Here is a 57,671-nt window from a genome sequence, read left to right as displayed (position 1 = left end):
ATAAAGGCCAAAATGCAGGCGTTTGGCATCACACTCAAAGATCTCCAGGCTCCGGCAGGCCGCAAGGCAGGGGCCAAAGCCAAGGCGGCCACAAAACCCAAAACATCTGGTGCCAAAAGGAAAGGCGCTGGCGCTGGTGCTGTTGTGGCGGCCAAATTCCGCGGCCCGAATGGTGAAACCTGGAGCGGCCGTGGATTGACGCCACGCTGGTTGTCCACTCTGGTGGCGCAGGGCCGAGCCAAAGACGAATTCGCGATCAAGAGCTGATCCATCCATCTAGGTAACGGAGTTCAATGCGGAGCAGAGTTCTAGGATGGTCACGCTCGGCCAAGCGGCTGGTCGTGGTGGCGTTGGATGTGTGCTTGGCCATGCTGGCAACCTGGCTGGCTTTCTCCCTCCGGCTGGATATCCTGCATTGGCCGGTTGACATGCAATGGTGGGTCTATGGGCTGACCCCGGTACTGTTTGTGCCGGTGTTCATCCGGTTCGGCCTGTACCGCGCCATCTTTCGGTATACCGGCCAAGCGGCCTTGATCGCTACGGCGCAGGCTACTTGCATTTATGCGGCGGTGTTGCTGGCATTGCTGATGGGCATGCAATGGCCGGGTGTACCGCGCAGCCTGGGCATCTTGCAGCCACTGATCTTTTTTCTGATGGTTGGCGCCAGCCGCGCATTTGCGCGCTTTTGGCTGGCGGGACTACGGCCTTTGGGTGGCGTGTCGGAGAGCCGCTTCCTGATCTACGGCGCAGGCATGGCGGGCGTGCAAACAGCTTCGGCCATGGGCGTTGCAGCACCTTTTGCGCTGGTGGGTTTTGTCGATGACGACCCTGCCAAGGTGGGGCGTAGCGTCAATGGCATACCGGTATTTGGGCCTTCCAGTATCGCAAGCCTGGTGCTGGAGCAGGGCGTCACCGACCTGCTATTGGCCATGCCCACTGCCACACGGGCACGGCGCAAGGCCATTATTGATGGCTTGCATGCGGTGCCCGTCCATGTGCGCACCTTGCCAGATTGGGCAGACCTGGCAAGCGGACGCGTCACCGTGCAGGACTTCAAGGAACTGGATATCGAAGACTTGTTGGGGCGCGATCCCGTCCCGCCCAATATAGACCTGCTGGCCCGCAACCTGGCTGGCAAAGTGGTGCTGGTTACGGGGGCCGGGGGCAGCATAGGCAGCGAACTGTGCCGGCAGATCCTCGCACAGCGTCCCCGCCAACTCTTGCTGTTCGACCACAGCGAATTCAATCTCTACACCGTTCACCATGAGTTGGTGGAGTCCGTGCAGTCCGTGGGATCGCCAGTGGAGTTGGTCCCGTTATTGGGCAGTGTGGCCAACTTGGCCCGTCTGCAAGAGGTGTGTCGCCTGTACAAACCCTGCACCGTCTACCACGCTGCTGCTTACAAGCATGTGCCCATCGTGGAATCCAACCCCGCAGTGGGCATGGACAACAACGTATTCGGGACCCTGAATATGGCCCAGGCTGCGGTAGACCACGGTGTTGCCAGCTTCGTGCTGGTATCCACTGATAAAGCAGTGCGGCCGACCAACATCATGGGCGCTAGTAAACGCATGGCGGAGCTGGTTTTGCAGGCACTGGCGGCGCAAGCGCCACAGTCTGGGGGCACCTGCTTCAGCATGGTGCGTTTCGGCAATGTGCTGGGCTCCAGCGGCAGCGTGGTGCCCCTGTTCCGCCGCCAACTGGCAGCGGGGGGGCCGTTGACGGTCACCCATGCCGATGTGACCCGCTATTTCATGACCATCCCCGAGGCGGCTCAACTGGTGTTGCAAGCGGGCGCCATGGCCACAGGGGGTGAAGTGTTTGTGCTGGACATGGGCGAGCCCGTGCGCATCATTGATCTGGCGCGCCGCATGGTGGAGCTGTCGGGCATGGTGGTGCGCGACGAGTCCACACCGGACGGGGATATCGCCATTGCCATTACCGGACTGCGTCCCGGTGAAAAGCTATATGAAGAGTTATTGATCGGCGACAACCCCACGCCCACGGCGCATCCACGTGTCATGAAGGCCCATGAACACTATTTGGAGTGGTCACAGCTGCAAGTCCAACTGCAGGCTTTGCGTGCAGGCATAGCCGCAGACAACACGGAGCAGATTCAGGCGGTTCTCAGAACCTGCGTACACGGTTACGTGGCGGGGTCTGACGTCTCCGAATCCTGAACACGCGCTCTCAGTCGGAACTCTCCGACTTCAGCGCAAGGGCCATTTCGTAGAGTGCATTGCGCGGCTCGCCGGTAATGTCAGCCGCCAACTTGACGGCGGTCTTCAATGGCAGCTGCTCCAGCAGCAGCTTCAAGATGCGCGTGTCTTGGGGCGCTTCACCTGCCTTGGCAACGGGGTGCAGGACCAAGGAAAATTCGCCGCGCAGACGGTTGGCGTCTGCCGCGAACCAGGCTGATAACGCACTGGCTTCGACCGTTGCAACTTCTTCAAACTGTTTGGTCAACTCGCGACCAACCGTCACAGCGCGGGTGCCCAAGCTCGCCAGCGCAAGCGCTGTGGCCTCCACCCGGTGTGGCGCTTCCAGTAGCACAACGGCCCGCATTTCGGTCGATAGGGCCTGCACTGCACGTTCCCGCTCGGCCGCCTTTGTGGGCAGAAAGCCGGCGAACACAAATCCGGTTTGCTCCTCCTCCGTACAGCCGGCCACCGATAGCAGGGTGGTAACGCTGCTGGGGCCTGGCAGGGGGATGGCGCGCAGGCCTTGTTGCTGCAGGGCTGCCACCAGGCGGGCGCCGGGGTCGCTGATGCCCGGCGTCCCTGCGTCGCTGACATAGGCCACGCGCTGGCCCTGGCGCAGATGGGCGATCACGACCTGCGCGGCCTGCGCTTCATTGTGCTGGTGCACAGCAATGAGTTGGGCTGCGCCTTTGTCGATGCCATAGGCGCGCAGCAGCGTCTGGGTATGGCGGGTATCTTCGCAGGCGATAGCATCCACCAGACCCAGCACATGCAGGGCACGCAGGCTGATGTCGGCGAGATTGCCAATCGGCGTTGCGACCACGTAGAGCGCTCCCTGCGGATAATGCTGCGCAGAAGCGGCCTCGGCTGAGGCGGCAAGGGCAGAGGAAAACAAAGCGCTCACATGGGATTCCTTTCTTCAAAACCTAAGGTGTCGCCCACAAGGGCAAGCGCCACGACCAAGCAATTAGGCGACAGCGCGGAGGATATGGCGCTACGTTACCTGCAACAACAGGGTTTGCGTCTGCTGGTGCGCAATTATCGAACGCCCGGCCGGGGCGGCGGTGAAATTGATTTGGTGATGCAGGCGCAGGACGGCACCCTGGTGTTTGTGGAGGTGCGCAAGCGCAGTTCGTTGCGCCAAGGAGGTGCGGCGGCCAGCATCACCAGCACCAAGCAACGCCGCATTGTTTTTGCGGCTCGCCACTACCTGTTGCGCTACCAAACCCTGCCGCCGTGTCGCTTTGATGTCGTGGTGATAGAGCCCGAGGGTGTGCAGTGGTTGCGTGCGGCGTTCGATGCCCAATAGGCTTTGTGTAACCCCGTGTAAGGCCCTCCACCGCGGGTATACGTCGGAGGCCAAGGGGAATTGCTGCGCGGTATCATAGTCGCCCATGCTTGAACAACGAATTCAACAACACTTCATTGACAGTGCGGACCTCAAATACCAGTCCGCCCTCGCGCTGAGCAAACCCATCGCAGCGGCCGTACAGGCCGTATTGACCTGTGTCACCAGTGGCGGCAAGGTACTGGCCTGCGGTAATGGCGGCTCCGCCGCCGATGCCCAACACTTCGCGGCCGAGTTTGTCGGCCGCTTTGAACGCGAGCGCCCCGAGCTTGGCGCCATTGCGCTGACGACCGACAGTTCCATCCTCACCGCCATTGCCAACGACTACGATTTCAACGTTGTCTTTTCTCGCCAAGTGCGGGCCTTGGGCATGCCAGGCGACGTGTTGCTGGCCATTTCCACCAGCGGCAATTCGGCCAACGTGATGGCGGCCATCGAAGCCGCGCATGCGCGCGAAATGGTGGTCGTGGGGCTGACAGGGCGTGGCGGCGGCAAGATGACGCAGATGCTGCGCGACACCGACGTACACATCTGCGTGCCGCATGACCGCACTGCACGCATCCAGGAAGTACACATATTGACCTTGCATTGCATCTGTGATGCGGTAGATGCCCAGCTTTTGGGCGAACAGGAAGTTTCCAAATGAAAATCTCTTTACGACGCGCTGGCCTGGTGCTGGCCTTGCTGGGTAGTAGCTTGGGCGGCTTGACGGCCTGCTTTCCATTGGCGGTGGGCGGTGCTGTCGTCACGGGCATGGTGGCCAGCGATCGGCGCACCACCGGAACCGTGGTCGAAGACGAGGGCATCGAGTTGCGCTCGGCCAGCCGCATCCGCGAGAACCTGGGTGATCGTGGCCATGTCAATGTCACCAGCTACAACCGCCAGGTCCTGCTGACCGGTGAAGTGGCGTCGGCACAGGACAAGCAATTGGTGGAACAGATCGTGTCGGGCGTGGACAATGTGCGCCACATCGTCAATGAATTGGCGGTGTTGGGTAATTCCACACTGACGCAGCGCTCGTCGGACTCTCTGGTGACGGGCCGTGTTAAGGCGGCGCTGGTGGATGCCAAGGATCTTTTCTCCACTGCTTTCAAGATCACCACCGAGCGTGGAACGGTTTACGTGATGGGCCGGGTCACCACACGCGAAGCCCAGCGCGCTACCGATTTGATCAGCGCTACCACCGGTGTTCAACGCGTGGTTCGCATTCTGGAGACCATCAGCGAAGACGAATTGGCGCGGATGTCGGCCACGCCACCGAAGGACCCACCCAAGGAATAACGCGGCATCGCTGTCGTTTTACTTCAGGCGTTTGATCAGGCTGGACGTATCCCAGCGCTGACCGCCCATGTGCTGCACGTCGGCGTAGAACTGGTCCACCAAGGCGGTTACCGGAAGGCGGGCCCCATTGCGCTTGGCCTCGTCCAAGACCAGGCCCAGGTCCTTGCGCATCCAGTCCACGGCAAAACCGAAGTCGAATTTGTCGGCCACCATGGTCTTGCCACGGTTGTCGAGCTGCCAGCTTTGGGCCGCCCCCTTGCCAATCACGTCCAGCACCTGGGTCATGTCCAAGCCGGCGCGCTGGCCGAAGGCGATGGCTTCGGAGAGGCCTTGTACCAAGCCGGCAATGCAAATCTGGTTCACCATCTTGGCCAGCTGGCCGGAGCCGCTGTCACCCAGCAACGTGAAGGCGCGACTGAAGGCCATGGCGACGGGACGGGCCTTGTCAAAAGCAGCTTGTTCGCCGCCGCACATCACGGTCAACATTCCGTTTTGGGCACCCGCCTGGCCACCGGAGACCGGGGCGTCTACAAAGTGCAGGCCCTGTTGGCGCGCAGTGGCGCTCAGCTCGCGGGCCACGCTGGCCGATGCCGTGGTGTGGTCCACGAACACGGCGCCAGGCTGCATGCCCGCAAAGGCGCCATCAGGGCCCAGCACCACGCTGCGCAGATCATCGTCATTGCCTACACAGCAAAACACCAGGTCCGCCTGCTGGGCGGCTTGGCGTGGTGTCGCGGCATAGGTGCTTAAGCCATTTGAGCTGCTAGCCCCCGCCAACTCTTCACACCACGCTACTGATTTGGTAGCAGTTCGGTTGTAGACGGTGACTTGGTGCCCCGCCAGTGCGAGGTGGCCCGCCATGGGGTAGCCCATGACGCCCAGGCCCAGAAAGGCAACGCGGGTGCTGGGACAGGTTTCGTAGGTCTTGGCGTTGGTGGATGACATGGGGGAGAAGAGTTTTTGTTGCGAAGGGCAATTTTCCGCCGGCCGCTTCCAAGGTTCACGCGGTGAGGCGAGTGGGGGTCACAAATCCGCGCCGGGCCGCTCCAAGTGGATTTAGCCCCACGCGACGGAAAATCTGGAGCCCCTTCCCCAGACTGGGGCAGCGACCCGCGGAGCGGTGGAGCGTGGGGGCCACATTCACATGATGGCGAAGTTCTCGGTGCCCGCGGCCAGATCGCTGGACTTGGCGCGCTGGCTGTTGAGCTTGATCTGAAGGCGCAGGTCGTTCAGGGAGTCGGCGTTGCGCAGTGCGTCCTCAAAAGTAATCCAGTTCTTCTCGTACATGTCGAACAGCGCCTGGTCGAAGGTCTGCATGCCGGCCTGACGGCTCTTCTTCATGATTTCCTTGATTTCGGCCACTTCGCCCTTGAAGATCAGATCCGAAATCAGCGGTGAATTAATCAGGATCTCCACCGCAGCCACCCGGCCCTTGCCGTCCTGCTTGGGGATCAGGCGCTGCGACACCAAGGCTTTCAAATTCAGCGACAGGTCCATCAGCAATTGGGCGCGGCGCTCTTCGGGGAAGAAGTTGATGATACGGTCCAGCGCTTGGTTGGCGCTATTGGCGTGCAGCGTGGCCAAGCACAGGTGACCGGTTTCGGCGAAGGCCACGGCGTGCTCCATGGTCTCGCGGTCGCGGATTTCGCCCATCAAGATCACATCGGGCGCTTGGCGCAGCGTGTTCTTCAGCGCGGCCTCCCAGCTGTCGGTGTCCAGGCCCACTTCGCGCTGGGTCACGACGCAGTTCTTGTGGGCATGCACAAATTCCACTGGGTCTTCCACGGTGATGATGTGGCCATAGGAGTTCTCATTGCGCCAATCCACCATGGCCGCCAGCGTCGTGGACTTGCCCGAGCCAGTGGCCCCCACCATGATGCACAGGCCGCGCTTGGATTGGGCAATCTCCTTCAGCACCTGGGGTACGCCCAAGCCGTCGATGGTGGGCAGTACCGTGGGGATCACCCGCAGCACCATGCCGACCTTGCCTTGCTGGATGAAGGCGTTGACACGGAAGCGGCCAACACCCGGTGGCGCGATGGCGAAGTTGCTTTCCTTGGTGCGCTCAAAGTCCGCCACCTGTTTGTCGTTCATGATGGAGCGCGCCAGCGACAGTGTGTGCGCCCCCGTCAGAGCCTGGGGAGAGACCTTGGTCACCTTGCCGTCGACCTTGATGGCCGGCGGAAAATCACCGGTGATGAACAAGTCGCTGCCATTGCGACCGACCATGAGCTTGAGCAGGTCGTTGATAAATTTCGTGGCTTGATCGCGCTCCATGAGAGCTCCCTTCAGAAAAAATTGGATGGCAACAAGCTCACCCTACGCAGGCACCAACTCGCCGCCGGGCCACCCCAAGGCGAGTTAGCCCTCTCGGGGGGCAGAGAGTTACACGTAGTGAACGAACGTGGGGGCCACATACCTACTAGCCGGGGAAGTTCTCGGGAATCTTGGCCTTGCCGCGCGCTTCAGCCGCGCTGATGACATTGCGCTTGACGAGGTCGGTAAGGTTCTGGTCCAGCGTCTGCATGCCCACGCTGTTGCCGGTCTGGATGGCCGAGTACATCTGCGCTACCTTGGCTTCGCGAATCAGGTTGCGGATGGCGCTGGTGCCCAGCATGATCTCGTGGGCCGCCACACGGCCCTGGCCGTCTTTGGTCTTGCACAGTGTCTGTGAGATCACCGCCTGCAGTGATTCGGACAACATGGCCCGGACCATTTCTTTTTCATCGGCGGGGAACACGTCGATGATCCGGTCAATCGTTTTGGCGGCACTCGACGTGTGCAGTGTTCCGAATACCAAGTGACCGGTTTCCGCGGCTGTCATGGCCAGGCGGATGGTTTCCAGGTCACGCATTTCGCCGACCAGAATACAGTCCGGGTCTTCCCGCAGAGCGGAGCGCAGCGCGGCGGCAAACGACAGCGTATGTGGCCCCACCTCACGCTGGTTGACCAGGCATTTCTTGGACTCGTGCACAAACTCAATCGGGTCTTCTACGGTCAAAATGTGGCCGAACTCGGTCTCGTTCAGGTAGTTGACCATGGCGGCCAGCGTCGTGGATTTGCCCGAGCCCGTAGGGCCGGTCACCAGCACCATGCCGCGCGGCTTCAGGGCCAGGTCGCCAAAGATCTTGGGCGCGTTGAGCTGCTCCAGTGACAAGATCTTGCTGGGAATGGTACGGAACACCGCACCGGCGCCGCGGTTGTGGTTGAAGGCGTTGACGCGAAAACGCGCCAGGCCGTCGATCTCAAACGAAAAGTCGATTTCCAGAAACTCTTCGTAGTGCTTGCGCTGGCCGTCGTTCATGATGTCGTACACCATGCCGTGGACCTGTTTGTGGTCCAGTGCCTCCACGTTGATGCGGCGCACGTCACCGTGGACCCGGATCATGGGCGGCAGGCCGGCCGAGAGGTGCAAATCGGATGCCTTGTTTTTGACGCTGAAGGCCAGTAGTTGGGTAATGTCCACGATGTCCTCTTTTGCTGGGGGCTGGGTTTGTTACGCTTAGGACATTATGACCATGATTGCAGAGAATCTCCACCACGTTCAAGCCCGAATTGCACAGGCCTGCACACAGGCTGGGCGGGCCGGCGACGCGGTGCGCTTATTGGCCGTTTCCAAGACCTTTGGCGCAGACGCCGTTGCACAGGCGCATGCGGCCGGGCAAACGGCGTTTGGTGAGAACTACATCCAAGAGGCGGTGGAGAAAATCCAGACCCTGCGCGGGCTGCCTCTGGAGTGGCATTGCATAGGCCCCATCCAGAGCAACAAGACGCGCCTGGTGGCCGAGCACTTTGACTGGGTGCACACGGTAGACCGCCTCAAGATTGCCCAGCGCCTCAGTGAGCAGCGGCCGACGCATCTGGCGCCGCTACAGGTCTGCATCCAGGTGAATGTGGATGGTGGGCCCACCAAGTCCGGTGTCGTGCCGAGCGATGCGCTGGCGCTGGCGCAAGCGGTGGCCGCGCTGCCAGGGTTGCGCCTGCGGGGCCTGATGTGCATCCCGGAGCCTGCTCCTGATTTCATAGCTGCTTGCGCAGTATTCTCGAGGGCTAGGACGCTATTGGATGAATTGATCCAGGCTGGAGTGCCCCTTGATACCCTGTCGATGGGCATGAGCAGCGATCTGGAGGCAGCCATCGCCAGCGGCGCCACGATGGTGCGGGTGGGCAGCGCCATCTTCGGGCAGCGCGACTATGGCCCCGCCGCCCCCGCGCCAGAGGTTGCGGCTCCTACTTCTTAGGTATCTCAAAAGGCTTGATGGCCCCGCAGTCCGTCCCTTGCCAGCGGCCGTCGGTCTGCATATCCATCTTGGTGGGTTGGCCCTTGACCATGCTGGTGGACGTCATCTTCATCGTGTAGGCCTCGGGGCTGGTGAAGGTCACACGGCCTTCGCCGCTGCTGGGCGGCTTGTTGCAGACAAACGAGAACTGCATGGTGTTGCCACTGCGGGGGCTGTTGGTGTGGGTGCAATCACCGTGATTTTCGGATTGGTGATTGGCTACCTGGTTACGGTCCACCATTTCCTGGGTCATGCAGACCTTGATGCTCATGCCGGTGCCGCCATTGGCGCCCATCTGCATGCCCCGCTTGGCCATCATGTCCTGCATCATCTTGCGTTGCTCGGGGGGCATGCTGTCCATCTGCTTTTGCATCTTGGCCATGGCGTCGGCCATTTCGCCGGAGCCGCTCTGCATCTGCGTGGTGATTTCCCACAGGCCGGGCTTCATGGTCTGGGCGCTGGCACAAGCGGCGCCGGTTGCCAACAGCAGGGCGGCGATTGCTACGGGCAGTTTCATGTTTTCCCCTTAAAAAACTGGATTGTGGCAAAACTCCCCTGGTTTGGGAATGGGCCCCAATGGTCCGGCGCAAAATGCAATGGAGACTGTCCACCGTTGTATATAGAATCAATGGGCCTATGGCCGCCACCGATCCAAACCACTTCGCTCCCGGGGAAACCGTGCATGCCGGTTTGACCAGCACGGTGGCCGTGCGCCCGACCGCCCAACTGACGGTGCTGTTTGCCGATGTGGTGGGTAGCACCAAGCTGTATGACACGCTGGGCGACGCCACCGCCAAGCAAATGATCGACGAGTGCCTGGCGGTGCTGGGCGGCGTTGTGCAACAGTATGGCGGTCGTGTCATCAAGACCATTGGCGACGAAATCATGTGTGTGCTGCCCAGTGCCGACGCCGGTTGTCTGGCCGCCACCGACATGCACCACAAGGTTATGGCTTTGCCCACCGTGTCCGATGTCAAGCGCAGCGTGCGCATCGGCTTTCATTTTGGGCCGGTCATCGACGAAAACAACGATGTGTTTGGCGATACGGTCAATGTGGCGGCCCGCATGGCCGGCCTGGCCAAGGGCATGCAAATCATTACCACCGGCGCCACCGTGGCCCGCATGACGCAAATGCTGCAGTTGTCCACCCGCAATATCGCAGCCCTGGCGGTCAAGGGCAAGGGCGACGAAGTCAGCGTCAGCGAGGTCATCTGGCAAGGTGGCGAAGAGCTGACCATGACCACCGCGTCGCTGGCCTTTACCAACAAACCCGCCGCGCTGCGCCTGGAGCATCCCGCCCTCGACAGGGCCTGGGTGGTGGACAGTGCCCGCACGGCGATCGTATTGGGACGCGACGCCCAGTGCGATGTGGTCATTGCCGATCGCAACGCCTCGCGCCAGCATGCGCGCATCGAATGCCGGCGGGACAAATTTTTTCTGGTGGACCAAAGCACCAATGGCACCTTTGTGGCCATGGCCAATGAAGCCGAAGTGCTGCTGCGGCGCGAGGAAATCATGCTGCGCGGCGAGGGGCGCATCGGCTTCGGGCACTCCGTCAATGTGCCCGATGTCGAATTCGTCAGCTTTGTGATTCAGGGCTAAAGACTGTTGCCCCCACGCTCCGCCGCTGCGCGGGTCGCTGTCCCCAGAGGGAGCCCTCGGGTTGAGCCAGTCAGGTCGTCTTGGCAACCAGCTTGCCGCGCGCACCCGGAGCGCTTTGCAGGCCTGCGGGTGGCAGGGTGTCGAGCTTGCCACGCACGCCTTGCTCGGCACAGGCAGCCGAGAAGCTGACGTTGACGGCCGTGCCATTGGAGCCCGCCAACGCAAAGCAGGCTTGGCCCAGCTTGGTGTTCAGCGGCTTGAGCACGCCCTCGTTGATCAACTCGCTGGCATTGCCCTCGGCTAGTTGCAACTGGTAGCTGCCGGCGTCGGACGCCAACTGGGCATCCAGCACCTGGCGGAACCCGCGCAGCTCGCGCAGCAGCAGCTTGGCGCTGTTTTTGTCCGGTAGGCCGGTGACATTCAAGTTGACCTTTTGCGCATTGAAGTTGAAGTGCTCCAAAAAGAAGTTTTTGGAGAATTCATCGCCCACCAGCTTGCCAATCTCAGCCAAGGCCAGGTCTTCCGAGCCCCAGCTCTTGCCGGTGGGGTTGACGGTGTTGAGGTAGACCTCTTCGCCACTGGCCTTGTCGATGGCCTTGATGGTCCAGGAGGTCAGAGCTGTCTTGCTGATCGTCAGGCCCGATGCCGGCAGCTTGGCCGACAGCACCTTGACCTTGACCTCTCCCTCGATCTGGAAGTCAGACGGCTGGACCTTGGCGCCAGCCTTCACATCGCCGTCGGCCGACCAGACCCGAAAGCCAAAGGACTTGATGCGCTCTTTAACCACGTTTTCGGCGACCATGGAGCGCTCGGGTGGCAGGGCCTGTGTGGTATCCGCATTGCGGATGGACATCTGGATGGAGACCTTGGGGTCGCCGTTGTTGCGGATGAACTCGATGCGCTCCTCCTTGGACAACTGGTTCAGCGACTTCTGCACATCGCGCACGCGCACCACGGCGCGGGCTTCGGTCTCCAGCAGGCCGTCCTTGCCGGTGGCGGCTGCGCCCTCCTGGATCATGGTCTTGATATAGGTGCCCGGTTGCGACAACAGCTTCTTGTCCAACACCGCATAGTTCTTGTTGATGGAGTCTTTCTCCACGTACAAGGCCACAGCTTTCTCGACCAGCTGGCGCATCGCATCCGCTCGGGACTCGGCTTGGGCCGCGTTGGCATCGCCGCTGAAGCGCGCGTCCTTGGGGTCGACCAGGCCCAGGGCGCTGATGACCATGGTGCCCGGCTCCAGCGCTACTTCAGCGGGGCTGCTGGCGGCTACCGGTGTGGTGCCGGCGGTGGGTGTGCTGCTGGGAGCATTGCTCACCGGGCCGCCACTGCTGTTTGGCTGGGCGATGCCAGCGGTGGTGCCTGCACTTTCACTTCCAGTTCCACTGCCATTGCGCGAATACAGATATCCGCCCCCACCGAGCACGGCGAAGCCCACTACCAGGGCCGCGACCAGCGCGGTGTTCGATTTGTCGGCGCGCTGCGCCTTCACCGCAGTGTTGACCGCGGATTGCTCGGGCGGTGGCGGTGGGTTGGCCTTGGAGCCCTGGCTGCCGTTGGCAGGGCTTGCCTTTTTGATGGAAGTGGCCGCTGCCCCGGGTGCAATGCTCAGCTCGGTGCGGTCACCATCGGCTGCTGCAGCAGCGGCCATGGCATTGGCTGGGGCTGCGCTCAGTGTGGTCTTGATGGCCTGGGCGAATTCCTGTGCCGATTGGTAGCGCTCGTCCGGGTTCTTGGCCATGGCCTTCTTGACCACGGCATCAAAGGCGGGTGGCAGCGCCACGTTCAGCAGCGACGGTGCCAGAGGTTCCTCGTGCAGCACCTTGTACATGATGGTGGTCGAGTTGCCGGTAAACGGCTTCTCGCCCGTCAAGAATTGGTACAGGATGACGCCGCAGGAGAAGATGTCGCTGCGCCCGTCCACCGGCTGGCCCATGAACTGCTCGGGCGACATATAGGCCGGCGTACCCATGACAGTGCCGACCTGGGTCAGCTCGGATTTCTCGACGCGGGCAATGCCGAAGTCGGCGACCTTGATCTTGCCATTGGGCAGCACGATCAGATTGGCCGGCTTCATGTCGCGGTGCACCACGCCATTGGCATGGGCGTGGCCCAAAGCGTCGAGGATCTCACCCATGAGGCGCTCGACATCCTTCAAGGCAAAGCGTTCATTGGCCTCAAAGTATTCGCGCAGCTCCTTGCCTTGTACAAACTCCATCGCGATGAACGCCACGCGCTGGCGGGCCTGCTGCGCTGCTTCGCCCGCGACCATGGTGTAGTCCTCATCCACCATGACCTCACCGTAGTCATACACCGCGACGATGCCGGGATGGTTCAAGCGTCCGGCTGCTTGCGCCTCGCGCTTGAAGCGGGCCAGCACGTTGGCGGCCTCTTCAGGGCTGAGTTGTTGCTGCAAGATGGTCTTGATGGCGACGGTGCGCTCAATGACCGGATCAAAGCCCTCATAGACGATGCCCATGGCACCCTTGCCGAGCTCGCGACGGATGACGTATTTGCCGAGTTTGGTTAAGTTGGTCATGGTGTGGGCAGTAAGAGGGCGCAGAGCGTGAGGGTCTTTTGTTTGAACGCCACCGGCCGTCCGGTGGCGTGGGGCAAGGCCGTCTACTTATTTATGTTTGGCGTCGATGTCCCAAACCAGGGTTTGGACCAGGCGCTGCACCATGGTGTCCAGGCCTACGCCGCCCTTGGCCGAGCTGGATACGCCCAGCACGCTGGTGCCGGTTGCGCCGACTTCCATCTTCAGGTCCTTGTAGCCCTGGGCCACTTGCTCGGTGGTATTGGCGTCCATGATCTTGTAGCGCATGCCGATCAGCCACACGCCGGTGGAGTCACCTGTCTGAACCGAACTGGTCACGCCGCCGGCCACCGACGTGGCGCGGCTACCACCAAAGGCGGACAACAGGCCGCCAATGGCGCGGCCGTCAAAACCCTTTTGGGCTTCGGCGATCTGCTCGGCCTTCAGGATGTCGAACTTGACGATCCACTTGGTGGTCTTGAGCTTGCCCACCTGCATGGTCTTGCGCGCAGCCGCGGGGTCACCCAGGTTGTAGGCCAATGAGATCTCGTTCATCAGCGGGCCTAGGTTGGTGCGCTCCAACACCCCGAAGTTGGCGTTGGACAGCTCCAGCTCGGCAAAGTCCGCAATATTGTTGGGCAAGAAGCGTTGCGTGAAGGTCGCGTTGTTGCTCTTGATCTCGCCGGGAATGACGACCAGGGACGGGCCGCGGGTGGCGCGGTTGGTGTATTCCACTTCCTTGTAGGCAGCAGCGTCGGCAGCGGCATTGGCCTGGTTGGAGGTGGAGCTGCCTGCCGTGGGCGATGGGTTGCCAAAAGTGGGCTGCGCATGCACGGCGCTGCCCAGGGCGCAGAGTGCCAGCAGGGCCGAAGCGGCGGCGCCTTTGAATGCTGCTGTAGTGAAACGGTGGTTCATCGACTTAACTCCCAAGTAAAAAGATATGCGTTCAAACCTCGGTTGAAAGCGAGGCACCCACGCCGTGCAAAAAACCCCTGACTAGCCGCCCACGCGGCAATAGTCACTGTACAACTGTGCGACGACTTCGTCTGCTTTTTCGTTGACCAAGGTCAGGGCCATGCCGGCCGTGTCCATGCCGGCATAGCTGGCGTTTTCGGCACTGGCTTGGGCCAGGGTACGGCCGCCAGCATCGGTCAGCGTGAAGTTCATGCGGATGTTGACCTGGTTGACGCGCACGATACGGTTGTAGGCGGTTTCGGTGGAGATCAGACCCCGCAAGATGTATTGGGCCGACAGGCGCTTGGATGCGCTCAGGGCAGCGTCAGGGTCATTCTTGAAATAGGCGTCGATTTCGGCCTGTGCCACTTGGGCCTTGATCTGCGCTTGGGTGACGGTCTTGAGTCCCACCTTTTGCAATCGGGCGTTGAGTGCATCGAAGGGGCCACCGTAGTTGGATTGGGTGGCTGTTACATAGCCGTTGCGGCTTTCACCGATCAGCACCATGACCTTCTGGTTCTTGATCTTGCTGCGGCAGGGGCTGGCCAGTATGGCTTGGACTCTGGCCTGCGTTTCGGCTTCGCGCTGTTGGTCGGCGTTATCTTCGTTGGAAAACTTGAAACCTTGCTGGCTTTGGTTCTGGGCGAAGGCGCCGCTACACAGGGTTGCTGTTGCAAACAAGACGATCAGTGCATGGCGCATAAGGTGGATGTCCAGGTGTGGAACAAGGCGTTGTTGTGGCTCAAAAGACTTAACGTTTCAGCCCTTCAAAAGGGCCTGCGGGTTTTCCCTCGGGCGCATTATAGGCAGCGGTTTTTTGCACTTGTATCAGGCATGTATCAGTATGCACAGCCTTGTGCTGGGGCCTTAAAACAGCGTCAATTGCGTGGTGTTTTTGACCTCTTCCATCACAGGGTAGGTCCGTGTTTCGCGCACGCCGGGTAACTGCCACAGCACGGTGCCGGCAAAGTCGCGGTAGGCGGCCATGTCCGCCATGCGGGTCTTGAGCAGGTAGTCAAATCCTCCTGCCACCATATGGCATTCCATGATTTCGCCGCGCACTTGCACTGCGGCCTTGAAGGCTTCGAACACGTTGGGGGTGGTGCGGTCCAGCAGCACCTCGACGAAGACCATCATGCCGGCACCCAGCTTCAGCGGATTCAGCCTGGCTTCATAACCGAGGATGTAGCCATCCTTGGTGAGGCGTTGCACCCGCGCCAGCACGGCCGTGGGGGACAGGGCTACGGCTTCCGCCAATTTGAGATTGGAGATGCGGCCGTCTTCCTGCAGGCAGGTCAGGATCTTCAGGTCTATGCGGTCTAGGTCTGTTGGATTGGTTGCCATGGTCTTTTGGTTGGCGCAGTTTGGGTGTGGGCGGCCGGTGTGTGTTTTGCTCCGTGTCCCCCGCCCTGCGGGCTCCTCCTTTACCTGCGCAAAACACACACCGGCCACCCACACCCAAACCGGGTTTCAGCATTTTTGGCTATTCACTGTGCAAATTTTAGTGAGAAATTGCAGATGCATTCGGCGAACATAGCTACATCATCCGTTTGATGGCCTGAAATCAGTCCATCCAGCAAGCAACCCACCAGGAGACAAAAAATGCCCGTCCCACAACGCCTGCCCTTCCCCTACCGTCCCGAGGCCGACGTGGTGGCCCGCAACCTGCAGACCGTCAGCCAGGCGCTGGATTGGGCGTCAGCGGCCAAGACGGCGGCCCCCTGGGTGCAGGCCGTGCGCGACAACCCGCCACCCTTCTGGGCTATGGAAAGCCTGCTCAAGGAATACCCGATCTCCAGCGCCGAGGGCCTGGCCCTGATGCGCCTGGCCGAAGCGCTCTTGCGCGTGCCCGATGCCGAAACCGCCATTGCGCTGACCGCCGACCAACTGGGCCGTGCCGACTTTGACGGCAGCGGTGACAAGGTGCTGGCGCGCTTGTCCAGCACCGCCATTGCGATGAGCAAGCACTTCCTGCCCGGTGCCACCGATGGCAACGCCAAGAGCGAGCCCGGGTTGATGGGCAAGCTGGGCGCCAAGACCGTAGTGGCTGCAACGCTGCGCGCTGTGCAATTGCTGGGCCGCCAGTTTGTGCTGGGACAGAACATGAAGGAAGCACAACGCGAGGCGGACAGTGCCCGCAAGCATGCCAATCTCACCTTCTCGTACGACATGCTGGGCGAGGGCGCGCGCACCGACGAAGACGCACTGCGTTACTTGCAAAGCTATGCGGATGCTATCGATTCAATAGCTGCTCGTGCAGATAAGACGAGGGCTATGGAGCAGAATGACGGTATCTCTATCAAGCTGAGTGCCTTGCACCCGCGCTACGAGGACGCGCACAGCGCGCGTGTCATGGCCGAGCTGGTGCCCCGGGTGTGGGGTCTGTGCCAGCGCGCCGCGGCGGCCAATATCAACCTGACGGTAGACGCTGAAGAGGTGGACCGGCTGGAACTGTCACTGGAGCTGTTCGAAGCCCTGGTCGCCAAGGTCGCCGAGCACCACCCCAACTGGCGCGGTTTTGGCCTGGCCATGCAGGCTTACCAAACCCGCTCGCTAGAGCTGATTGAGCACATCACCAGTCTGGCACGCCGCTACAAGGTGCGCCTGATGTGCCGCCTGGTCAAGGGCGCGTACTGGGATGCCGAGATCAAACGTGCGCAAGAGTTTGGCTTGCCGCACTATCCGGTGTTCACACACAAGCACCACACCGATGTGTCCTACCTGGCCTGCGCCAGCGCGCTATTGGCCGCGCCCGACGCGGTCTACCCCCAGTTCGCCACGCACAACGCCGCCACCATTGCTGCCATCCTGCAAATGGGTGCCAAGACCGGCGCCAAGTTTGAGCTGCAGCGCCTGCACGGCATGGGCGAGGGTGTCTATCGCGAGGTGCTGAAAAACCCGCTGGTCACCTGCCGCGTGTACGCCCCGGTGGGTGCGCACCGCGACCTGCTGGCCTACCTGGTGCGCCGCCTGCTGGAGAACGGTGCCAATTCCTCGTTTGTGCACCAGCTGGCCGATGAGTCCGTGGGCATGCAGGAGCTGCTGATTTCGCCGCTGCGCCTGGAGCCCCATTCCAGCCTGCCACTACCCCCGGTCTTGTTTGGCGCCCATGCCGGTGCGCGCAAGAACAGCACGGGGCTGGACCTGACCGTGCCCACCATGCGCGATCCGTTGATGACCGCATTGGCCAGCACCACGGTGCCCGTGGTGTCCGAGTTCAACACCCAGAACATTGCCAGCGCCTTTGCCGCCGCTGCTGCTGCCCAACGGAGCTGGAGCAAGACGCCCGTGGCCGAACGCGCAGCCATCCTGCGCCGCGCTGCCGACACCATGCTGGAGCAAACCCCCGCCTTCTGCGCCTTGCTGGTTAAGGAAGCCCACAAGACCTGGGGTGACGCTGTCAGCGAAGTGCGCGAGGCGGTCGACTTTTTGCGCTACTACGCCGATGAGGCCGAGCGCATCATGCAGCCGCTGGCCATGCCGCAGGTCCATGGTGCGCCGCCCGCGCTGGGTGGTTATGCCTTTGGCGTCACTGGCGAGACCAACACGCTGTCGCTGACCGCGCGCGGCGTGTGGGTTTGCATCAGCCCGTGGAATTTCCCGCTGGCCATTTTTGTGGGGCAGGTCGCCGCGGCCTTGGCGACCGGCAATACCGTGCTGGCCAAACCGGCGGAGCAGACGCCGGGTGTGGCCCAGGTCGCAGTGCAACTGATGCACGCCGCCGGTGTGCCGGCCGACGCCTTGCAACTGGCGCATGGTGCGGGTGAAACCGTAGGCGCCGCGCTGGTGGCACAGCCCGGCGTAGCGGGTGTGGTGTTCACCGGCTCCACCCAGGTCGCCAAGATCATCAACCGCGCGTTGGCCGCCAAGGACGGTGCGATTGTTCCGCTGATCGCCGAGACCGGCGGCATCAACGCCATGGTGGTGGACTCGTCCGCCCTGCCCGAGCAGGTGGTCGATGCGGTCGTGCAAAGCGCCTTCCGTTCGGCTGGCCAGCGCTGCTCGGCGCTGCGTCTGCTGTGCGTGCACGAGGCCATTGCCGACGGCGTCATCGCCATGCTCAAGGGCGCGGCCGGCGAACTGGTGGCTGGCGATACGGCCGACATTGCCACCGACGTAGGCCCCGTCATCGATGCGGAAGCGTATGACAACATCCAGAAGCACATTCAGCGCCTGACGCTTGAATCAAAAGTGCTGCTAGCCCCCGAAAAATATACACAAAGTGCTTCCAAAAACATAGCAAATCTGATTGCGCCCCATGCCTTTGAAGTGGCCCGCGTCGAAGACGTCAAGGCCGAAATCTTTGGCCCCGTGCTGCAGGTCGTGCGATGGGGCGGTGACCCGGCCGACATCATTGCCCAGGTCAATGCGCTGGGCTATGGACTGACCTGCGGTATCCAGACCCGCATCGACAGCCGCGCCCAAGCCCTGGCCCATGCCGCCCATGTGGGCAACATCTACATCAACCGCAACATGATCGGCGCCGTGGTGGGTGTGCAGCCCTTTGGTGGTGAGGGCTTGAGTGGCACCGGCCCCAAGGCCGGCGGCCCGCACTACCTGTACCGCTTCTGCGCGGAGCAGACCATCACCGTCAACACCACGGCGGCCGGTGGGAATGCGGCCTTGCTGGCCAGCATGCACTGAGAACGCGCCAGCTGGATCGCCCTGCGCGGCAAAGGGGGCGTCTAACGGTCCAGCTTCTTTTCCTGGATGTACCGCGCCAGGCCACAGTAGCCCTCCTTGAACAGGATGTCGGCTTGCAGCTTGGCCGGTAGCAGTTTCTCTTTCAATTCTTCGCCCGCTTTGTTGCCCTGGGTTTCCCGCATGATGGCTAGAGCGCGTTCGAAACGCAGCACGGTGGCTTTGCAGGAGTCGGCCGTGGTTGGGCCGCTGGTTTCGGCTGCCGTCGTGCCGGCCGCACGGCTTTGCGCAGGGGCCAGCAGGCTGCTGCACACCAGCAGCAGCGCCATCCAATACGCGGCACCCGCTGAGCCGCATCGCTTTATCAACATGGAACCCATCCTCCAAGAGCGCAAGCTGCAAACTTACGCCCTTGGCATGGGTCTGCGATAGGGCCTTGTGTATAGCTTGTATTGAGACGGCGGTATGCCGCCGGTCTCTTGCTGGCTTAAGTGTCCAGCAATTGCTGCACCCGGGTGCGCAGCAGTGTGGGTTGCACATCGGCCGGCGCAATGGGAGCGCCCACATGCAGGCCCACCGGGCTCCACAGCCCGCGGCGGAAAGGGCGCACCATCGCGCCGCCCTGCTCGACGCGGCTGAAGAAGGAGCCCCACAAATTGATCAGCGCCATTGGCACCACCGGCACGGTCTGGCCACGCTGGGCGCAGCGCTCCAGTACCTTCATGATGCCGCCCTTGAACTCCTGCAGTGCGCCGTCGCGGGTCAGCCCGCCTTCGGGGAAGATGCACAGCAGATCGCCTTCGGACAGCACCTTGGCTGCGGCCTCGAACGCCGCCTCGTAGGCCACTGGGTCCTGTGTGCGTGGGGCAATGGGAATGGCCTTGGCCAGCTTGAACAACCAGCCCAGCACCGGCACCTTGAAGATCTTGTGGTCCATGATGAAGTAGATGGGCCGTGGGCTGGCCGCCATCAGCAACACCGCATCGACAAAGCTCACGTGGTTGCACACCAGGATGGCCGCCCCCTCGGTGGGTATGTGCTGGTCGCCGCGGATCTTGAAGCGGTAGCCGAAGTGCGACAGCACCCAGGCCACAAAGCGCAGCAGGTACTCGGGCACCAGCATGAAGATGTAGAAGGCCACGACGGCGTTGGCCAGGCCGGTGAACAAGAAGATCTGCGGGATCGTGAAGCCGGCCTTGAGCAGTGCACCGGCAATCACCGAGCTGCCGATCATGAACAACGCGTTCAGGATGTTGTTGGCCGCGATGATGCGGGCGCGGTGCGTCGGCTGGCTGCGCAACTGGATCAGCGCATACATGGGCACGCTGTACAGGCCGGCGAACAGACTCAAGAGTGCCAGGTCGGCCATCACACGCCAGTGGGCTGGCTGGGCCATGAAGGCCGACAAACCCATGATCTCGGATGCGGGCAGGCCATTGGACGCAAAGTACAGGTCCACGGCAAAGATACTCATGCCAATGGCACCCATGGGCACCAGGCCGATTTCCACATGGCGCTTGCTCAGCACCTCGCACAACAGCGAGCCGGTGCCGATGCCGATGGAAAACACCACCAGTAGCAGCGACGCCACCTGCTCATTGCCGTGCAGCACCTCCTTGGCCAGGCTGGGGAACTGGCTCAAAAACACGGCGCCAAAGAACCACATCCAGCTGATGCCCAACAGCGAGCGGAACACCACCAGGTTGCCATGCGCCAGCTTCAGGTTGCGCAGCGTCTCACTGATGGGGTTCCAGTTGATTTTCAGGCCGGGGTCGGTGGCCGGTGCCTTGGGAATGAAGCCCGCGACGACGCGCCCCACAATGGCCAAGCCCACACAAGCAAACGCCACGGTCTCATGGCCGATGCCGGGAATGGCCACCAGCAAGCCGCCCACCACATTGCCCAGCAAGATGGCGACAAAGGTGCCCATCTCCACCATGCCATTGCCACCGGTCAGTTCGCGTTCGTTCAATACTTGGGGCAACAGCGCAAACTTCACCGGGCCAAACAGCGTGGAGTGCACACCCATCAAAAACGTGCACAGCAGCAGCACGGCCACGTTGTCGCTGACAAAACCATAGGCCGCAATCGCCATGATGGCGATCTCCAGGTTCTTGACGAACCGGATCATCAGGGTCTTGTCGTACTTGTCGGTCAGCTGGCCGGCCGTGGCCGAGAACAGCAGGAAGGGCAGGATGAACAGCGCGCCAATCGCCAGGCCCGCCATGGCCGGTGGCAGCCAGCCCACGCTGAGCTGGTAGGTCACCATCACGGTGAAGGCGAACTTGAACAGATTGTCGTTCGCCGCACCGGCAAACTGGGTCCAGAAGAAGGGCGCGAAGCGGCGCTGACCCAAGAGTGCAAACTGGTTGGGGTGGGCATGGTCCGCAGCAGATGCCGCCGTTGCCGCCGTGGGATTCAAGGTTTCAGTGTTCACAGAATGTCCTCGGGTCTGTTTGGGGTTGCTGCTCAGGTCCGCACGGCCATGCGCGACCATGCGCTGGCTTGTGCGCCATTGTGCATGACGGCGATGACTGGCCAGGCCGCCAGGGCTGCGGCCACGTGTTTCAAACTGTGGCCGGACACCAGGCCGTGGCTCAGGGCCAACACCGGGTAATCGCCCAACTCCAGCAACTTGGCCATGGCATAGCAGCCAATGACAGCCGCCAGCGGCAGACCCCAGGCACCTACCAGCGGCCGCCGCAGGGCCAGGCACACGACCAATACCATGCCGCCGCCTTGCAGCATGGACCAGGGCAGCAGATTGCCGGTCCAGGCCCAGACCATGACGGCGACCGGCCCCAAGGCCAGCACCGCACCTGCGGTCCACAGACCGGCGCGCGCGCTGATGCGGTCCGCCGCCGCCAGGCCCATCAAACCGGCGAAGGGAAACAGCATGCCCATGCGGTCCACCAGCAGGCCTGCTTGATCGGGCTGCAGGTGGTAGTAGGACGAGCACGCGGCGGTCAGCATCAGGCCAGCGAAGAACAGCTGCGCCAGCGGGAGCTGCGCATCGCAGGGCACTTGCACGGCATAGCCCACGCGCCGGGCGTGCGGCGTGCGTCGGCCCCGCAGGCGCAGCAGACCCCAGGCGCCGAAGAGGGCGAAGGGCAGATTGCTCAGCACGTCCATCGCGAACGGCAGGCCCCACAGGGTGCGCTGGTCGGCAAAGGCGTGGTAGTTGGCGTACTGGGGAACGTGGGGCCCCAGGCAGGCCACGATGCAGGCCAGGACTACGGCGACCAGCAGGCCGGTTTCGGAAGTTGTCAGCGGGTGTTGTCGTTTCATCATCATCCAAGGCTCCAAGCAAGCGGTGAAGGCCCCAGTCTGTTGTCGCAGTGCACAGAATGCTGTCGATTCTTGCTGCGAGTCTGTACCCGGCTACGAAAAGTATCAATAATCGATACCTATGAGCACTACCGCCGACCTTGTATCTGCCCTGAAGCAGGAGCTGAAATCCGCCCACATGACCTATGCCGACCTGGCCCAGTCCATGGGTATGGCCGAGTCCAGCATCAAGCGCATGCTGGCCAAGGGCGATATGCCCCTGTCGCGCATCGATGCCATCTGCCGGGCGCTGAAGATCGACTTTGCCGACCTGGCGCGCCGTGTGGCCGATTCGCAGCCGTTGCTGGCGCAGCTGACGCAGGAGCAGGAACGCGCCGTGGTGGCCGACAAAAAGCTGCTGCTGGTGGCGATCTGTGTGCTCAGCCAATGGACGCTGGAGCAGATCGTGGCTGCCTACCGCCTGACCGAGGCCGAATGCATTGGCTACCTGGCGCAACTGGACCGCATCGGCATCATCGAGCTGCGCCCGCTGAACCGCTACCGCCTCAAGCTGGCCAAGACCTTCCGCTGGCGGCCCCATGGTCCGGTCATGGACTATTTCCGTGAGAACGCGCTGCTGGATTACTTCTCGGGCGGCTTTGACGGTGCGGGCGAGGGCCTGCTGCTGGTGCACGGCTCAATCAGCCGCAGCCTGGCGCCATCTTTCATGGAGCGCATGCAGCGCGTGGCACAAGACTTTGCGCAGCAGCACCTGGCCGACCAGAAACTGCAAGACAAGGACCTGGAGGGCTACACGCTGCTGCTGGCCATGCGCAGCTGGGAGTTCGAAGCTTTCTCGGTGCTGCGACGCTAATTGCTATTGAATAGATAGCTAATGAGGTCCGTCTGACGAGGGCTAGAGGCCAGTTTTCCTGATAGGTTTGTGCAACAAACCCGTTTTGGGGTTTTAAAGAACCCTGGGGCTCGTTCAAGACTTCAGATAGCCCAACCGCCGCAGGCTGACCGTGGCCAGTGCCAGCGAGGTGTCTATGGCCTGCACACCGCTGTGGGGGTCGCCCGAGCGCACCACATGGGCAATGGGCAGCTCGGTACAACCCAGGATGGCGGTCTTGACGCCGCGCCCCGCCAGCGTCTGCAGCAGCACGCGCATGGCATCCCGCGCCGGGCCCACTTGGCCACCCTTGACGTCCTTGATGATCTGGTCGACGACGGTCTGCTCTTCCTCGGTGATGGCGGCCAGGTCGAAGCCCTGGGCCACCAGCCGTTTGCTGTAGATGCCGGCCTGCACCGTGCCGCGGGTCGCCAGGATGGCGATGGCGCCAATCGGCGCCTGGCTCAATTGCAGCTCTTCGATGGTGGCGTCGGCAATGTGCAGGATGGGTACGCTGGACGCCGCCTGCATCTGGTCGTACCAGAAATGGCTGGTGTTGCAGGGAATGGCGATCAGGCTGGTGCCCTGGGCGGCCAGCCAGGCCGCGCCCTTGCGCAGGTAGGGACCGGGGCCGTCGTTGCCGGCCTTGATGGCAGCGCTGCGGTCGGGAATGCCGGGCTGGCTCACCGTGACCCAGGGCAGGTGGTCCTGGTCGCAGGTGGCCGGGGTCAGGCGCGTCAGCTTGCCGAGGAAATCGACGGTGGCCAAAGGACCCATGCCGCCCAGAATGCCCAGCAGAGCTTGCTGTTGGGTGTCCATCAGATGGCTGCCTTGGCTACGTATTGCTTCTCTGCCTGCGCACTCCCCGCCAAGGGGGTGATCAGCGCCACCAGGGCGTTGATGGACAGCACCAGCAACACGGTACGGAAAGTGTCGCAGATGGGTTCCACGGCGACAAACAGCACAAAGGCGGCTTCAAAGGGCAGACCCAGCAGTGAGCAGACGATGGTGGTCTGCGAGATGGTCACGATGCCGTTCATGCCGGTGGACGAGAAGCCGGCAATCAGCGATGCGAACAGGATCAGCACATAGTCGGTGGCGGCCAGGTCGCGCCCGTACAGTTGGGCAATGAAGACGGTGGCCATGCAGTAGTACAGCACCGGCCCCACGCGGAACAGCGCCGTGCCCAGCGGCACCAGCAGTTCGGTGATGGCCTTGTCAAAGCCCAGCTTGTCGACCATGGCGATCAGCATGGAGGGCATGCAGGATGCGCTGTTGCGCGTGGCCACGGCCAGGAAGAACGGCCCTTCCTGCGAGGCCACGGCGGTGGACAGCTTGCGGCCCGACTTGCGCCAGATGATGGCCACACATAGCGCGACCAGGATGGCGGTCACCGCACCAAAGGCAATGATGAACTGCACCATGACCTTGAAGGGCTCGAAGCCCGTGTTGGCGATCTGGTCGGCAGCCAGCGAGAACGAGGCGATGGGCAGCACATACAGCAGCCACGTGGTCAGCTTCTGGCAGGCGCGGAAGATGACCTCGCAGCCCTCCAGAAAGCCGATCGCGGTATTGGCCGGCGACTTGGTCAGTGCAAAACCGAACATCAGCGCAAAGAACAGCGTCTTGAGCGTATCGCCCACCGACAGGGCGCTGAAGATGTTGCTGGGGATCATGCGCGACATCAGCTTGATCAGCATGCCTTCGTGCTTGTCGGACGCCACGGGTGACAGCAGGTTGATGCTGCTTTCCACGCCGGTGATGTCGGATTGCACCAGCTTGCCAAAGGCCTGCATGGTGTTCTGGTCCATATTGGAGCCGGGCTTGACGCCATACATATAGGCCAGGCCCACGACGCCGGCCAGCGTCATACCCGCCACCAGGCAGGCCACGATGCGTACGACGTAACGCGAGGCGGAGGGGTTGTTGGCCAGGCGGTTGATGCTGACGATGACGGCCGATATCAGAAAGGGCAATATCACCATTTTCAACAGGTCGACATAGATGTCGCCTATGAACTTCAGGGCCTTGGCGATTTCGGGGGTGTAGATGCCGGTGGCGACACCCAGCGCAATGGACCCGACGATAGACACCGGGTGGGTTGCGAGTTTTTTCAGTTCCATGCTGCTTCCGTGTGGTGTCGTCTATCAGTTGAGATATTTCTCGTACTTGCTCAGGATCTGCTCCGAGGTGTACTTGATGTTCTTTTGCTCCAGGAACAGGTTCAAGAAGTTCAGTAGCAGGTAGTTGTTGCGGTTGACGGCGATGCCAATGGTGTCCTTGATGTCTTCGATCATCACCGAGCGCACCGTCAGCACCAGATCGGGCTTGACCTTGAAAATGCGCTTGACTTCAAAGGCATCGCGGTAGGCGGTGGTGACCTTGCCCTTGGCCACGGCATCCACGACCTGGTCCCAGGTCTCGAACTCCACAATCTTGGCTTTGGGGAAATAGGTCTTGGCAAAGCCCACGAAGGAGGAGTTGGCGATCACGCCCACCGTGTCGCTGTAGTTCTGCATGACCTCGGCCACCGGCTTGCCGCCCGAAATCTGCGCAAAGCGCAGGCGGTTCACCAGCATGGCGTGGGGCAAGGTGACATAAGGTGCGCTGAACAGCACGGTTTGTGAGCGGGCCAGCGTGCGGCTGATCTTGGCAGCCGACATGTCGGCTTGGTCGTCGGCCACGAGCTTGACGGCGTCGTTGAAGTTCTTGCCGCTGCGGTTGAAAACCGCCTCTACGCCCAGGGCTTCGGCCACTGCCTTGGACAGGTCGATGTCCAGGCCCTTGAGTTCCCCCTTGTCTTCGAAAAAGAAGGGCGGATTGCGTTGGTCGGGAATGGCGATGATGAGTTTGCCGCTGGCCTTGATTTCTGCCATTTCGCGGGCCTGGGCTCCAGCCAGGCCGAACAGCAGCACCAAAGCCAGCACAAGAAATCGCCAGGGGGAGGGTCGGTAGAGGGGGCGGGTGGTCGTCATCATTTTGTGTATCTCGCGTGTGTGGGTCAGCGCTTGTGGAAGGCCTTGTTGATGGCGGTGTCACATTTTTCCATCATTCTCTGGGACACCATGTCGTGGGGGAAGCGCTCCAGAATGGAGGCATAGGCCGCCTGCGACTGCACGAAGTTCTCTTGCGCGTACAGCGCATAGGCCGCGGTCGTCATATTGCACAGCGTGATCTCCTCGGGTGTGGCCGTGGTCTCTTCGTCGCCATCGCGAATGGCCAGTAGTTCGTAGATCAGCAGCTCGCCCTTGCGGCCCTTGACCGTCACGGTGTCGATGGGGCGCAGCCACAGCCGCTCGCCGGCTTCGCGGAACACGGCCTGGCTGACGCAGACCCAGGTGCCCATTTCCTTGTTGATGCCTTCCAGGCGGGCGGCCACGTTGACGCCGTCGCCCATCACGGTGTAGCTGACCCGCTCGGCCGAGCCCACATTGCCCACCAGCACGGCATCGCTGTGGATGCCGATGCGCACCTTCAGCGGCGGCATGTCTTTGGCCGCCCAGTCGCGGTTGCGAATGGCCATGCGCCGCTGCGAGCGCACGGCGGCCACGCAGGCCAGGTAGGCATGGCTCTCGATGCGGTTGGGCGCGCCCCAGAAGGCCATCACCGCGTCGCCAATGTACTTGTCCACCGTGCCATGCTCGCGTTCGATGGCGCTGGTGACGCTGGAGAAGTAGTCCGACACGCGGGCCAGCAATTGCTGTGAAGGCTCGGATTCGGACAGTGTGGAGAAGCCTTCCAAGTCGGTGAAGAACAGCGTCAGGTAGCGGCTCTCCACACCCAGCTTGGTGCCCTGGCCCGAGTCCATCAGCTGCTGCACCAGACCGCGCGGCACATAGGAGGTGAAAGACTCCAACGCCCGGGTCAACAAGTACACGGCCTTGGCCAGGTGGTCGATCTCGGCGATGCGGGATGTGACCACCTTGGTGTCGTCAAAGCGGAACTCGCGAATATTGGACACGTCGTCCGCCAATATTTCCATGGGCCGGGAGATGGCCTTGGACAGGCGGTAGATCAGTATCAGCTGCAGGCCAAAAGCCAGCACACCGAAGATCAGCAGCCGGCGGTTGGTGTCTTTGATGACGCCGACGAAATCGTCGGTGGGAGTCAGTATCAACAGCTCCCAGGGCTTATTGAAGTCTTTGGGGAAGGGGGAGAAGGTGCCGATGTATTCGGTGTTGTTAGGGCCGGTCGTGAAGATGAAACGGTCCTTGCCACTGCGCAGGCGCTCGCCCAAGGCCGCCATCACGCGCGGGTCGCCCAGCTTGTTGAGGCGGTTTTGCACCAGCTCGCCACCTTTTTGCGCAATGCCCATCTCCAACTCGGGGTGGGCAATCACGCCGCCGCTCTCGTCCGCCATGATGGTGATGCTGTTGGCTGTGACGCGGTTGTCGGACAGGTAGCGCGACAGGGTCTTGAGCGTCAGGTCCACGGCGAAAACCCCAATCACCTTGTCGTTGGTGATGATGGGCGCGGTTACCGTGATGCCCAGCTCGCCGGAGCTGGCGAAGGGGTAGACGTCGGACACGGTCAGCGTCTTGAGCCGAATGGCGTCCTTGTAGTAGCCGCGGCTGCGCGGGTCGTAGGCGGCGGGGCCACTGTCGGTGCCGACGATCTTGCGCCACTCGGAGTGGAAGCGGTAGACGTCTGGCACCACGCCGTCGGCCCCCTTCTTGCGCGTGTCGATGTAGCGGTCAATGATCTGGGTCTCGGCCGATATGGGCTTGTCGAGCACGGTCTTGCCCTTGACTGCGCGGCGCACCTGGCGAAAGGATCCATCGTCAAAGGCGGCATAGGCGGCGTACACGGCCTCGTTGGAGTCCACGATTTCGTGCAGGTAGTCAGTCGAAGACTCTTCGCGGAAATACTCCGGCCGGTCGCGCATCAGTGTGCCGGCGGAGCGGGCTGTGCTGATGATGGGGTTGAGCAGCCGGGTGGCGTTGTTGATGTTGTCCTTGATGGACTTTTCGATGAACTTGTTGGAGTAATCGTCAATGACCAGCGCATTGGAGCGGTAGCTGACGATGACGAAAATGGTCATCACAGGTAGTGTCAGCAGGACGAACAACCAACTGATGGTGACATGCAACTTGACGTTGCTTTTGAATAGGGACATGCAGTACCTCTTGATCAGTTGATTTGCGCCAGCCGTGCCTGGCGCGCCCAGGGTGAGCGGGGCAGCCCGTCACTACACAATTTGAAGAGCCCACTATAGGGGAATTTTGTCTCGCGTGTGCCTATTCTCATGGGCTTTTCGCTGGCAGTTCAAAGGGGCGGTGGGCCCGAATCTCCTCTGCCAAATCGCCCCATCCGTTGTGTTGTGCCAAAGCTGCGGCCCGCTCCAGCCAGTTGTAAGTTTCGACTAAGAGTTTGCTGATACACGCGGTCGCGTCCAGATGGGCCTGCAGCGCAGTCCAGGACGGGCCGTGCAACTGCCCCAAGGCTTTGGCCTCGGCGTGGGCGTGGGCCCAGGCCTGGCGGCCCGTTGCGTCCAACGCCTGCCATACGGCGGACTCCACGCCAGCCAGCACGTCGTCCTCCACATCCTGTACATCGTCCATGATGCGCCAGGCATTGGAGAAGGCCCGGAGCACCTGGGCCAGGTCGTCGCCGACGGCCGGGCTGCCCAGGGCCGGGCCGAGCAGGCGGGGCACCAGGGTCCAGATGGCAATCTGGCGCTCAAACCGGGCACAAAAGTCGTCCAGGTTGTCAATGGCTTCAGGGGTGTGGATGGCCGCGAGGTAGGTGGCCGTGTGTGCGGTGATCAGTTGTTCGGGCATGCCTGTGTGCTTGGCCAAGCGCAATGCCGCCGCAGTGTACGCGGTCCAGGCATCGCTGCGCACCTGCAGTGTGAGTTGCGTGGTGGCCAACTGGCCATCGCACAGGTGGTCATCCCACAGGTGCAGGAACAAGCCCAATGCCTGTGCGGTGCAGGCGTCGTCCCGCGCAGCGGGTGCCAGGCCGGGTTGTGCAGCGTCCAGAACCCAGTGCAAAAAGGACCACACCGGTTGGTAGAACAACCGGAAGAAGGCATCGGCCTGGCCCGAGTACGCCTGGACAATGCCTTGAGCCTCGTCCCGCATCGGGCCCGGCAGATGGGCGAAGCAGGCATGCAGATGGGCTTGCATATCCCCGCGTAATTCCAGTAGTGCATCAGGCAAGGCGGGCACGCCGAAGCCCAGTCCGTTGTAGGCAGACAGATGGGAGACGGCCAGCGGGCTTTTGAACTCGGTCATTGCGTGTTGTAGCGTTGGGGGGCCAGAATGCCGTGGGGGTCGAAATGGGCCTTGAGGGCGGCCATCGCCGCACGTACACCAGGATCCATCTCCGATGGCCCACCATCCAGCAGGCTGTGGCGGTAGCGCGGTATGCCGGTCGCCAGCAACACGGCCTGCAGGGCGTTATGGCATTGCAGGGCGCGGGCATCGGCGCCATCCAGATCCCGGTCAAAGAACAGACCCAGTATCAGGCGCACGGACCCAGCATGCCCGCTGCGCAAAGCCAGGGCCGGCTCCAGGCCATGGGCCAGCGTGGTCTCTTCCAGTTGTGCGATCAGACTCTGCAGGTGCGGGCTGCCCAAGGGCACCACCGGTGCCAGCCAGATGACGCCGCAACGGTCGCGATCCAGGTCGGGCTCGTTGGGCATGGGAAAGGTCTTGCGCCAGTACGCACACCGTAGGCCATCGTCGTCCAAGGCCAGTTGGGGTTGGTCGATTGGCGACTCCAGGCGGGGCTGCAGGCCCAGAGCGCCCAGGGCGTCTGTCAGCCGCTTGCGCCGCCAAGCCAGTTCGCCATCATCGTCGGCCCACAGGGTGCAGGCCCCTATCCATTGGGCGCCTTGCCAGGGCTCCAGGCAGGCCTGCATCCAGGGGCGGGGCAGGGCGGCATGGGCGTCCAGTTCTCCGTGGGGGAAGCGCGCGATTTGCGACGCAATGCGATAGTCGTTCAGAAATGCGAGTTGAGACCGTGGGGCGCCGCGCATTGCAGTGTCGTGCAACCAGCGCACCGCCTGCACCAGGGCCGGGGCGCCGCCGGGAATGGGAAAGGTGATCAACTGGCTGCATTGCGGCGCCGGCTCCAACTGCAGCGTGATTTCGACAACGACGGCCAAGTTGCTCTGCGGCAACAAGCCAAACAGCTGCGGCCCGCTGGCATCTTGGCTGGTTTTCAAGACCTGACCATTGGCCAACACGGCTTCGCAGGCCTGCACGTGGGCTGCCATGTCTTCGTACAAGCCTTTGCCAATGCCGCGCTCCAAGATATTGCCAATGACGGATGTGTGCATGCCCGAGCCGGTGTGCGGTGCCTGGTATGGCGCGCCGGCATCCCGCAAAAAACGACTGAGCTGCTGGAAGGTGACACCGGGCTCGAGACGCACGCGCCCGGTCGTGGCATCCCAGTCCACGATGCGGTTCAAGTCCGCCAGCGCCAGCAGCGCGCAGCCATGCTGCGGGGCCACGGCCGAGCCATAACCCCAGTTTTTACCGGTGCTGACCGGGTACAGCGGAGCCTGGAATTGGTTGGCAATGCGCAGGCAAGCCACCACCTGTGCGCGGTTGGCAGGCTTCAGGATGGCGGGCGCTTGAGCCTGCGTTGCAAACGTGGCGGTGTTGGCGTGGGCCAGTGCGGCGGGCTCGGTACAGACCCGGTCCGGGCCGAGCAGGGCGGTGTATGCGGTGAGTGCGTCGTGGAATCGGGTGCTGGGGGTCACGGTGGCGTCAGCAGGCTTTCTCTGTCCAGTACCAGGTCGGCGGCGGCTGTGTCGCTATCGGCTTTGAAGAACGCACCGCAGGCATAGCGCAGCTGGGCAATGGCATTGGCGTAGCTCAGCTGCGCTGTCGTCAGGCTTTGGCGGGCCTGCAGCAGGCGGTCTGACACGTTCAAGACTTCAATCAAGGTACTGCGCCCCATCTTGCGCCGGATCTCTTCGTTCTCCACCGACTTGGCGTACAGCTCCACCGACCGTTTCGAGTCGCTCAATTGCAGGCCCAGCCGGTAGACCGAGGTGCTCAGGCTTTCAATGCTGATCAGGATGGAGGACTGCAGATCACGCCGGTTAACGTCCAATTGGTCCAGGGCTCCTTGCTTTTGCACCAACAGGCCCACCGCACCGCGGTTTTGCACCGGGAACTGGTAGCTCAGGCCGACCGTGGCATTGGGCCCGCGCAAATTGGTGTTGGCGGCGCCCAGGTAGTTGGAATTGGCACTGCCCTCGTTCAGACCGCTGACCCCCACGCCCAGGATCAAGTCCAACTGGGGTTTGAGGCTCTTGCGCGCCGCGTCCAGATTGATCTCGGCCTGGCCATAGCGCAGCTGGATGGCACGCAAATCAGTCCGCTGGCGCAGCGCCAGCTCACGCATGCGCAGCGACTGTTGGGTGGGATCGGGCGCCTGGCTGGGCACGGGCGGGAAGTCCTCGCCGGGCAGGGGCAGCGTCAGCGTTTCATCTGGCGACAGGCCCATGCTGCGGGCCAGGTTGGCGCGCGCGTCTTCCAGGGCCTGCTCGGCCGCAATGCGGGCCGAACGTTTGGAAGCGCCGTCGGCGGCCACCAGGTCGCGCTCGGCGGCCGGCAGTATTTCGGCCTGTACCAGTTTGTTGGTGTCTTCCATGCGCCGCAGGCTGCTCTTCTCGGCATCCACTGCGATGAGCCGGGCCTTCTCGGCGGCCAAATAAGCCCAATAGGCAGAGACCACATTCAGTGTGGCTTGCGACAGCGCCTGCGTGCGATCCAGGCGAACGGCTTCCAGCTCCAGCTCTGCGGTGCGCTCACCGACGGCGGCACCATCGGCACCTGGGTTCTTCAGCAGTGGGACGGTCACATTGACCCCCAAGGTCGAGCGGTTGGCGACCGGGTTTTGCTGGGACAGCGCCGAGTTGTCACTGGAACGGCTGATCGACAGCGCAGGCTCTATCGTGATGCCGTTGCGCAGCAGTTGCGTCAGCTTGACGCTGCTACTGGTCTCGTCGGCCACCACCGAATCAGCGCTCCCCGTGGCTTGGTCGGCCGCGGTACTGGGCGTGTGTTTGCGTTGGTTGGTGACCGACGCGCCCAGCACCGTGTCAAAAGAGCTTTGCGCCTGTTGCAACTGGCCCCGTGCAATCTGCACCTGGTAGCCGCTGTTGACGACGCTGGGATTGCGCGCCAGGGCCACGTGCACACTGTTGAGCAGTCCTAGGCTGGTGCCAGCAATGCGTTCATCGGCCGCCAGGCCGCTGGTGCTGCCGAAGGCCAGCACCAGCAGGGCCGTGGTCGCCGACCATGCGTGGGCACGGGGTAAACGTCTTGCTACGGTATATGACATGGTGTCTGCGGTTAGCCCAGGATTTGGCGCATGCGCTCGAAGCGGGCACCGGCCAGGTGTAGTTTGTCGAGTATTTCTTCGTCTACTTCCATCTCGTCATCCAACGAGGTCGCAGACTTTCCATAGCCCAGGTTGGAGATGGTTGCGCGCATGCGCATAGACAGAAAACAGGCAATGGCGCGGTACATGTGGGCAGCGAAGATGGGGTCGGTCTCCATCTTGTTGCGCATCAGGTCCTGGTCGATGGCCAGGAACGTGGACTTCTCGGTGATGCGTGCGCTGGCCGAAGGCGGGGATTTGTCGACCAAGGACATTTCACCCAGGATTTCGCCGGAGCCCACGCGCACCAGCTCCGCGCCATTGGGCAGCAGAATGGCGACCTCGCCGTCCAGCAAAATAAAGAGCCGCGTGACGGGTTGGCCGGCCGTGATCAGGGTCTGGCCCACGGTGCATTCCAGCTTGTGGCCCTGGCGCGCAATCCACTCCACATCCTCGTCACTGAGTTGACCCAGAATACTCAATACTTTGCGCATGGTGTGCTCCTGTTAAATGGTTGGTATCGGGGCGGCGCAGTCTGCTGCCTTATAGGGATTGCCGTTTGACGAAATGCGCGAAGTCGCCGCCATGGCGCACCAGTTCATCATAGTTGCCGGCTTCGGAAACCTGGCCGTCGCGTATGAACAGGATCACATCCGCGTTGCGGATCGTGCTCAGGCGGTGTGCCACCACGATGCGGGTCACGCCCAGGCGCTCCACATTGCGCACCACCAAATCTTGCGTGATGTTGTCCAAGGCGCTGGTGGCCTCGTCCAGCACCACAAAGCGGGGGTTGCCCACCAGCGCGCGTGCCAGTAGCAGGCGCTGGACTTGGCCACCTGAAAAGGTGGCGCTGCCTTCGGTCACCACGGTGTGCAGCTGCATGGGCAGGGCACGGATTTCCTCGTCAATGCCGGCCAGGCGAGCGGCCTCCCACACATCGGCCTGCGTGCCCTGGTGGGCGCCCAGGATGTTTTCGTACAAGGAGCCACTGAACATGCGCCCGTTTTGCCGGCACACACCAAACTGTCGTCGCACGGCCGTCACGTCCAGGTCGGCCAGGTTGTTACCGTCAAACAAGATGGCGCCTTGCTCGGGCTTGTCTATGCCCAGCAAGAGATTGACCAGCGTGGATTTTCCGCAGCCGGAGGCTCCGACCAGAGCGACAAATTGGCCCGGCTCTACCCGGAAATTCATGCCCTTGAGGATGTGCGGCCCGCCGGGGTAGGCGAAGGCCACATTGGCCACCTCCAAGGAACCGGAGAGTCGCCCTGGATCTTGTGCCGTGCCGGAGCGTTCCGGGGTGTTTTCCATCAGCGGCTTGACGCGGGCGTACATGGGTATCAAGCCCGCCACCGGCAGCAGCGCTCGCCCGAAACCGATAGAGGCGCCCAAGAAGTTGGCATAGGCGGTGGCAAAGGCCATGAAGGAACCTGAGGACATGCTGTCGCTCTGGCGGCCAATAACGATAAACACTGTGGCCAGCGCCAGCAGGTCGTAGCCGGACAGCAAGGTGTCGAACAGAATCTGTATGTTCTTGCCGCGCAGGCCGCGTTTGCGCATCTCGATGGAGTTGCGCGACCACTGAATATAGGCCCGCTTCTCGGCGCCGAAGGCCCGCAGCGTGGAGATGTTTTCCATCAACTGCTGCGTGAATGTGGCCACGTTGGCGCTCATCTGCTCACCCTTGAGCATGGCGTTGATCTGCTTGTAGCCTGCAAAGGCTCCGGTGCCGGCCAGCGCCAGGAACAGCAGCAGGGCCACGACGGCCGCGTAGACATCGTAGTAAAACAGCAGGCCGATGGTGCTGAGCCCGAACACGCCGGTCAACAATGTATTGAGCGCAATGCCGGTGACGGTGCGGCGTATGCCGTCGATGGACATGACGCGCATCGCCAAGTCGGTGGACGAGAAGGTGCGCAACACAAAACTGGGCATGCGGAACACGCGGTCCATGACGCCACCCTGCAGGCGCGCAGCCACGCGCCCATCGATGCGTTGGCGGGCCAAGTCCGAGCTGGCCTTTAGCAGGAAGGCGCAGAACTGGCCCACGACCAGCATGACACCCAGTATGAACAACTGCCCCCGCATATCACTGGGCACAAAGGTGTCGATGATGTGGCCGGTGGCAATGGGCACCAAGAGGCCCAGCAATGAGGCCCCCAGTGTCGCCACCAGCAAAGTGGTCAGGTCGCCGGCACAGGAGGCAATGGCCACTGCGATGAGGTCGCGCGGTCGCAGCTTGCGCTCGGGCATGGGTTTGACCACCGAGAACGCGGAGCTGTCCAACTGGGCGGCCAGCTCCGCATCGATCAATTGCGGCTTGCTGCCCTGCAGGTGCAAACGGTAGCGGCCGCGCCAATCGGGTACCAGGGCCACCGGGCGCCCGTCTTCCAGGAACTGGCCCACCAGCGGGCCCATGTCCGTACTCCACCAGGCACCGCTCAGCGATACACGGCGGTAGGGCATGTGCATGGCATCGGCGAATGCCGCAAAGTCGGTCTTGTCGGACTTGCTCATGCCCGCGGGAACAGTGCCGCCGATCTTGCGCCAGGCAAAGATCAGGTCGTCATCGGGAGGGGCGTGGATCTTGGATTCGAGAATGCGCTCATGCCCATCCATGACCTTGGCCAGGTCTTCGGCAACCTGTTCTTCGCGCCCGGCAATTCGTTCTGCTTCCAGCCGTGCTTGCTCTAGCAAGTCGGCATGCAGATGGGTCAGCAACTGGCCGTGGAAACTGCTGAGCGATTGGGAGATGGAGGTGAATGCAAACAACTCCGCAGGTACAAAGTCCAGCGGGCCATTGGCGGTGACACTGGCCCACAGTACCGGTGAAATCGGGACCATCTGGGTGGGTTCGCCGCCGCCCAGAAATAGCAGATCGGCTGCCTTGGCCACGACCCACAACACGCCGCGGGTGGCATGCAGGTGCTGGCCTTCGTGTCCGTCCTGGGCCATGCCCGGGTCTCTGGCTTGCACGGTGGGTCGTATCTGCCCCAAGCGCGACACCGCTTCGGACAAGGCCAGAACCCAGGTGTCGGCCATCGCCGCCAACGATTTGATGGGGATGGCGGCTGCAGCCTGCGGGACCAGGACGCCCCCTTCGGGCGCCACGGCCACCAGCTGGCCTTGCGCACAGGGCGCACACATCAGCGTCTGCCCGGCAACGAGCTCGGCCAGGTACATGCGCCGGCCGCCCAGCATGGCGTAGATTTCGAAACGACCCGAGTGGATCAGGTAGCAGTGGGCTGGCTGGTCCAGGCGGACCGTGCCGCCATTCTGGATGGCAACGCCTTGGGCGGTGGGAGCGGGCTGAGTAGCTTGCATGGCTTAGGTGCTCACGAGGTTGCAGTACTCACCGCGTTGGTCCATCAGTTGCTGGTGTGTGCCAGCTTCTACGATGGCGCCGTTCTTCATGACCAGGATGTAGTCGCAGTCGCGTATGGAACTCAGGCGCTGCGCAATGATGATGCAGGCGCAGCCGCGTCGGCGCACAGCGTCCATGATGCGTACGTCCGATTCCGGGTCCAGCGCACTGGTGGCCTCGTCCAGCACCAGCAACAACGGGTCTACAGCCAGCGCGCGGGCGATGGCCAGGCGCTGGCGCTCACCGCCACTCATATTGCGGCCACCTTCCAGCAGCTTGGTGTCGTAGCCATTGCCCATGCGCATGATGAAGTCGTGGGCGCAGGCATCGCGTGCGGCATTGATCAGGCGCTCTTGCGAAATCGTGTTGTCCCACAGGGTCAGGTTGTCACGCAGGCTACCCTCGAACATGACCACGCTCTGCTCTACATAAGACACCATGGGCGCCCCGGACGAAGCGGTCTTCCAATCCGCCAGCGTGCGGCCCATGACCTTCACGGCACCTTCGGTAGGTGCCGTCAGGCCGACGATGATGCGGCCCAAGGTGGACTTGCCGCTGCCCGAACTGCCGACCAGCGCGATGCGCGAACCGGCGGCCAGGTTGAAGTTGATGGCTTTCAGAATGGGTGGGGTCAACGGGCTGTAGCCGAAGGCCACTTTCTCGATGGACAGAAAGGGCGCGGGTGCGTTGCTGGCCGGGGCCGTAGCCGTGGGGCTATCCGTGGCAGGGGCGGGCAGGGGGGCTGCGCTGGCAGGGGCGGGTGTGTTGATCGTGGTCGTGCCATAGCGGCGGATATCGTCCAGCCGGTCGACCAGGCCCCGCACCGTTTGCAATTGCCCCCCCACGCCCACAAAACCCAGTAGCGGATTGACGAAGCTGCTCATCAGCGTTTGAAAGGCCAGCAGCATGCCGATGGTCAGCACGCCGTCCATGACGCGCAAGCCGCCCACGATCAGAATGGCCAGGCCGGCCACGCCGACGATCAGGTTGGAGATCTCATTGAGCACGTTGCTGCGGAAGTTGGACAGCTGGTCGGCCGTGATCACACGGGCCTGGGCGCTGGCCCAGCGTGCGGTGAATGCCGTCTCCGTGCCCGACATCTTGAATTCGTCAATCAGCGCAAAGCCCTGAATCGTCATCGAATACAGCTTGGAGTCGTCATGCACCATGCGACGCGACGCGTCCTCCAGCCCTTTGACCGACAGCGACAACACCGTCAGCGCCAAGATGGCCGCCAGTGCCGTGATGCCGGCCAGTACCGGGTCCAGCAACGCCAACAGGATGAAGTAAACCACCAGATTGGGCACGCCAATCAAGGCTGGGGCCAGCGTGTTGGACATCAGGCCCGACAAGCGGTCGATCAGCGCAAAGCGATTCGCCACGTCGCCCGAATAGCGTTGGGCGAAGAAGTTCAACGGCAACTCCAGCAAGCGCCACATCTGTTTGGCTGCCAGCGAGGTCGAGATGCTGGTGTTCAGGCGGGCCAGGGCCACCTGGTTCAGGTAGGACAGCAGCATCTTCAAGAATGCCGCAGCCACCATGCCCGACACCAGGGGCGTCAGCCAGGTATGGCGGCCTTCGATCAGTACATTGTCGACATACAGCTGGTTGAAGCCGGAGGCCAGTACGCCGGGCACGATGAGGGCGATGCCTGCCACCAGTGCAAACACCAGTCCTAGACGGAAGCCGTCGAGGTAGCTGCTGATGGTCTCCACCAGCGAGGGGCGGCCCTTGGTCTTGGTAAAGCCTTCACCGGGCTCAAAAGCCAGTGCAATGCCGGTATAGCCTTCGGCAAATTCCTCGCGGGTGATGGTCAGCGGGCCGACCGCCGGGTCCATCAGGCGCACGCGCTGCTCGTCTATGCTTTCCACCACCACAAAGTGGTTGAAGCGCCAGAACACGATCAGCGGGTGGGGCAGGGACAGCAGTTCCTTGGCATCCTTCTGCAGGCCTTTGGCCACCATGTTGTGCAGACGCGCTGCTTTGACCACATTGGTGGCCTTGGTGCCATCGCGGGTGATGCCGCATTGCTCACGCAGTTCTTCCAGCGTGACCCAGCGCCCGTAGTAGGCCAGCACCATGGCCAGGCAGGCCGCACCGCATTCGACAGCCTCCTGCTGTGCCACCATGGGCACCCGGCGCACGTGGTCCGGCAATGAGAACGGCCACTTCATGAAGCGAATTTCGCAAAGAAGCGCCGCAGCGACGGCACCAGCAACTTGAAGACGGTTTCTTCCTTGGTAACCACCTCCGCCGCGCACAGGCCGCCCGCGCTCAGGTTCTCGTCAGGGCCGCGCGATGAGGACCAACGAAAACCGCTGGGGGTGGAGGGGTCGGCATCCAGCGCCACAATCAATTCAAACGGTGCACCCGCCTGCGACAGGGACTGCACCAGTTTCTGGTTCTTCAGCCGGCTTTGCATGCCTTCCTGCGTGGCTGGCATTTCGGCAACCGACAGCACTTTGCCTGAGATGAAACCGTATTCTTCGCGCTTGACCGTGGCAGGAACCACCTCGGCTTGCATGTCTTTGCGAATGCGTTTGCCGTCGGCCGAGCTGACATACAGCGTGGCGATCAGCGGCACATGGGACCGTTTGGATGCAGCGGTATCCGCGGCTGCAGTTGCGGCCTTGGGCTGCGGCTCGCCATTGGCCTGGGTCTCGGGCAGCAGAGACAACAGCGTGCCGCCGCGCTCAATCATTTCCCCTTCATTGAGCTTGAGCTCCACCACCATGCCGGCGTAGGGGCTTTGCAGCACATCCATGCGGCCCAGGCGCTCGGTCAGCATCTCGGACTTGCGTTTGGCCGAGGCCATCTTCAGATCCAGTTCCAGCGCCTCGCGTTCGTAGTCGGTCTTCTGCTTTTTGGCGTCCAGGTCCAATTGCTTGAGCGCATTGCGGCTGCGGCCGATTTCTTCATCGGCACCGGCCAGGTCCAGGTTGGCTTGCATCAGTTGGGGTTTGGCTGCGATGCCGAGGTTGACCAGGGTCTCCATGACATCTACCTGCTGTTTGAGCCACACCCGGCGCTGTTCGGTGAAGCTCAGTTTTTGCTGCAGGTCTTTGCGCAATTCGCTGCGCATGCCGTCTTGCTCGGCCATGGTCCGGTTCTGGAAATCCCGTATGCGTTGCAACTGGTCGCTGCTGTCGCGCAGTTCGCCATTGGCAACCGTAATTTCCTGCTGCAAATCGGGCTGTTCCACGTCCGCAATGGCCTGGCCCACGGCGATGTGGTCGCCGGCGCGCACCCGTATGCTGCGCACGCGCCCACCGGTGCCGGACACCACGTCCTTGACGCCCAAGGGCGACATCAGCAGCCCCTGCGCCGCCACCTTGATGGGCACCTTGATAACCGCACTGCCAATGACGGTGGTCGCTATCAGCAGCACAGCCACGGTGAGCAGCAGCCATGAGGCCGGGCTGACCAGGCGGGCACCCAGGTCCAGCCGATCCGGCGAGGAGACCTTGGACAGCGCATTGCCGGCAAAGAGGCCGCCGCCCTGCGGCTTGACTGCTGAAGAGGAGGGTGAAGCAGGGGATTCTGTGGTCATGGTGTATTTATTCGCGGAGATCCACTAAAAAAACATGCCACCCTTTTGGGCAAGCTGGCCAGGTCGCGGAGTATGCGTCCTGGCCCCTAGGCGCAGCAGGGTTTGCTCCTGCACAACTCCACCCCTTCCGCAGCCTTGTCAACATAGGGCCTGTGGAATCTGGTGGAACTGTGCAACGGAGCAGGTTTTAGTAGCTCTTGACCGCGTTGTACACCGTGGTGGCCGCGTGGGAAACCGCGTTGGCTGCGGTCCTCGCCGCGTCGGCTGCTCTCTGAGCCGCCAGTTCGGCTTGGTGTTTGACTTCAGCAGCGGCAGCCGCCGCTCTTTGGGCGGCCAGTTCGGCCTGGTGCTTGATTTCGGCGGCAGCAGCCGCGGCCTTTTGTGCGGCCAGCTCGGCTTGGTGCTTCGCTTCTGCTGCTGCCCTCTGTGCCGCGAGTTCGGCTTGGTGTTTCACTTCAGCCGCTGCGGCTGCGGCCTTCTGTGCAGCGAGTTCGGCTTGGTGCTTCACTTCAGCTGCCGCTGCCGCAGCCTTGATTTCGGCCTGGTGTTTCACTTCGGCAGCGATAGCAGCCGCCTTCTTGGCGGCTTCTTCTGCAGCGTGCTTGATTTCGGCTGCCTTGGCGGCCGCCTCGGCAGCGGCCTTTTGCGCGGCAACTTCAGCCTGGTGCTTCAACTCGGCGGCGGCAGCGGCGGCCTTCTTGGCGGCTTCTTCCGCAGCATGCTTCACTTCGGCTGCGTGCTTGGCCACTTCGGCGGCTGCCTTTTGTGCAGCCAGTTCGGCTTGGTGCTTCAGTTCGGCGGTGGCCGCAGCTGCCTTTTGTGCAGCGACTTCGGCTTGGTGCTTCACTTCTGCGGCGGCGGCGGCCGCCTTCTTGGCGGCTTCTTCCGCAGCATGCTTCACTTCTTCGGCATGCTTGGCGACTTCGGCAGCGGCGGCCTTCGCGGCAACCTCGGCGGCATGCTTCACTTCTGCAGCGTGCTTGGCCACTTCTGCTGCTGCCGCCTTGGCGGCCGCTTCTGCCTGGTGGGCTGCTTGTTCAGCGGCCGCCTTGACAGCTGCTTCCGCCTGATGGGCGGCATCGGTGACGCCATGGGCGACCGTGTTGGCGGCGTTGGTCGCGCCGTGTGCTACCTGGTTGGCCGCATCGGTCGCTCCATGGGCCACCTGGTTCGCGGCATCGGTGGCCCCATGGGCTACCTGGTTGGCCACATCGGTCGCTCCATGGGCTACTTGATTGGCGACCATGACGGTTCCGTCGGCCACATGCTGGCCCACGTATTCCGCACCTTGCACAATAGGCTTGGTGTTGATGGTCACATCGCCGCCCAACTCCAGGCCGCTGATGCCGATAGCGCCCATGACGTTGACGCCAATGGTCAGGTTGCCATCTTTCATGGTGGCATCGACGTGGGCGCCTGCGCCCACCGAGCCCGGTGTGATGTAACCCACCGTGGCGCCGCCGCTGATGTTGTGGTCACCCGAGTGGACGCTGGTCTTGACTTCGACAAAGTCGCCGGCCACGGCTTCGGCCTCGCCCTTGACGCCATCCACGCCCACGCCACCATGGGCGCCAGCCTCGGCCTTCAAGCCGGCTTCCACCGAGCTATGGGAGTCGACAAAGGTCGTGCCACCCACATTGCTGTGGGTGCTGATGGATGCGGATTCTGTGATGCTGGCACTGGCTTCGGCGTCGGCCTTGACGCCGGAAATGCCCACAGATACGCCAGCGCTGGCATCCGCCTTGGCGTCGACGGCGACCGTAGCCGTGACCGTCGTGTTGCCGGACTGGACGGTCACGGTTGCGCCGTCGTGGGCATGAGCGCCCACGGAAACGGTGGCCGATGCGCCGGTGGGGCCGACATGGGCGTCAGCCTCCGCTTTGGCGCCTGCATTGACTTCCGTGGTGAGCGTGACGCCACCGCCAAAATTGGTGGTCTGTGTCACGCCGGCATCGGCGTGGGCGCCCGCACTGGCGCCTGCGCCTGCGGGGCCGACATAGGTGCCGGCCTCGGCTCCCGCACCCGCGGTAGCGGTCTGCGTGACCGATACGCCATGGCCCAGGTTGGCTGTTTGCGTGACACTGGTTTCGGCCCCCACGCTGGTGGTATTGGTATGGGCGCCTGCTTGTGAAGCGGCAGTGCCGATTTGGGAGTCGGGGCCGATCAGGCCGTTAATGGCCTGCAAGGCATCGTCGGCCTTTTTGGTGTTGGTTGCAGGGGTTGCTGTGGGCGTGCCGGCGCCGCCGACTACACCGGACAACAGATCGTCATCGACGCCGGTTTCCGAGCCAAGTTTGCTTTGTTCACGTTGGGGAGCGAAGTTTGACTTTTTCATGATGACGCCTTTGGTGGGATGAGTGGGAAATGCAGACGAAATTCAGTGCATGACCTATACCCAAAGTTACCCAAAGGCCCAAGTCATAACCGGCCAAAGAATAGCACTTTCAAAGAAAATCACAATGACTTCCCTAACATATTTGTTTGCGAAGTTCTGTGCGCTTTCTGACAAAACCACAGGGTTTAGTGTGTGAAATCGTAACAGGGCGTTATAAGTCCTGATTAGGCATTGGCGGACGCACCATTGAGTGCTTCGATCAGCCTTTCACATTGCGCAGCGGCCTCTGCGAAGTCGAAGTCCCGCACGGCCTGCTCCAGCTCGGCGAACCCCTTGGCAGCAGATTTGGGACTGGCCGTTTGCACCCGCGCATGCACCTCCAGCGCCCGCATGTCCGAGTCGGCCAGCAGGGCACGCAACTCATCCAGATCGGCCAGCAGTTCGGCCCGGTTTTGCGCCTCTTGCACACCCCGTTGCTCCGATGCACCATAGTGTTGCACCAGCGGTCCCATGGTACGTTGGGTATCGGCCACCGCTTGTGTAAAGCGTGTGTAAAGATCGGTCCAGGGTGGCGTGGCACCCGCGCGTTTGACCTCGGTTTCGGCTGCCCTTGCCACCGCAGACAGGTGGATAGCCCCTACCGTGGCCGATACCCCCTTGAGCGTGTGCAGCAATTGGGCCGCACCAGCGGTGTCGTTTCCTTGCAGCAGTTGCTCCAGTTGGGCGGACTGCTCGGGCAGGCCCTGCAGAAAGGACTGCAGAATCGTCGCGTACAGCGCCGTGTTGCCGGCCAGGCGTGCGATGGCCGCCTCGGTATCCATGCGATCGGGCGGCGGGATTTCCAGCGGGGCTGCGGCGCCTGGATCGGCCTGGGCGTTGGCGTCCGTGCGGGGCAGGCGCACCGTGTTGGCACCGGGCCTGCCGCGCCGTGTGTGCATGAGCAACACTTCTACCAGATGGGCCAGGTCAAAGGGTTTGCCGATATGGTCGTTCATGCCGGATCGCAGGCAGGCCTCCCGATCGGAAGCCATGGCATTGGCCGTCATTGCGATGATGGGCAGCTTGGCCAACCCCAGCGTTTGGCGGATCTGTTGGGTGGCTACATAGCCGTCCATGACCGGCATTTGTATGTCCATCAACACCGCATGGAAAGGGGGCTCGGCCGCGGCGACGGCATCCACGCCGAGCTGTCCATTGGCGGCAATCGTGACCTGCGCCCCTTCGTCGCTCAGCAGTTCACGGGCGACTTGCTGGTTGATCAAATTGTCTTCCACCACCAGCACCCGCATGCCCTCCAGGCGGCCCACGCGTTCGGAGCGCGTGCGCGGCCGGGTGCGCAGATTGCTGACCCCTGCGCGCGCATCCACAATGGTGTCCAGCAGCATGGAGGCGGTGATCGGTTTGATCAGAAAGGCATTCAGGCAGGCCTGCTCCTCAGGGCTGCGCTGGGTCAGCATGTCGCGCCCATGGGCCGTCACCATCACGGTGATGGGGCTGATCGCCTGGGCGCCAAGCGTGCGCATCTGGGCGATGGTTTCCCAGCCATCCAGGCCCGGCATCAGCCAGTCGACAAACACGGCGTCGTAGGGCGAGCGCAGGGCCAGGGCTCGCGCCTGCAGCAAGGCCAGCGCCTGCTCGCCACTGTGGGTCACGTCCGCGCGCCAACCCCAGGATTGGGCCATGGCCGCCAGCAGATCGGCAGCCACCGGGTTGTCGTCCACCACCAGCACATGCATGGGGCCTTCCACCGTCTGTTGCGGTGGTCGCGGGTCGCCCGGCACATCGTCGGCAATGGCCAGGCCAATGCTGAAGTGGAAGCAACTGCCCTGGTCCAGCACACTGTCGATTTCCAGCGCGCCGCCCATCAGCGCCACCAGGCGTTTGCAGATGGACAGGCCCAGGCCCGTGCCACCGAAGCGGCGCGTTGTCGAGGCCTCGGCCTGCGAAAAGCCATCGAAGATATGGGTCAGGTTTTCGGGTGCGATGCCAATGCCGGTGTCGCGCACGGCGATGCGCAGCCGCGTGTGCCCCGGCGTCTGCTCCAGCACCCTGAACTGCACCACCACCTCGCCGCGGTTCGTGAACTTGATGGCATTGCCCCCCAGGTTGATCAGCACCTGTTGCAGGCGCATGGCATCGCCCACCATGACCGCCGGCAAACAGGGGTCCACGTCAAACAAGACCTCGACCGGCTTCTGGCCCACATTGGCCGACAGGATGACCGACAGGTCGCGCAGCAAGCGGTCCATGCGAAACGGCTGTGGGTCCAGCGCCATCTTGCCGGCCTCGATCTTGGAGAAGTCCAGCACGTCGTTGAGCAGACCGAGCAGGGACTTGGCCGCCCCCTCCGCCTTGGCCGCGTAGTCCAGTTGCCGCGTGGACAACTCCGTGTTGTGCAAGAGCTTGAGCATGCCCAGGATGGCATTCATCGGTGTGCGGATCTCGTGGCTCATATTGGCCACGAACTGGCTCTTGGAGCGCGAGGCCTCCTGCGCGGCTTCGGTAGCGCGGGTCAGCTCGGTGATGTCGGAGTAGGTGGTGACGAATCCGCCATCGGGCATTGGCGCGCCCCGCACTTCCAGTGTGCGGCCGTCCCCGCGCTGGCGCTGGAAGCGGTGGGCCTGGGCCAGACGGGCGCGGTCGACAATGTCCTTGACGATGGAGTCCTGGTCACCGGCGCCGTATTCGCCGCGCATGGCGTTGAAGCGGATGATGGACTCAAACGACGTGACCTCGCCGGAAAACAGCGAATCGGGAAAGTCCAGCAGCGTGCGAAACAGCGGGTTGTCCACGACCAGGTTCAGCTTGCTGTCCATGACGCTCAGGCCCACCGGGATGTTTTCCAGGATGTTCTTCATCAGCACGTTCTTTTGCCGGATTTCGTCTTCCAGCTTGTGGCGCTGCGTGATGTCCTGAAAAATCCCCACCAGCCGTATGCGCTTGCCGTCGCGGTACTCGGCCTCTGCGGCGCAACGCACCCAGATGCGCCGCGCCATCGCAGTGACCAGGGGTAGTTCCAGATCCCAGGGCTTGCCGGTCTTCTTGGCGTTGTCGATGGCGGTCTGGATCTCGGCGCGGGCTTCGGGGGCAAAAAAGGCGATGGACTCCTCCAGCGAGGGGGCATATCCGTTGGCCACGTCGTGGATGTGGCAGGTTTGGGCCGACCATTCGATCGTGCCCCTGACCAGGTCATATTGCCAGCGGCCTATGCCGGCAATGCGGCCGGCGCGGGCCAGAAAAGCCGCGCTGTCCCGCAGGCTGGCGGCCTGCTCCTCGCGCTCGATCTCGGCCCGCTTGGTTTCGGTGATGTCCAGCGTGATGCCGTACATCCACTCCGGCTTGCCATCGGGGGTGCGGGTGCCCAGGCGTCCGCGGGTCAGTTGCCAGCCCCACTGTCCATTCTTGTGGCGCACCCGGCCTTCAAACTCATAGGTGTCGCGCTGTCCGGCCAGATGCTCTTCCAGATTGCGGCCGGCGGTCGCCAGATCGTCCGGGTGCACGGCGTCGCGCCAGACGCGGTTGGGGTCGGGCTCCACCTCTTCCAGTGTGTAGCCCATCAACTCGGCCCAACGCGCGTTGACGCGGGCCTGGTCGGTCTGGTGGTTCCATTCCCAGGTGCCAGCGCGTATGCCGGTGATGATGTTGTCCAGGCGTTGGCGTTCCACATCCAGCACCTGCTGCGCCCGCTTGTTCGCGGTGATGTCGGAGCGGATGGAGATGTACTTCTCAATACCCTTGTCGCCGAAGTAGGGCGCAATCACGGTGTCCACCCAGTACAGCGAGCCGTCCTTGGCGCGGTTGCACACTTCGCCACGCCAGACATGGCCACTGGAGACGGTCTTCCACACCGCGGCCCAGAAGCTTGGGGGCTGGGTGCCGGAATTGAGGATGCGGTGGTTCTGCCCTATCAATTCGGCATGGCTGTAGCCGCTGATCCGGCTGAACATCTCATTGGCATAGGTGATGGTGCCGGCCGGGTCGGTCATGGACACGATGGAGTAGACATTGACTGCCGCCATCAATGTCTGTGACTCTCGCAGGGATTCCAGGCGCGCGGCCTGAGCCTGGCGGCGCTCGCCGTCCATGCGGGCCAGGCTGGCCTGGGTCTGCGCCAGCAAGCCCAGCACACTTCCCTCTCTGCCGTCTGGTACCTCGATGGGGGCGGAAAAATCCCCCTGGCCGATCTGCGTGATGTGGGCATGGACCTTGTCCAGCGGGCCGCCCAGCGCGGCCCGGAAGGCCCAGCGCGTACGGGCCAGCATGGCCAACAGCAACAGCCCGTTGATGACCAGGGCATACCGCAAGTGGCGGGAGTCGGTCTCATCCTCCTTCACGGCCTGGCGGGTGCGCTCCTCCACCATGGTGTAGAACTGGCCAATGGGCTCTATCAGCTGCGCCTTGGCGCTGTGGTAGTTGTCATCGAAGACCATGGTCAGGGCCCTGGCGCGGTTGGCGGAAGCTTGTGGCCCGGGTTCGTCCAGCAGGGCCATGGCCGCCAACTCGGTGTGCGTCAAAGCGTCCGACTGGGTCTTGGCCTTGGCCAGTTTGTCAAACTCTTCCTCTGTCACGCCGGTTGCGCGTATCAGCTCCAGCAGGCTGATCGCCGGGCCATAGTCGGGGCCTGCGCGCCGGCTATTGGCCAGCAATTGGTCCCAGGCCATGTTGCGGTAATCCGCAGGCCGGGGCAGTTGGCCATCGCGGATGGCCAGAATATTCTGGTAGTGCTTCTTGTAGCGCACCTCGCCGGTGGCAATGAAGGAGCGGGCCATGCGGGTCAGCTCGTCGGATGACAGGCGCAACTCGTCGGCCAGGCGGATGGATTGGAAGCGCAGCGCGTTGGTCCGGTCTACCCGCTCTTCCAACACGGTGTAGGCGAAGAACATGCCGGCCATGGCGACCACCATGCTCACGGTGAGCCAGACGTTGCGGGAGAACGGAGACCGTTTGTGGAGCATCAACGCAGCCGATCCGAGCTTTGTATGGAGGGGTGCGTTGCATTCTACGCACAAGACCTGCAGGCCTGCTCAGACGAGCTTCACGCCGGTGCGAACGGGCGCCAGCCGCAGCGTGGACTGCGAGCTGCTATCAATAATCTAGCGAACTGTGCTTGTTTGACGAGGGCTGGCGGCCAAATTAACAAATGCTCAGTTGCACTGGACTTGCACCGTGGACTTCTGCGCCATGGAAGAAATGTCGACCAGGCTCATAGGCTTTCCGGTGCTGGTATTGACGGCATAGTCCACCGAGTGGGCGTCCAGGAAGCTCGACAGCGTGGGCAGGTTGATGCCGAAGTTGATGTTTTGCGCGGGGATGGGGCCGTTGCTGGGGATGGTGGCGCGCACAATGCCCACCAGCATGCCGTTGTGGTCGAAGATCGGTCCGCCGCTGGAGCCCGGTTGCACGGCCGCCGACATCTGGAACCCCGAGGTGTCGTCGCTGACACCGCTGAGGGCGTTCACAATGCCCGTGGTCACGACCGCCCCTGACGACAGGATGCCTGGCAGCGGGTAGCCCACCACCACCAGCTCATCGCCCTTGCGCAGGCCCTTGCCGGAGCGGAATTTCATGGCCGCCAGGCTGGCGCCTTCCACGCGCAGCAGCGCCAGGTCATTGCGGCTGTCCTTGGCCACCAGCTTGGCTTCCAGGCCCTGGGGCTGGATGCGGATCTTCTGGCAACCACGCACCACATGCTCGTTGGTCACGATGTCGCCCCCGCGGCTAACGACGACACCGCTGCCGTAGACATCTTTGCGGGTTGCAGCGGCGCTGCTGGCCTTGGCGGCCAATTCGGCGGCAATGGTCTGGCCGGCGACGGTTTTGGACTGCTTGGTGGCTTCTTCCAATTCAGCCGTGCTCAGCAGTTTCTGGGTGCGCTCCTTGCCTTCGTTGGCCGTCTTCATATCGTCCGCATAGGCGTTGCTGGGTACGGCGGCATACCAGGCATAGGCCAGGGTGGGCGATTTGGCGACACCGCCACGGCCGAATTCGTAGACGCTGGCCATCCAGTTGTAGCTGGGCAGGTAGCCCGCCGCCACCGCGCGCCGGAACCAGCGCAGGGCTTCGGCACCGTCGGCACTGACACCGCGGCCCAGCGCGTACATGCGGCCGGCGGCCTCCAGCGCATAGGAGTAGCCCTTTTCGCCGCCCTTCTTGTACCAATCCAATGCGACCAACTTGTCCATGGTCAGGCCACCCTTGCCCTCTTCATAGTAGGAGCCCAGCCAGCCCATGGCGACGGCGTTGTCCTGTGCCGCCGCGGCCTGGAACCAGGTGAGCGCGATGGCCTCGTCCTTGGCGAAGCCGAACCGGCCGGCCGAGATCCAGGCGCCCAGGTTGGCCTGGGCGGGGGCGTAGCGCTGCTCGGCCGCCTGTTTGACCAGGGACGTGCCCTTGGCCTCGTCCTTGGCGACCAGGTTGCCTGTCAGGTACATATTGCCCAGGTTGTAGGTGGCGCGCACGGTACCGGCCTCGTGGGCCTTGAGCATGTAGTCGCGGGCTTTGAGTTCGTCGCGGCTGCCGCCTTGGCCGCGCATCAGCATTTCGGCCATCAGTGTCATCGCCTCGGCGTCGCCTTGTTCGGCGGGTTCGGCCAGCTCCTTGCGGGCATCGGCGTAGCGCTGTTTGGTGTGGGCTTCCACACCCTCGGGCACGCCGGCGTGCACCGAAGTGCACAGTGCGGCAAGGCAGGCTAGCAGTACAGGGGTCAGTCGCGGCATGGTTCTCTCGGGAAACTGGGGGCAAATATACCCGGTGTTTACGGGCTGCTGCTAAGCTCAACCTCTTGCTATTGTTGAGAAATACATGACACGACCCCCCTTATTTCGAAACCTGTGCGCAGCCGGCGTCCTGCTGGCCAGTGCATGGGCTGCCCAGGCCGCACTCACGCTGACCGATCCCGTGCCCGTGGGGCCTCAGGTAACGGTCGGCCAGTTGGCCAACGGCCTGACCTATTACATCCAGAAAAACAGCCGTCCCGAGAAGCGCCTGGAACTGCGCCTGGTCGTCAAGGCCGGTTCCATCCTGGAGGATGAGGACCAACTGGGCCTGGCCCATGTGACCGAGCACATGGCCTTCAACGGCTCCACGCACTTCAAGAAGCACGAACTGGTCTCGTACCTGCAGTCCATTGGACTCAAGTTTGGCCCTGACCTGAATGCCTACACCAGCTTCAACGAGACGGTCTATATCCTGCCCATCCCCACCGGGAACCCCGAGAACATCGAAAAGGGCTTTCTGGTGCTGGAAGACTGGGCCCACGGCGTGGCCTTCAATGACCCTGATACCGACCTAGAGCGCTCCATCGTGTTGGAAGAGTTGCGCATAGGCCGTGGCGCCCAGGAACGCATGAACAAACAGGTGCTGCCCAAGATATTCAGTGGTTCGCTGTACGCCAAGCGCCTGCCCATCGGTACCGAAGACAGCATCAAACACTTCAAGCACGATGCCATCAAGCGCTTCTACAAAGACTGGTACCGCCCCAATCTGATGGCCGTGGTGGTGGTGGGCGACATCGAACCCCAGGCTGCGAAGGCCTTGGTGGAATCCCACTTCGGCAAACTCCAGAATCCCGCCAACGAGCGGCCGCGCCTCTACCCCAAGTTGTCGGCGCGCAGTGACTCCGAAGCCCTGGTGGTGACCGACAAGGAAGCCACCAACAATGTGATGATGATCCGCTACCCGGTGCAGCCCCAGCGTGACGAGATCACGTTTGCCGATTACCGCGAGGCCCTGGTCGAACGGCTGTTTGGCGCCATGCTGGGCCAGCGCATGCAGGAGTTGACCCAGCAGGCCACGCCGCCCTTTGTGGGGGGGGGCAGTGGCATGGGCCGTCTGGTGCCGGGTTACCGGTCCTTCAACTCCAGTGCGCTGCTGGGCCGGATGGGGGCTGAACCCGCGGTGCAGGCCCTGATTCAGGAGAACGAGCGTGCCCGCCGATACGGCTTCTCGGCCGCCGAGCTGGAGCGCAGCAAAAAGAGCCTGCTGCGCAACCTGGAGCAGGGCTTTGCCGAGCGCGAGAAGACCGATTCGGCCCGCTACGCCGCCGAGTACTTGCGCAGCTTCCTGGAGGGTGAGCGCATACCCGGTATCGAAAACGAGCTGGCCTATGGCCGTGAGTTGCTGCCCACCATCAGCCTAGCCGATGTCAACGCCTATGCCAAGGCCGCCATTCCCGACAAGGCCAGCAAGCTCGTGGTCTACACCGGCACGGACAAAGCCGACAGCAACATCCCCACAGAAACCCAATTGCTGGCCAGCGTCACCAAGGCCGAGCAGAGCGTGGTCAGTGCCCGTAGCGAGAAGGCCGTGGCCAGCAGCTTGATGGCCCATCCACCCAAGGGGGGCAGCGTGGTCGCCGAGCGGCAGAACGCCGCGCTGGGAACCACCGAGTGGGATTTGTCCAACGGCATCAAAGTCATCCTCAAACCCACCGACTTCAAGAACGACGAGATCACACTGGGTGCCAACCGTTTTGGCGGACAGTCGCTGTATGGCCAGGCGGATATGTTCAATGCGGGGTATGCCAGTTCGGTGGCGTCCGCAATGGGTGTCAGCGAGTTCTCCCCCACTGATCTGCAAAAGATGCTGGCTGGCAAGGTGCTGTCGGTGAACGCGGGCCTGGGTACGTATAACGAGTATGTCAGCGCGTCATCCAGCAGGGAGGACCTGGAGACCACCTTGCAGCTGTTGAGTCTGAAGTTCGGCGCCACGCGGCGAGATGAGGACCTGTACCAGTCCTTTGTGACCCGCTCGCAAGACTCTGCCCGCAACGCCATTGCGCGGCCTGAGTCGGTGTTTTCGGATGCGGTGCAGACGACCTTGTACAACGCCCATCCCCGTGTCTGGCTCACGCCCCGGCCGGCCAACTTTGACAACTTGAATCTGGAACGCATGCGCAGCATCTATGGCGAGCGCTTTGCCAGCGCCAAGGGCATGGTTTTTGTGCTCGTGGGCAGCTTCAAGCCGGAGGACATCAAGCCCCTGGTGGCCCGCTACCTGGGCAGTCTGCCCACACCGGACATCCCGGCCCAGTTTGCGGACCTGGGTATACGCCCGGTGACCGGAGTCGTGAAGAAAGAGGTGCGCATCGGCAGCGAGGCCAAGAGCCAGGTGTCCATCAGCTTCGGCGGGCCTGCGGTTTATTCCGAGGATGAGCAGTTGCGCGTGAGTGCTTTGATCGATGTGTTGAACATCAAGATCATCGACGAACTGCGCGAAAAGCTCACGCTGATTTATGGCGGCAGCCTGCGCGGCAGCTTGATGCGCACGCCCTATGGCCATTACCAATTGAACTTGACCCTGCCCTGTGCGCCGGAAAATGTGGACAAGGTGGTTGTCGCGGCCTTTGGCGAGATCCAGAAGATTCAGGACGCCGGTGCCGATCCGCAGGACTGGGCCAAGGTCAAACAAAACTGGTTGATCGCCCACCGCAAGAATCTGCGCGAGAACAGCTACTGGTCGGGGCAGCTGCAAACTGCGGCCTTGTATGGCACCGACCCCGCCATCCTGTTGGACTTTGAGAAGCGCGTGGCCGCCATCACGCCGCAAGAGCTACAGGCCACCGCCAAGCGCTACCTGCCGCGTGACAACTACGTGCAGGTGGTGCAGTACCCCGAGTAAAAATAAAATTATTGGTATTTGCGGTTGATTTTGTCGGTGGTGCCGTCCTTGTCCATGGCCCTGAGCGTGGTATTGAGTTTGGCAATGGTTTCCGGTGCCACTGACAGATTGCAGGCCAGGTAAAGCTCGGTCTGCTTGAACTCCAGCAGGGGTTTGATCTTGACGTTTTTCTTGCCAGCGAAATACGGCCCGTTCTGGCTGCCGGTGGCCCACAGGTCAATGCGGCCGCCCTCCAGCTTGCGCACATTCTGGTCGTCGTAATAGGCCTCGTCCACGGTGAATTTCAGGCCCTTGAGGTACAGCGCCAGCGCGTCCCCGCGGTAACCACCGACCTTGTATTTCCTAGCATCGTCCAATGAGTCCAGCTTGATGCCGCTGTCCGCCTTGGCGAAAAACACCCAGTTGCTGAATGCGATGGGCCCCACCCATTGGAATTCTTTTTCGCGTTCCTCGGTGCGGGTGGTGGAGTAGACGCAGGTGTCCTTCTCCATGCGCGCCATCTTGATGGCCCGTACCCAGGGGTAGAGCGTGATCTTGTAGTCAATCTGCGTGCGCCGCAGTGCTTCTTGCAAGGCCTCGGTGGCGCTGCCCTGGATGGTCTTTCCGTCGTCGTCGGAGTAGTTGAACGGGGGCGCGTCTTCGGTGGTCAATACCAGCCCATCGGCCCAGGTGCTGGCGCACAGCAGCAAACCCCAGCAACAGCATAGAATTTTTTTCATGGTCGTGTACTCGGCGAAGGTGGATAGCGCATGTTCTGGGGGCGGCCTCATTCGGCCTACTGGTACTGTTTGTAAATCTTGTCGGTCGTGCCATCCTTGGCCATGGCGTGCAGCGTGGCATTGAGCTTGGCCACGGTTTCCGGCGCGACGGCGGGGTTGCAGGCCAGGTAGAGCTCGGTTTTGCGCAGGTTCAACAGCGGCTTGATCGGAACGTTGGCTTTGCGGGCGATGAAGGGGCCAGCCTGGCTGCCGGTGGCCCACAGCTCGATGCGCCCGGCCTGCAGCTTCTTGACGTTTTGCTCGTCATTGACCGCTTCGTCGACCGTGAATTTCTGGCTCTGCAGGAACAGCGTGACGGCATCGCCCCGGTAGCCGCCCAGCTTGTACCTGCGGGCATCGTCGACGGACGTCAGTTGGATTTTGCTATCGGTCTTGGCGAACAGAATCCAGTCATTGGGGGCCACCGGCCCTACCCACTGAAAGCTCTTTTCGCGCTCTTCGGTGCGGGTGGTGGAGTAGACGCAGGTGTCCTTGTTGCTGCGGGCCATCTCGATGGCGCGCACCCAGGGATAGAGCGTGATGGTGTAATCGATCCTGGCCCGCTTGAACAATGCGTGGATGACTTCGGTGGCGCTGCCGACCACGGTCTTGCCCTCGTCGGTGGTGTAGTTGAAGGGCGGAGCGTCTTCCGTGGTCAGGGTCAAACCCTGGGCCCAGGCGCTGCCAGACAACAACAAGCCCACACAGAGTAGCCTTCTCATAGCCGCATCCTCCGTCACGATGAACCCCCAAACGGGACCTGAAAATCATCCTAACAGCAAGCGCAGGCTGGAGCAAATCTGTGCGCGGCCCCCTGCCGACGGGGCCAAGGCCCGTCTGGGCCTATTTGCGCATCAGCGTGCTCTTGCCGAACAGCGACTCGATCAGGTCCACCGCCACCTCGGCCGTGCGGTTGCGCTCGTCCAGCGCGGGGTTGAGCTCCATGACGTCCAGGCTGGCCAGGCGGCCGGTGTCGGCAATCATCTCCATGCACAGCTGGGCCTCGCGGTAGTTGGGGCCGCCGCGCACCGTGGTGCCCACGCCGGGGGCAATGTCGGGGTCCAGAAAGTCCACGTCAAAGCTCACATGCAGGTGGGTGTTGGCATCCACCAGGGCCAGCGCCAGCTCGACGGCGGCGCGCATGCCCATCTCGTCGATGTAGCGCATGTCGAACACTTCCAGGTCCATCTCGTGCACAAAGCGCTTTTCCCCTTCGTCCACGCTGCGGATACCGATCTGGCGTATCCATTTGGGCGAAATGGCGGGCACATGGCCGCCGATCTCGATCAGCTCCTTGGGCCCATGGCCGCACAGGCAGGCCACCGGCATGCCGTGGATGTTGCCGCTGGGTGTGAGTGTGTTGGTGTTGAAGTCGGCATGGGCGTCCAGCCACAGGATGCGCAGTTTCTTGCCGGTGTCGCGGCAGTGGCGGGCCACGGCGCTGATGGAGCCTATGCCCAGGCAGTGGTCGCCGCCCAGCAAGATGGGCAGGCGGCCATCGGACAGCTCGGCATACACGGCGTCGTGCACGGACTGGTTCCACGCAGTGACCTCGGTCAGGTGGCGGTAGCCGTCGGTGGGGGGCAGCCAGGGGTTGTTGGGGCCGGTCAGGTTGCCCTTGTCGACCACATCCAGGCCTTGCTGGGCCAGGGTGCTGGCGATGTTGGCCACGCGCAGGGCCTCTGGCCCCATGCTGGCGCCGCGGCTGCCGGCGCCGATGTCGGTGGGGGCGCCTATCAAACTGACTTTGGTGTTGTGGTTCATGGTGTCGTCGAGAAAGGAAAAAGAGGATTCTGGCCTAGGGCTTCTGCAGCTTGAAAGCCGGGCGGCGCTCGCCCACCTGGATGCCGCGGGCATTGATGATGGCCTGGGCGCGCCAGGGGCGCAGCGCCTCGCGCTGGGCATCGTCCAGCCAGCCCAGTTGTTCCATGACCTCCACGCTGGCGGCAAACAGGGCGGGCTTGTTGGCGTCGATGATCTTCAGCGCAAAGGCCTGGCCGCGGCTCTTGCTGCCTACCACCTGCACGCCGTCGGCGCCGACCTTGGTGACCCAGTCGCCCTTGCCGGCTTCCATGAAGGCCTTGTCGTTGCGGCCCGTGCCGCTGACCAGATCGGGGTGGGCGGTCATGGCCGCGCTGAGTTGCGCAAAGCTGGCGCCAAACTGGCTGTCCGCCGCACCGCTGGCCAGGCGCGCATAGCCCGTGGCCAGCTTGGACAGCGGCATCGCGTAGTTGGGAGCCGAGCAGCCGTCCACGCCCGCCTTCATGTCGTGGGCATCCATGCCCACCGCCAACGCCACGTCGCGGCGAATCGCCTGTTGCAAGGGGTGTTCGGGTGCCTCGTAGTTGTCCAGGCTCAGGCCGTGCTGCACGCAGTAGGCGACAAAGCCGGCATGCTTTCCGCTGCAGTTGTTGTAGCGCTCATCGAAGGTTTCATGAGGGCTAGGGGCTGTTCCGGTAATCTCGAAGTGGTAGGGCACATGGCAACCGCAGCGCAGCACCTTGTAGGTCTGGCCCGCCTTCTCCAGCATGTCTTGCGCGGCCTGCACGTGCATGGGCTCGCCGCTGTGGCTGGCGCACAGCAGGGCGACGTGCTGGGGCGTAAAGCCAAAGTGCTGTGGGCCGCCGGCTTCCACAAAGGGCAGGGCCTGCAGCGCCTTCAGCGTGGAGCGGGTAAAGGTCATCCAGTGCGGATCGCCCGCATGGGCCAGCAGCTTGCCTTGGGTGTTGACCACGGCAACCGAGCCGAAGTGCTGGTTCTCCAGCGTGCCACCGCGGGTCATTTCTATCAATGGGGTGTGGTGCATGCCGCGATTGTGGAGCAAATCGGGCGGGGCCACCCTGGCTGTCACTCGCTTGACGCGCACGGCGCTGGGCCTGCTCCACAATGCCGCCATGACTTCCATCCGCTCCCCCTTGCAGGCCCAGATTGTTCAATGGCTGGTCGCCCCCGGCGACACCGTGCGCGCGGGCGACGTGGTCGTGATCCTGGAGGCCATGAAGATGGAGCACGAGGTGCGCGCCGAGGCCGAGGGCCGTGTCACCGAGCTGCTGTTTGCCGCAGGTGAAATGGTCAATGCCGATGAAGTGCTATTGATTTCAGAGCTAATCACGCAGGTTCCACGGGGGCTAGAGGCTGAAATGGCAAAAGGCGATTTGCCGCAAAGTGCCCATCAGCCCGCCGCACCACATGCACCCGACGCGCCCCGCGCCGACCTGCAGAAGCTGCTGGCGCGCCAGGCGTTCACGCTGGACGCCAGCCGCCCGGAGGCGATGGCCAAGCGCCACGCCCAGGGCCTGCGCAGCGCGCGCGAGAACATTACCGACCTGTGCGACGCCGGTAGCTTCACCGAATACGGCGCCCTGGCCGTGGCCGCCCAGCGCAGCCGCCGCAGTGCAGAAGACCTGATCCAGAACACCCCCGCCGACGGCATGGTCACCGGCATCGGCCAGGTCAACGGCCAGTCCATCGTCGCCATGTCGTACGACGCCACCGTGCTGGCCGGTACCCAGGGCATGCGCAACCACCAGAAGACCGACCGCATGCTGGGCTTGGCGCTGCAGAACAAGCTGCCGGTCGTGCTGTTTGCCGAGGGCGGGGGCGGCCGGCCGGGCGATGTGGACATGCCCATCGTGGCCGGCCTGCATGTGGCCACCTTTGCCAGCTACGCGCGGCTCAACGGCCAGGTGCCGGTGGTCGGCATCGCCGCCGGTCGTTGTTTTGCCGGCAATGCGGCGCTGTTGGGTTGCAGCGATGTCATCATCGCCACCAAGGCCAGCAACATCGGCATGGGCGGCCCGGCCATGGTGGAGGGTGGCGGCCTGGGTGTCTTCAAGCCGGAGCAGATTGGGCCGTCCGGCGTGCAGCATGGCAATGGCGTTATCGACATCCTGGTGGACGACGAGGCGCAGGCCGTGGCGGCGGCGCGGCATTACCTGACGTTCTTCCAGGGACCTGCCAAGGCATTCACCGCCCCGCCCGCGCTGGCCCTGCGCGACGTGGTGCCCGAGAACCGCCTGCGCGTCTACGATACCCGCGCCGCGTTGCAGGGCCTTGCCGATGTCGATTCCCTGCTGGAGCTGCGCACCGGTTTTGGCAAAGGCATCCACACCGCGCTGGCCCGTGTTGAGGGCCGGCCTATCGGCCTGCTGGCCAACAATCCGCTGCACCTGGGCGGCGCGATCGACGCAGACGCTGCCGACAAGGCCGCGCGTTTCATGCAGCTGTGCAACGCCCACGGCCTGCCCATTGTCAGCCTAGTGGATACACCCGGGTTCATGGTCGGGCCGGAGATCGAGGCGACGGCCCAGGTGCGCCACGTCAGCCGCCTGTTCATTGCTGCGGCGCATCTGCGTGTGCCCTTCCTGAGCATCGTCCTGCGCAAAGGTTATGGCCTGGGCGCCATGGGCGTCACGGCCGGTGGTTTCCATTCCCCACTGTTCACCGTCGCCTGGCCCACTGGCGAGTTCGGCGCCATGGGGCTGGAAGGAGCCGTCCGCCTGGGCTTCAAGAAGGAGCTGGAGGCCGTGCCCGAAGGCCCCGAGCGCCAGGCGCTGTACGACAAACTGGTGGCCCGCCAATATGACAACGGCAGCGCCATAAACATGGCTGCCACACTGGAGATTGATGCGGTCATCGACCCCGCCGATACGCGGGCCTGGATTGTGCGTGGGCTGCAGGCCGGGCGGGTTGACCCCATGCCCCCTGGGCCCAGCATTGACACCTGGTAATCCCCTGGCGTGGAAGGGCAGGCAGCCCATGCTAAGCTGCCCCTCCGCTTCAAATCCTGAAACCTTGCGGGACAGACCGCAGCACGCAGTGCAAGCTCTGTCCTCAACAAAATAGAGGACCGCCATGCCCGGACTATTGCCCCAGATCGACCCCGAGGGCCTGCTCGAATTCTCGGTGGTTTACACCGACCGCGCACTGAACCACATGTCGCAGCGCTTCCAGGGCGTCATGAAAGACATCTCGGCCATCCTCAAAGAGGTCTACCACGCCAAGTCCGCCATCCTCGTGCCCGGCAGCGGCACCTTTGGCATGGAAGCCGTGGCGCGGCAGTTCGCCACCGACAAGAAGACCCTCGTCATCCGCAATGGCTGGTTCAGCTACCGCTGGACGCAAATCTTTGATATGGGCCGCATCCCCGCGTCCAGCACCGTGCTCAAGGCCCGCCGCGTGGGCGATGGCAAACAGGCACCGTGGGCGCCCTGCCCGGTGGACGAGGTGGTGGCCACGATTGCCCGCGAGAAGCCCGACGTGGTGTTCGCTCCGCATGTGGAAACCGCCTCGGGCATGCTGCTGCCCGACGACTACCTGCGCGCCGTGTCCGACGCCGTGCACGCGGTCGGGGGGCTGTTTGTGCTGGACTGCATTGCGTCCGGTGCGATGTGGGTTGACATGCAGGCCACGGGTGTGGATGTGCTGGTCAGCGCCCCGCAAAAAGGCTGGAGCGGCTCACCCTGCTGTGCCATGGTTTGCTTGAGCGAGCGCGGCCGCGCAGCCATCGACGGCACCACCAGCACCAGCTTTGCCTGCGACCTGAAGAAGTGGCTGCAGATCATGGAAGCCTACGAAGGCGGCGCCCACATGTACCACGCCACCATGCCTACCGACGCGCTGACCCGCCTGCGCGAGGTGATGCAGGAGACGCGCAGCTACGGGTTCGAAAAAGTGCGTGCCGAGCAGCTCGACCTGGGCAC

Annotated in this window: 42 protein-coding genes (2 of these 42 cut by a window edge); 12 read left to right on the top strand and 30 right to left on the bottom strand. The window is 62.8% G+C overall.

Annotation, left to right across the window (positions count from 1 at the left end):
- Positions 1-267, top strand: partial view of an H-NS histone family protein gene (locus tag AC07OO_RS14235; protein WP_495082750.1) — the 3' portion only. Its footprint begins 96 nt before the window's first position; only the last 267 of its 363 coding nucleotides appear in the window; the start codon falls outside the window, past its left edge; the stop codon is at positions 265-267.
- 26 nt (positions 268-293) lie between these two features.
- Positions 294-2,180, top strand: a complete 1,887-nt coding sequence (locus AC07OO_RS14230) for a polysaccharide biosynthesis protein (protein ID WP_495082749.1) — start codon at positions 294-296, stop codon at positions 2,178-2,180.
- 10 nt (positions 2,181-2,190) lie between these two features.
- On the opposite strand, the gene rsmI is transcribed toward AC07OO_RS14230, so the two are convergent.
- Positions 2,191-3,105 (bottom strand): 16S rRNA (cytidine(1402)-2'-O)-methyltransferase, encoded by a 915-nt coding sequence (gene rsmI, locus AC07OO_RS14225; protein WP_495082748.1) that lies wholly within the window; start codon positions 3,103-3,105, stop codon positions 2,191-2,193.
- On the opposite strand from rsmI, the gene AC07OO_RS14220 reads away from it, so the two are divergent.
- The 3 genes from AC07OO_RS14220 (at position 3,106) to AC07OO_RS14210 (ending at position 4,830) form a co-directional block, all read left to right on the top strand.
- Positions 3,106-3,510, top strand: coding sequence for a YraN family protein (locus tag AC07OO_RS14220; protein WP_495082747.1), 405 nt, complete (start codon positions 3,106-3,108; stop codon positions 3,508-3,510).
- Between the two features lie 85 nt (positions 3,511-3,595).
- Positions 3,596-4,195 carry a phosphoheptose isomerase gene (locus tag AC07OO_RS14215; protein ID WP_495082746.1) on the top strand — a complete coding sequence of 200 codons (600 nt, stop codon included), beginning with the start codon at positions 3,596-3,598 and terminating at the stop codon, positions 4,193-4,195.
- Entirely contained in the window at positions 4,192-4,830 is a 639-nt protein-coding gene (locus AC07OO_RS14210; protein WP_495082745.1) for a BON domain-containing protein, read from the top strand. The genes AC07OO_RS14215 and AC07OO_RS14210 overlap by 4 nt, the downstream gene beginning before the upstream one ends.
- Before the next feature lie 18 nt (positions 4,831-4,848).
- Here the strand turns inward: AC07OO_RS14210 and AC07OO_RS14205 are convergent, their stop codons facing one another.
- The 3 genes from AC07OO_RS14205 to AC07OO_RS14195 form a co-directional block, all read right to left on the bottom strand.
- On the bottom strand, positions 4,849-5,775 hold the full coding sequence (locus tag AC07OO_RS14205; protein WP_495082744.1) for an NAD(P)-dependent oxidoreductase: 927 nt from the start codon (positions 5,773-5,775) through the stop codon (positions 4,849-4,851).
- 195 nt (positions 5,776-5,970) lie between these two features.
- On the bottom strand, positions 5,971-7,107 hold the full coding sequence (locus AC07OO_RS14200; RefSeq protein ID WP_495082743.1) for a PilT/PilU family type 4a pilus ATPase: 1,137 nt from the start codon (positions 7,105-7,107) through the stop codon (positions 5,971-5,973).
- 145 nt (positions 7,108-7,252) lie between these two features.
- The gene (locus tag AC07OO_RS14195) at positions 7,253-8,296 is read right to left on the bottom strand and encodes a type IV pilus twitching motility protein PilT (protein ID WP_495082742.1); all 1,044 of its coding nucleotides are present in this window, start codon (positions 8,294-8,296) and stop codon (positions 7,253-7,255) included.
- Between the two features lie 46 nt (positions 8,297-8,342).
- Between AC07OO_RS14195 and AC07OO_RS14190 the strand changes: the two genes are divergently transcribed.
- The gene (locus AC07OO_RS14190; RefSeq protein ID WP_495082741.1) at positions 8,343-9,071 is read left to right on the top strand and encodes a YggS family pyridoxal phosphate-dependent enzyme; all 729 of its coding nucleotides are present in this window, start codon (positions 8,343-8,345) and stop codon (positions 9,069-9,071) included.
- Here the strand turns inward: AC07OO_RS14190 and AC07OO_RS14185 are convergent.
- Positions 9,061-9,627 (bottom strand): DUF3617 domain-containing protein, encoded by a 567-nt coding sequence (locus AC07OO_RS14185; RefSeq protein ID WP_495082740.1) that lies wholly within the window; start codon positions 9,625-9,627, stop codon positions 9,061-9,063. The genes AC07OO_RS14190 and AC07OO_RS14185 overlap by 11 nt on opposite strands.
- Positions 9,628-9,746: 119 nt before the next feature.
- Between AC07OO_RS14185 and AC07OO_RS14180 the strand changes: the two genes are divergently transcribed.
- Positions 9,747-10,712 (top strand): adenylate/guanylate cyclase domain-containing protein, encoded by a 966-nt coding sequence (locus tag AC07OO_RS14180; protein ID WP_495082739.1) that lies wholly within the window; start codon positions 9,747-9,749, stop codon positions 10,710-10,712.
- A gap of 70 nt (positions 10,713-10,782) precedes the next feature.
- Here AC07OO_RS14180 and AC07OO_RS14175 read toward each other — a convergent pair whose 3' ends face one another.
- The 4 genes from AC07OO_RS14175 to AC07OO_RS14160 all read right to left on the bottom strand — a co-directional run bounded on the left by AC07OO_RS14175 (position 10,783) and on the right by AC07OO_RS14160 (position 15,546).
- Positions 10,783-13,251 (bottom strand): serine/threonine protein kinase, encoded by a 2,469-nt coding sequence (locus AC07OO_RS14175; RefSeq protein WP_495082738.1) that lies wholly within the window; start codon positions 13,249-13,251, stop codon positions 10,783-10,785.
- 87 nt (positions 13,252-13,338) lie between these two features.
- The gene (locus AC07OO_RS14170) at positions 13,339-14,163 is read right to left on the bottom strand and encodes a hypothetical protein (RefSeq protein ID WP_495082737.1); all 825 of its coding nucleotides are present in this window, start codon (positions 14,161-14,163) and stop codon (positions 13,339-13,341) included.
- An 81-nt stretch (positions 14,164-14,244) separates the two neighbouring features.
- Complete coding sequence (locus AC07OO_RS14165) at positions 14,245-14,904, bottom strand: hypothetical protein (RefSeq protein WP_495082736.1); 660 nt, start codon at positions 14,902-14,904, stop codon at positions 14,245-14,247.
- A 165-nt stretch (positions 14,905-15,069) separates the two neighbouring features.
- Entirely contained in the window at positions 15,070-15,546 is a 477-nt protein-coding gene (locus AC07OO_RS14160; protein ID WP_495082735.1) for an Lrp/AsnC ligand binding domain-containing protein, read from the bottom strand.
- A gap of 258 nt (positions 15,547-15,804) precedes the next feature.
- On the opposite strand from AC07OO_RS14160, the gene AC07OO_RS14155 reads away from it, so the two are divergent.
- Positions 15,805-18,846 carry an L-glutamate gamma-semialdehyde dehydrogenase gene (locus tag AC07OO_RS14155; protein WP_495082734.1) on the top strand — a complete coding sequence of 1,014 codons (3,042 nt, stop codon included), beginning with the start codon at positions 15,805-15,807 and terminating at the stop codon, positions 18,844-18,846.
- A 41-nt stretch (positions 18,847-18,887) separates the two neighbouring features.
- Here AC07OO_RS14155 and AC07OO_RS14150 read toward each other — a convergent pair whose 3' ends face one another.
- The 3 genes from AC07OO_RS14150 to AC07OO_RS14140 all read right to left on the bottom strand — a co-directional run bounded on the left by AC07OO_RS14150 (position 18,888) and on the right by AC07OO_RS14140 (position 22,134).
- Positions 18,888-19,214 (bottom strand): hypothetical protein, encoded by a 327-nt coding sequence (locus AC07OO_RS14150; RefSeq protein WP_495082733.1) that lies wholly within the window; start codon positions 19,212-19,214, stop codon positions 18,888-18,890.
- 116 nt (positions 19,215-19,330) lie between these two features.
- On the bottom strand, positions 19,331-21,280 hold the full coding sequence (locus tag AC07OO_RS14145; RefSeq protein ID WP_495082732.1) for an MFS transporter: 1,950 nt from the start codon (positions 21,278-21,280) through the stop codon (positions 19,331-19,333).
- Positions 21,281-21,312: 32 nt separating this feature from the next.
- Entirely contained in the window at positions 21,313-22,134 is an 822-nt protein-coding gene (locus AC07OO_RS14140; RefSeq protein ID WP_495082731.1) for a hypothetical protein, read from the bottom strand.
- 118 nt (positions 22,135-22,252) lie between these two features.
- On the opposite strand from AC07OO_RS14140, the gene AC07OO_RS14135 reads away from it, so the two are divergent.
- On the top strand, positions 22,253-22,984 hold the full coding sequence (locus tag AC07OO_RS14135) for a helix-turn-helix domain-containing protein (protein ID WP_495082730.1): 732 nt from the start codon (positions 22,253-22,255) through the stop codon (positions 22,982-22,984).
- Between the two features lie 114 nt (positions 22,985-23,098).
- On the opposite strand, the gene cuyB is transcribed toward AC07OO_RS14135, so the two are convergent.
- The 14 genes from cuyB to AC07OO_RS14065 all read right to left on the bottom strand — a co-directional run bounded on the left by cuyB (position 23,099) and on the right by AC07OO_RS14065 (position 48,309).
- The gene (cuyB, locus tag AC07OO_RS14130) at positions 23,099-23,821 is read right to left on the bottom strand and encodes a cysteate racemase (protein WP_495082729.1); all 723 of its coding nucleotides are present in this window, start codon (positions 23,819-23,821) and stop codon (positions 23,099-23,101) included.
- Positions 23,821-25,125 carry a dicarboxylate/amino acid:cation symporter gene (locus AC07OO_RS14125; protein WP_495082728.1) on the bottom strand — a complete coding sequence of 435 codons (1,305 nt, stop codon included), beginning with the start codon at positions 25,123-25,125 and terminating at the stop codon, positions 23,821-23,823. The genes cuyB and AC07OO_RS14125 overlap by 1 nt, the downstream gene beginning before the upstream one ends.
- Positions 25,126-25,149: 24 nt before the next feature.
- Complete coding sequence (locus tag AC07OO_RS14120) at positions 25,150-25,980, bottom strand: substrate-binding periplasmic protein (protein ID WP_495082727.1); 831 nt, start codon at positions 25,978-25,980, stop codon at positions 25,150-25,152.
- A gap of 23 nt (positions 25,981-26,003) precedes the next feature.
- On the bottom strand, positions 26,004-28,118 hold the full coding sequence (locus AC07OO_RS14115) for an adenylate/guanylate cyclase domain-containing protein (RefSeq protein ID WP_495082726.1): 2,115 nt from the start codon (positions 28,116-28,118) through the stop codon (positions 26,004-26,006).
- A gap of 127 nt (positions 28,119-28,245) precedes the next feature.
- The gene (locus AC07OO_RS14110; RefSeq protein WP_495082725.1) at positions 28,246-29,238 is read right to left on the bottom strand and encodes a hypothetical protein; all 993 of its coding nucleotides are present in this window, start codon (positions 29,236-29,238) and stop codon (positions 28,246-28,248) included.
- Positions 29,235-30,713 carry an FAD-binding oxidoreductase gene (locus AC07OO_RS14105; RefSeq protein WP_495082724.1) on the bottom strand — a complete coding sequence of 493 codons (1,479 nt, stop codon included), beginning with the start codon at positions 30,711-30,713 and terminating at the stop codon, positions 29,235-29,237. The genes AC07OO_RS14110 and AC07OO_RS14105 overlap by 4 nt, the downstream gene beginning before the upstream one ends.
- Positions 30,710-32,305: a TolC family protein gene (locus AC07OO_RS14100; RefSeq protein WP_495082723.1), complete on the bottom strand. Its 1,596-nt coding sequence runs from the start codon at positions 32,303-32,305 to the stop codon at positions 30,710-30,712. The genes AC07OO_RS14105 and AC07OO_RS14100 overlap by 4 nt, the downstream gene beginning before the upstream one ends.
- Positions 32,306-32,316: 11 nt before the next feature.
- Complete coding sequence (locus tag AC07OO_RS14095; RefSeq protein WP_495082722.1) at positions 32,317-32,838, bottom strand: cyclic nucleotide-binding domain-containing protein; 522 nt, start codon at positions 32,836-32,838, stop codon at positions 32,317-32,319.
- Positions 32,839-32,887: 49 nt separating this feature from the next.
- A complete protein-coding gene (locus AC07OO_RS14090; protein WP_495082721.1) occupies positions 32,888-35,668 on the bottom strand; it encodes an ATP-binding cassette domain-containing protein in 2,781 nt (926 codons plus the stop codon).
- Between the two features lie 3 nt (positions 35,669-35,671).
- On the bottom strand, positions 35,672-37,882 hold the full coding sequence (locus tag AC07OO_RS14085) for a cysteine peptidase family C39 domain-containing protein (RefSeq protein ID WP_495082720.1): 2,211 nt from the start codon (positions 37,880-37,882) through the stop codon (positions 35,672-35,674).
- The gene (locus AC07OO_RS14080) at positions 37,879-39,258 is read right to left on the bottom strand and encodes an NHLP bacteriocin system secretion protein (protein WP_495082719.1); all 1,380 of its coding nucleotides are present in this window, start codon (positions 39,256-39,258) and stop codon (positions 37,879-37,881) included. The genes AC07OO_RS14085 and AC07OO_RS14080 overlap by 4 nt, the downstream gene beginning before the upstream one ends.
- Before the next feature lie 187 nt (positions 39,259-39,445).
- Positions 39,446-41,593, bottom strand: a complete 2,148-nt coding sequence (locus AC07OO_RS14075) for a hypothetical protein (RefSeq protein ID WP_495082718.1) — start codon at positions 41,591-41,593, stop codon at positions 39,446-39,448.
- 224 nt (positions 41,594-41,817) lie between these two features.
- Positions 41,818-46,548, bottom strand: coding sequence for a response regulator (locus AC07OO_RS14070; protein ID WP_495082717.1), 4,731 nt, complete (start codon positions 46,546-46,548; stop codon positions 41,818-41,820).
- A gap of 189 nt (positions 46,549-46,737) precedes the next feature.
- Positions 46,738-48,309: a trypsin-like peptidase domain-containing protein gene (locus tag AC07OO_RS14065; protein ID WP_495082716.1), complete on the bottom strand. Its 1,572-nt coding sequence runs from the start codon at positions 48,307-48,309 to the stop codon at positions 46,738-46,740.
- Between the two features lie 85 nt (positions 48,310-48,394).
- On the opposite strand from AC07OO_RS14065, the gene AC07OO_RS14060 reads away from it, so the two are divergent.
- On the top strand, positions 48,395-51,211 hold the full coding sequence (locus AC07OO_RS14060) for a M16 family metallopeptidase (RefSeq protein WP_495082715.1): 2,817 nt from the start codon (positions 48,395-48,397) through the stop codon (positions 51,209-51,211).
- 8 nt (positions 51,212-51,219) lie between these two features.
- Here AC07OO_RS14060 and AC07OO_RS14055 read toward each other — a convergent pair whose 3' ends face one another.
- The 4 genes from AC07OO_RS14055 to AC07OO_RS14040 all read right to left on the bottom strand — a co-directional run bounded on the left by AC07OO_RS14055 (position 51,220) and on the right by AC07OO_RS14040 (position 54,775).
- Positions 51,220-51,930: a substrate-binding periplasmic protein gene (locus tag AC07OO_RS14055; RefSeq protein ID WP_495082714.1), complete on the bottom strand. Its 711-nt coding sequence runs from the start codon at positions 51,928-51,930 to the stop codon at positions 51,220-51,222.
- Between the two features lie 56 nt (positions 51,931-51,986).
- Entirely contained in the window at positions 51,987-52,691 is a 705-nt protein-coding gene (locus AC07OO_RS14050; protein ID WP_495082713.1) for a substrate-binding periplasmic protein, read from the bottom strand.
- A gap of 121 nt (positions 52,692-52,812) precedes the next feature.
- Complete coding sequence (rocF, locus tag AC07OO_RS14045; RefSeq protein ID WP_495082712.1) at positions 52,813-53,733, bottom strand: arginase; 921 nt, start codon at positions 53,731-53,733, stop codon at positions 52,813-52,815.
- A gap of 34 nt (positions 53,734-53,767) precedes the next feature.
- On the bottom strand, positions 53,768-54,775 hold the full coding sequence (locus AC07OO_RS14040; RefSeq protein ID WP_495082711.1) for an asparaginase: 1,008 nt from the start codon (positions 54,773-54,775) through the stop codon (positions 53,768-53,770).
- A gap of 97 nt (positions 54,776-54,872) precedes the next feature.
- Here AC07OO_RS14040 and AC07OO_RS14035 point away from each other — a divergent pair, with 97 nt between their 5' ends.
- Together AC07OO_RS14035 and AC07OO_RS14030 are read left to right on the top strand one after the other, a co-directional pair.
- On the top strand, positions 54,873-56,699 hold the full coding sequence (locus tag AC07OO_RS14035; RefSeq protein WP_495083352.1) for a carboxyl transferase domain-containing protein: 1,827 nt from the start codon (positions 54,873-54,875) through the stop codon (positions 56,697-56,699).
- A gap of 124 nt (positions 56,700-56,823) precedes the next feature.
- Positions 56,824-57,671 carry the 5' portion of an aminotransferase class V-fold PLP-dependent enzyme gene (locus AC07OO_RS14030; RefSeq protein WP_495082710.1) on the top strand. Its footprint extends 280 nt past the window's final position, so the window shows 848 of its 1,128 coding nt (coding positions 1-848); its start codon is at positions 56,824-56,826; its stop codon lies off the right edge, out of view.

Source organism: Rhodoferax sp. GW821-FHT07G04, from assembly GCF_059418585.1.
This window is presented reverse-complemented; position numbering and strand designations above follow the sequence as displayed.

What these genes read in the sequence shown, in the direction of transcription:
- AC07OO_RS14230 (WP_495082749.1), top strand. Translation starts at nt 294, where the DNA reads ATGCGGAGCAGAGTTCTAGGATGGTCACGCTCGGCCAAGCGGCTGGTC.
- AC07OO_RS14220 (WP_495082747.1), top strand. Translation starts at nt 3,106, where the DNA reads ATGGGATTCCTTTCTTCAAAACCTAAGGTGTCGCCCACAAGGGCAAGC.
- AC07OO_RS14215 (WP_495082746.1), top strand. Translation starts at nt 3,596, where the DNA reads ATGCTTGAACAACGAATTCAACAACACTTCATTGACAGTGCGGACCTC.
- AC07OO_RS14210 (WP_495082745.1), top strand. Translation starts at nt 4,192, where the DNA reads ATGAAAATCTCTTTACGACGCGCTGGCCTGGTGCTGGCCTTGCTGGGT.
- AC07OO_RS14205 (WP_495082744.1), bottom strand. Translation starts at nt 5,775, where the DNA reads ATGTCATCCACCAACGCCAAGACCTACGAAACCTGTCCCAGCACCCGC.
- AC07OO_RS14200 (WP_495082743.1), bottom strand. Translation starts at nt 7,107, where the DNA reads ATGGAGCGCGATCAAGCCACGAAATTTATCAACGACCTGCTCAAGCTC.
- AC07OO_RS14190 (WP_495082741.1), top strand. Translation starts at nt 8,343, where the DNA reads ATGACCATGATTGCAGAGAATCTCCACCACGTTCAAGCCCGAATTGCA.
- AC07OO_RS14185 (WP_495082740.1), bottom strand. Translation starts at nt 9,627, where the DNA reads ATGAAACTGCCCGTAGCAATCGCCGCCCTGCTGTTGGCAACCGGCGCC.
- AC07OO_RS14180 (WP_495082739.1), top strand. Translation starts at nt 9,747, where the DNA reads ATGGCCGCCACCGATCCAAACCACTTCGCTCCCGGGGAAACCGTGCAT.
- AC07OO_RS14175 (WP_495082738.1), bottom strand. Translation starts at nt 13,251, where the DNA reads ATGACCAACTTAACCAAACTCGGCAAATACGTCATCCGTCGCGAGCTC.
- AC07OO_RS14170 (WP_495082737.1), bottom strand. Translation starts at nt 14,163, where the DNA reads ATGAACCACCGTTTCACTACAGCAGCATTCAAAGGCGCCGCCGCTTCG.
- AC07OO_RS14165 (WP_495082736.1), bottom strand. Translation starts at nt 14,904, where the DNA reads ATGCGCCATGCACTGATCGTCTTGTTTGCAACAGCAACCCTGTGTAGC.
- AC07OO_RS14160 (WP_495082735.1), bottom strand. Translation starts at nt 15,546, where the DNA reads ATGGCAACCAATCCAACAGACCTAGACCGCATAGACCTGAAGATCCTG.
- AC07OO_RS14155 (WP_495082734.1), top strand. Translation starts at nt 15,805, where the DNA reads ATGCCCGTCCCACAACGCCTGCCCTTCCCCTACCGTCCCGAGGCCGAC.
- AC07OO_RS14150 (WP_495082733.1), bottom strand. Translation starts at nt 19,214, where the DNA reads ATGTTGATAAAGCGATGCGGCTCAGCGGGTGCCGCGTATTGGATGGCG.
- AC07OO_RS14140 (WP_495082731.1), bottom strand. Translation starts at nt 22,134, where the DNA reads ATGATGAAACGACAACACCCGCTGACAACTTCCGAAACCGGCCTGCTG.
- AC07OO_RS14135 (WP_495082730.1), top strand. Translation starts at nt 22,253, where the DNA reads ATGAGCACTACCGCCGACCTTGTATCTGCCCTGAAGCAGGAGCTGAAA.
- cuyB (WP_495082729.1), bottom strand. Translation starts at nt 23,821, where the DNA reads ATGGACACCCAACAGCAAGCTCTGCTGGGCATTCTGGGCGGCATGGGT.
- AC07OO_RS14125 (WP_495082728.1), bottom strand. Translation starts at nt 25,125, where the DNA reads ATGGAACTGAAAAAACTCGCAACCCACCCGGTGTCTATCGTCGGGTCC.
- AC07OO_RS14120 (WP_495082727.1), bottom strand. Translation starts at nt 25,980, where the DNA reads ATGATGACGACCACCCGCCCCCTCTACCGACCCTCCCCCTGGCGATTT.
- AC07OO_RS14115 (WP_495082726.1), bottom strand. Translation starts at nt 28,118, where the DNA reads ATGTCCCTATTCAAAAGCAACGTCAAGTTGCATGTCACCATCAGTTGG.
- AC07OO_RS14110 (WP_495082725.1), bottom strand. Translation starts at nt 29,238, where the DNA reads ATGACCGAGTTCAAAAGCCCGCTGGCCGTCTCCCATCTGTCTGCCTAC.
- AC07OO_RS14100 (WP_495082723.1), bottom strand. Translation starts at nt 32,305, where the DNA reads ATGTCATATACCGTAGCAAGACGTTTACCCCGTGCCCACGCATGGTCG.
- AC07OO_RS14095 (WP_495082722.1), bottom strand. Translation starts at nt 32,838, where the DNA reads ATGCGCAAAGTATTGAGTATTCTGGGTCAACTCAGTGACGAGGATGTG.
- AC07OO_RS14090 (WP_495082721.1), bottom strand. Translation starts at nt 35,668, where the DNA reads ATGCAAGCTACTCAGCCCGCTCCCACCGCCCAAGGCGTTGCCATCCAG.
- AC07OO_RS14085 (WP_495082720.1), bottom strand. Translation starts at nt 37,882, where the DNA reads ATGAAGTGGCCGTTCTCATTGCCGGACCACGTGCGCCGGGTGCCCATG.
- AC07OO_RS14080 (WP_495082719.1), bottom strand. Translation starts at nt 39,258, where the DNA reads ATGACCACAGAATCCCCTGCTTCACCCTCCTCTTCAGCAGTCAAGCCG.
- AC07OO_RS14075 (WP_495082718.1), bottom strand. Translation starts at nt 41,593, where the DNA reads ATGAAAAAGTCAAACTTCGCTCCCCAACGTGAACAAAGCAAACTTGGC.
- AC07OO_RS14070 (WP_495082717.1), bottom strand. Translation starts at nt 46,548, where the DNA reads ATGCTCCACAAACGGTCTCCGTTCTCCCGCAACGTCTGGCTCACCGTG.
- AC07OO_RS14065 (WP_495082716.1), bottom strand. Translation starts at nt 48,309, where the DNA reads ATGCCGCGACTGACCCCTGTACTGCTAGCCTGCCTTGCCGCACTGTGC.
- AC07OO_RS14060 (WP_495082715.1), top strand. Translation starts at nt 48,395, where the DNA reads ATGACACGACCCCCCTTATTTCGAAACCTGTGCGCAGCCGGCGTCCTG.
- AC07OO_RS14055 (WP_495082714.1), bottom strand. Translation starts at nt 51,930, where the DNA reads ATGAAAAAAATTCTATGCTGTTGCTGGGGTTTGCTGCTGTGCGCCAGC.
- AC07OO_RS14050 (WP_495082713.1), bottom strand. Translation starts at nt 52,691, where the DNA reads ATGAGAAGGCTACTCTGTGTGGGCTTGTTGTTGTCTGGCAGCGCCTGG.
- rocF (WP_495082712.1), bottom strand. Translation starts at nt 53,733, where the DNA reads ATGAACCACAACACCAAAGTCAGTTTGATAGGCGCCCCCACCGACATC.
- AC07OO_RS14040 (WP_495082711.1), bottom strand. Translation starts at nt 54,775, where the DNA reads ATGCACCACACCCCATTGATAGAAATGACCCGCGGTGGCACGCTGGAG.